Source organism: Shewanella sp. AC91-MNA-CIBAN-0169, from assembly GCF_040310165.1.
Classification (GTDB): Bacteria; Pseudomonadota; Gammaproteobacteria; order Enterobacterales; family Shewanellaceae; genus Shewanella.
This window is the reverse complement of sequence record NZ_JBEOPM010000014.1, coordinates 57,672-115,342: the sequence shown is the minus strand read 5'-3', so window position 1 is coordinate 115,342 and position 57,671 is coordinate 57,672. Positions and strand designations below refer to the sequence as shown.

Here is a 57,671-nt window from a genome sequence, read left to right as displayed (position 1 = left end):
TCCATCAGCCCGTTCGATCACCCGAGTGCCCTTTTCAGCTAACCCCTTTGAATCGGTAAATGGGTGAATAAAATGCTGTTTGTCTGCTGTTTGCAGACGTTCAAGCTTTTGCTGTTGGATCATCGCATCTGTCGATAATGGTTTTGTCATACTTGTATCCTTTCAAACAGATAGCAAATCCGTTGGTATTTGCTATCTGCTGCTATCCACACACATTAATAATGTAAGCCAATACGCTCAGCTATCATTACACTGTTAGTAATAAGAACTCACGTTCCCACGAACTCACAACGCGTCTAAAGTTTTCAAGTTCAGCTTGTTTTACCGCCACAAAACCAGTGGTAAAAGATTGGCCTAAATACTCAATACAAGCATCACTGCTTTGCATCGCCACTAACGCTTCTTCTAAGGTCAAAGGTAAGCAGTTTTCGTTATTAGTACGGCTTTCGTTCGACTTTCCTGTCACAGGTGTAGAAGGTTTTAAGTCGTCAACCATACCGATATAACCACATAATAAGCTGGCAGCAATCGCAAGATAACAGTTAGCATCAGCACCCGGAATACGGTTTTCAATACGACGATTTTGTGGCGATGATTCAGGAATACGAAGACCACAAGTACGATTTTCCACGCCCCATTCTAAGTTTACTGGAGCAGAAGTGCCCGGTAAGAAGCGGCGGAACGAGTTAGCACTTGGCGCCATTAACGGTAACAATTCAGGAATGTACTGTTGTAAACCCGCAATATAGCTGAGGAATAATTTACTTTGAGTGCCATCTTCTTTAGTGAAAATGTTTTTACCGGTTTTAATGTCCAGTACGCTCTGGTGAATGTGCATCGCGCTGCCAGGTTCATCGGTAACAGGCTTAGCCATAAAGGTGGCACACACATCATGCTTTAATGCGGCTTCTTTTAAGGTGCGCTTAAAAATGAACACCTGATCGGCTAATGACAATGCATTACCGTGGCTGAAGTTAATCTCCATTTGTGCTGGACCGTCTTCATGAATCAAAGTATCAATATCTAACCCTTGGATTTCACACCAATCATACATATCTTCAAACAATGGATCGTATTCGTTAGCAGCATCGATAGAGAAAGACTGACGGCCTGCTTCTGGGCGGCCAGAGCGCCCAATAGGTGGCTTAAGCGGTAAATCATGATCATCAGAACGTTTGGTGAGGTAAAATTCCATTTCAGGAGCAATCACCGGTTCCCAACCTTTATCTTCATAAAGCTTAAGTACTTTCTTCAACACGTTACGCGGTGACAATTCAATTGGATTACCCATACGATCATAACAATCATGGATAACCTGAGCCGTGGCTTCAACGGTCCATGGCAACATAAATACTGCATTTTCGTCTGGAACACAGACAAAATCGATATCGGCATCGTCGAGAAGTTGATAATAAATTTCTTCGTTAATGAAATCACCGGTGACCGTTTGCAACAGCACGCTCTCAGGTAAACGCATGCCTTTTTCTGATACAAACTTATCTACTGGGGCAATTTTGCCTCGTGCAATGCCAGTCATATCACTGATAACACATTCTACTTCGGTAATTTTTTTGTCTTTTAAAAAAGCGATTAACTTATCCATTTTTATCTCACTTGTGTTGCCGCATGTTGTCTACAGGCTTGTCCGAATGCTTCGAAGATTGCAGTATAGAATGCATTTTCGGTTACTTTCCATTCTGGATGCCATTGGACTCCTAATGCAAAATTTTTAGCATTTTTAACAGAAAATGCTTCTACTAAACCGTCTGGAGCGAATGCTTCTGGCTGTAACCCCTCACCAAGACGTTCAACGCCTTGAGTATGAACAGAGTTAACCTCTGCGGTGTCACAGCCCCATGCATCGTGAAGAAGCCCGCCAGCAACCAGATTAACTGGATGCGAAATACCATATTGCACATCTAATGGGGCTTTCTTATCTTCACGATGTTCAATATACGTGCCAACTTCATGTAGCTTCTGATACAAACTGCCACCAAAAACAACGTTCATTTCTTGAAAACCACGACAAATACCTAATACAGGGATCCCTGCATCAATAGCGGCTTTTATCAGTGGTAAGGTTAATGCGTCACGCTTGGGATCATGATGGGTTCCATCATCACTAGCAGGACCTTGGTAATGATGAGGTTCAACATTCGATGGAGAACCTGTAAAAAGGATTCCGTCGAGACGAGCAAGAATAGCGTCAATAGGCGTATCTACGCCCAGTGATGGGATGACTAAGGGGAACCCTTTAGCGCCATTAACTACACTTAACAAGTATTTCTCACCCACAATGTTAAATGGATGAAGACCAATTTGCTGGTTGCACGCTACTACCCCTATGAGGGGAAGACCTGACAGAGACATATCTCACCTTTAGCAAAGAATGTGACGAACTTAATGTTTTACGTGTTCGTTTTTTCACACACTACACGGATTTTTTTAGCTAGGCAAGAGGATAACTGATGATAAAAACAACTTTTAACAAAAATAAATTAAAACACTTTAAAAACAAACTAGTAACTTTAAATTAACCGCAATGCATAAAAAAATATTCCAAGTAACTTTGATGAAATATCATAAAGAAATGCGCCAAAATGGGGAGGGCAATGCACGAAAAAAGGGAATTTGTTGCTTAATATTCTTTACACAAGCCAATAATCTCATGCTAGGAAGTAATACGACAAAGGCTAAAAGTGAGTTAGAAATTAGCTTTTTGAGAAGTAGGAATAGCAAGATTAATTGATAATCTTGGGCTATTCCCTTGAACAAACGTAGTAGATATAAGCAGAAAAAGTTGAATAATAAATCATTAAAAATCAGCTGGTGTTGTGGCGCTAGTTAGCTTGCAAGGTTCATCAAATGGGTTACGAAATCGATGAGGTTGTTCACTATTAAAATAGTAACTATCGCCTTTTTCGAGGATAAAAACCTCTTCGCCAACAGTAAGCTCAAGCTTACCTTCTATAATGATGCCACCTTCCTCACCCTTATGTTGCAGCATTTCAGCGCCTGTATCAGCATTGACAGGATATGTTTCACTCATTAGCGACATCGCACGGTTTGGGTAATCACGGCCAATAAGCTTATAGACTAATTCACCCGTACCTATATCCAGCAACTCATTACCCCGATAAACCACTTTTTGGTCACCGATAGAGCCATCATCAATAGAGAAAAAATCCACTAATGACATCGGGATCCCGGCTAAAACCTTTTTAAGTGAACTCACCGAAGGGCTAACACTGTTTTTCTCAATCATTGAAATTGTACTGTTGGTAACCCCTGCACGCTTGGCTAACTCACGTTGAGATAACCCTTTCAATTTACGAACAGCTTTTAGGCTTGTACCAATATCCAAATTCGTTCTCCTAGTAAATGTTGACCAATATCCTGCTGCTAAAGTGTTGCAGATTATTAACACTTTACCAAAAATCTGTATTCATTAAGCATGATATCTTACTTAAATCAAAGCAATTGTATTTTACACCAAATAAGTGTTAAATAAAATGCACACCGCAGATGGCTTAGATTGCATCTAACTATTCATTTAAAAGTTATTATTACAACTATAATCAATAGCTTGGAGCGTTTATGCCGCATAAATCCCCGATTCATAGCCAACACTACCCAGACTCCTTTTATGTCGCGACCGCCAAAGAGCTTTATCAGCATCCCAAGCTAACCGAAAACATTACTGTCGATGTGTGTATTGTCGGCGGTGGATTTAGCGGGATCAATACTGCAATTGAACTCAGACAACGCGGCTACAGTGTCGCATTGCTCGAAGCCAAACGGATTGGTTGGGGCGCATCTGGCCGAAATGGTGGTGAACTTATGCGTGGGATCGGTCATGACGCTAGTCAATTTCGAAATGAAATTGGTGACGAAGGTGTAAAATCTATTCAACAAATGGGTTTTGAAGCCGTTGATATTGTCACCGAGCGCATTGCCGAGCACAGAATCGATTGCGACTTACACATGGGTTATTGTGATTTAGCCGTAAAGCCACGGCACATGGATGATTTAGCGGCAGAATACCAAGATCTTCAAGACCAAGGTTATCAAAAAAAAATCAAGCTGCTTGATCGTTCACAAATTGGTGAAGTTATCGGTTCAGACTTTTATCAAGGCGCCTTGGTCGATATGGGCAGCGGACATTTACACCCACTTAATTTAGCCCTAGGCGAAGCGCGTGTCGCCCGCGAACTTGGTGCACAATTATTTGAGTACAGCGCCGCAGAAAAAATCATTAAAGGCACTAAACCCAAAGTCATTACCGCTGAAGGCGAAGTAACTTGTGACTATCTAGTCATGGCCGGTAATGGTTATATCGGCAATAAATTAAGCCCTTTCCTTGGTGGAAAAGTGTTGCCAACTGGCACCTATTTATTAGCCACTGAGCCATTAACCGAGCAACAATGTGCCAGTATCATCCCGCAAAACATGGCATTTGCCGATATGCGCGTGGCGTTAGATTACTTCCATTTATCAGCAGACCGTCGTTTATTGTTTGGTGGTTTATGCACTTATTCTGGTAAAGACCCAAAAGACATTGAAGCCGAGTTAAGACCTAATCTTGAAAAAGTGTTTCCACAATTAAAAGGCATCAAAATTGATTATGAATGGGGCGGAATGATGGGCATCGGCGCCAATCGCATGCCGCAAATAGGCCGTTTACCTGACGCAGCCAACATCTACTTTGCTCAAGCCTATGCCGGACACGGGGTAAACGCTACGCATATGGCAGCAAGATTAATTGCTGAAGCCATTAGCCAGCAATCACAACGTATTGATGTGTTTAATGACATTAAACACATGACCTTCCCAGGCGGGCCCATGTTGCGATCGCCATTGCTTGCAGCTGGAATGTTTTATCATAGGATGAAGGATTTGCTATAGGTTGATGGATTTGCTGCGGGTTGGCAAAAGGGTCAACCTTTGTTCTTTTTATGGCCTGCGGCCACTAACGCTTAAGATCGCAAGGTTCCCCCCTGCACAGGCCAAATATGGCGTCATTCCGGCAATGCTTTTGAGCCGGAATCCAGGTGTTATTTTTGCTTTGTACTTTTGTACTTTTGTACTTTATGGCCTGCGGCCACTAACGTCGTGGCGCTTCGCCCACACCAGACCAAGAGGAAACCAACGGCTGTTCCCTCTTGGAACTCCCAGCCGCCCCGCAACATTTTCACTATTTACAAAACAATAGCTGCGAAAAGTCGCCATGGGGATTGATCCAGCTTTGGACTTCATTTTAGTGTTCTTCGGCCTTATTCGAAAATGCTAACGCTTCAGATGGGGCGTCCCTTCCCCTCCAAAGCTAGCCAGACATCCATGTCTGGGCTCACGTCATTTTCTTCAACGACCTCAAGTTCAGAGTTGAATTTGGGCATTTGAAAGCTAGGAACAACTCGTTTTTGGACATAAACGAGCCAGTGATGAACAAGTCGAACAAGCAGTAGAGAAACAAACCGAGCAGCTAAACTATAACGCGCTGGGGCCTAGGCCCGAAACAATGGGTGTCTCGTTTAAATATTCAAATAAAAACTCGAACAACAATGAATATCGTAATAAAAAAATATGTTACATAGCTATGCAACCTAATTTTTCTAGGGTCTATACTGATTTCAAAATCAGGTTCATATATTTTTAACCTTTTACAAAAAAGTGAATAAATGTATTGCCATAAAGCACATATTGAAAATATAAAAAAATACCCGCTCACGCTAACATCTGAAAAAAAACTAACATCATTTGCATTTAACACCCCATGCAAGATGAAAAAAAAACCTAATGACGAAAGCAATACCATAGACACAGCCCCAGAATGGCCAAAACTTTTACTTCTATAATATGCATAACCGCCAACAATATAACTACGAAAATAATACACTTTTAATTACCTCTAAGGTTTATATCTGTGTAATGGTGCATCTATTTTGGTCACTGCTTTATAGATTCCGAAGTCGATATTTGGTTTCTATCATTAGATAAATGATGTAAGTCAGAAATCGTGATTAACTCATAATGGGTCATAAACGTTTTAGAAAAGCCAGTGTTTCAATTTACTTTTTATAAAAGTTTACCCTGACCCCACTAAATTTATTATTGTTCCTGTTTGTTATTTTATGGTGATTCGTCAGACACTGCCCCCACTAAATTAAACTTTTTTATCACAAGAATTCAGATGTATTTCTATCTTTATAAATAGTTTCGAGTGACTCAACTTCAGCGGACAATTTATGTATCGAATCAAAAAATTCGATTAATTGATGTGTATCAATAATATCTCCATAATCAGCTCTGAAATCAATCACTTCTTCAATATCAACTTCAAAAGAAACCAAATTTATTTTTTTCTTTAATTCATCATCGGTTCGTTTAATAGGTTCTTTATTCTGGAGGTCGACATGCTCCAACCTACTATAAATTATTACTTCTAAATCAGTTTTCTTTAATCGTGGTGGCACAATGTCGAAAATTGAGAAAAGTAACATGAAGTATGTTGTAATCAATTTACTACTATTTTTTAATTCATATTGTGGTGAAAATGACATAACTCCTTCATTTAGATGAATTTGAATCGAATCATAAGACGAAATAGCAATAAACAAATGAGAAGTGACAGTATTTCTTAATCCAGAACTAAATATACCTGTAGCATCATTGATTAGTATGGTTAATTTTTTAACGAATACGATATAAAACAGATCTGTGTCTATTTTTGATAGATATCGTAGGATATTCTCATGATTAGCTGAATAACTTGTAAGTATCTGACAATAATATTTTTTTCTTGTTTCATCAGATAAATTTGCTATGTGTTTTGCTGCATGGAATTCAAGTATTGATTTATGGATATAAGAGTAATCATTACCATCTCGCTTAATTAATGAAGTTTTGTCAATAATATCAATATGAGAGTCTTCGGCTTCAAATTTGAAAAGCTTAACGGCTTCATCACATGCACTTTCAAGTTCAGTTTCACGAAAGGTTATATCATTGCGCTTTTTAAGTAGTAGATACGATGCAGTACAAAATACTTGCTCAAGTTGCTTATTAGACAAGCCTGATTTTCCTGAGCGTTTAAACAATATTTTTAAACGGTCATGCGATGACGATAATGTTTGAAATAGTTGTTCATAGAAGTCGATGATTGATGTCGGGTCTGCAATTAATGAGTTATATGTACTGATAAAAATGTCAACAATGATTGGAGTTAATAGTATCGCTGAAATGTCTTTTTTAGTTTGAATTACATCCAACAGCTGCTTTTTGTCGGCCGCTCCAACAAAGGGATGGCCTTTGATTATTTCCACGACATCAGTAGGCAATAAATCCATTAACCAATAATTAATGACTTCTCCACTGTGAAGTTGGATTTCAGTCCCAGGTCTAGTGGTGACTATACATTTCGAGTTAAACGATACATGCGTATCTATAATAATACTTAGAGCATATCCTCTATGTATTGTTTCGACCTCATCAAATCCATCATAGAATATTTTAATTCTCTGATATTGCATTAAGTAACTACATGCTAACGGGGATACCGTAATCCCTAAGCTTTTGAATTCATCTGATATGATTGTAGGGACATCTAATTTTGGGGTCGACCAATCAATTTTTCTTAGTGTGATGATTAGCGGGAATTGGTCAGTATTTCCTATAATTTGATTAAGAAACATTTTCCGTAGAAGAGTCGTTTTGCCCTGACCAGCTTTACCAACAATGCAAGCAATCTTACGGTGTTTAAATTCAGTGTCTTTTTCAATAAGTACCGAATCATTAATATCATTGTTTATGCTAACTCTCAATGGATGATAAATGTCATCAATGAAGACATCGTTATCGCGTGACATAAGTGTTCTGAATGTAAGATAGCGATTTGTAACTTTCTCGAAAATTGCTTGTTGGTCTTCAACAGCTACCGGCTTAATATTGTCAAATATCTCCTGAGCTTCTCGTTCGGCAACACGATTCTTTACAAAATTACTAAGTTTTCCGAAGATTTTAGTTGTTATTGCTTTACCTAATTCACTTTCTATTGCCTTTGATAATGCTGTTTCTGACATGAAGCCATCCTTGGGGAGTATATGATTATCGATTTATTGGACGGAACGTATAATGTGGAGACAAAAAGTTCAGCCATTAGATATTTAAAGGGGTCTAAGTACGATAGGACGCGAGTAGAACGCCTGTAATGAAGTACAACACTACATCAAAACGTTGTTTTTGAGTAGAATTTCTTGATTAAAACATTATGATGTTTTAATCATACTAACCCATCGAATTTAATAGGATGCTTGTGGTTCCCTTACTAAATTTTTAAGCATCTTAATTGCTGACATTTAATGCCATTTCAACAGCTTCAAATCCTTATCTTTGTAGGCTCTCAAGCCAATAAATTGGTTTGAGAGCACGTTGCGGTGCTTTATTGAGTTAGCTTGATATTGCCTGTGCTTATCAGCTGCTTTGACAGCCAAACCAAACAGGTAAAGTATAAATTGTGATAAACAAGCTATGAGCAGGAGTACACCTAATTTATGTTGATCCCTCGTGCCGCTATCATTCATTTTCAGCCCTGTTTTAACATCTCTAAAGCTTTCTTCTATCTGCATCCTCGTCGCATAAATCTTAACAATTCTTTTAGCTGTAGTGCTTGAACTACAAAGTGATGTTGCTAGTAGCCAAGGCTCTTTCTCTCGCTCTGCACTTGCACGAGATTGTTTACTCCGTCTAGCTTTGTCACCTGTAGCCACTTTATCTTTTCGACCTTTTGCGTTGCGCTTGAAAATGACTAAACGTGACTTAAAAGATACTTGCTCACCTAAAAAGTAAACGCCAAGGCTTTTGGCTCTAGCACTTGCTTGAACATAGAGTTGCTTAACGGGATACCAGTCATCCACAAGGCATTTTTTGCAGTGTGTTCGGTTTCTAAATCGACCTACGTAATCCCAGTTAAGCGACAAGATTTGCTTAAACCAAGGGATCAGAAAACCAGCATCGGTTACGATGATAGGCTTGCAGTCATTGGGTAGTATAGCCTTAAGTTTTGTCAAAAAGCGTAAATGGGTTTTAGGCTTCTCTTTTTTGTTTAGTGGATGTATTTCTTCATAAAGTGTCAGTGAACGTCCTTGAGCTGCTAGTGATGCTCGAATGAGAAAATGCTGCTTTCGGTCATCAAGATCTGACCAATCGATATGAATGATTGGTTGCTTCATTTTTCCGACGAGCAAATAGATCATACGGGTGTATATGAACTCGATATCACGATGTAAGTGACCATTACTACAGAGCCTATCCACACGTTTAATCTTATGTTTATCCATGGCTTGACTCTGAATATCACGGCCAAGACCCGTGATTGATAGGGAGCCACCATTCATTGCGCTTTCGATTGCAGAGAATAAACTCTGTCGGCGGGTTTTGTGCATTAACGGGGTGACAAACGATAGGCATTTTGATAAAACTTGTTTTGCATTCATGGCATTTACTCGTGGTAATTTTTGTTTGGCGATAAATTTGATCACAAAATGTCATGAATGTTCCCACCTAATTTAAAATATCTTATTGTTCCTGTTTGTTATTTCATGGGGATTAGTCAGACTCAGGGTAAAATTTTATAAAAAGATAAGTTCTAAGTCATTATTGTCCAAACGCGTAGTTTGTTTGCTTTAAATATCCAAATTCAACTCTTAACTTGAGGGTGTTGAAGAAAATAGCGTGAGCCTGACAGGACGTCAGGCTAGCTTTCGGTGGCCATGGATGGCCTATCGGAAGCGGTAGCATTTTCGAATAAGACCGAGGCTGTCTATAAGAGAGGTCAAAAGCTGGATTAATCCCCATGGCGACCTTTTCGCTGTTTGAAAATGTTGCGGGGCGGCTGGGTGATCCAAGAGGGAACAGCCGTTGGTTTCCTCTTGGTCTGGTGTGGGTGAAGCGCCACGACGTTAGTGGCCGCAGGCCATAACCTAAACAAGCTTTGGGGCATAAATGAGTTATGTATCTTGCTTTCAAATGCCTAAATTCAAGTCTGAACTTGAGGCATTTTCGAATAAGGCTGAAGCAGACTAAAACACTGTCAGAAGATGGAGCAATTTCCGTCGCAATTTTTTTGCTGCTGTTGTTTGGTTAAATAGCGAAAATGTTGCCGGAACGGCAGGGGCCAATTCTTTAATAAAGAATAAAGAGGGGGTTGCTGTTGCCCCCCTTTGGCCTGTGCAGGCTGGAACCTTGCGATCTTAAGCCTTAGTGGCCGGAGGCCATCGCTTAAAAGACAAGCTAACTTAATTACAATTGCTGTAACCTTTGTGCATGCTGCAGCAGTAAAGTGTCTAATACTTCAGGGCTTAAGCTAAATATTTGTACAATTTCTTCGCCGGTTTTAGAAACTGTTGCTTGCTTGTCTTCAAAAGTAATATGTAAACCTAACGCCTTTAACGTCTGTTGATCATAACTAAATAATGGCGTGTTTCGTTTACCTTTTAAACCGGGCATCATCCCCAATACCGTGACAGCTTGATTAACCTTAACCATGTCAAAAAAGACGCGCTCGGCCTCTGCCCACGCCATAATATATTCAACCATACTTTTGTTGTACTTATGGAAGTCTTCCGAGCCGTATAATAGTGGTTGTAACACCCCACCATGCCAACCTAACAGGGCATCTTGTTTTATAGTCACTTCATCACTGGCGGTTACAACATAATTAGCACACGATGATGCACAGACTTTATCAACTGTAACCTTTAATTTGTGCTGATATACCAACTCACCTAATCGTATGCCAGCAAGTACATCTCCCCCACCACTGTTAATAACCAATGAGGTTATTTGAGTTGGACTATTTGTTATGCCTTGTTCAAAAGCGGCAACATTATCTGGATCAATTTCACCGCTATAATTAATGACCGAGGGCAATAAGGGGTCGATAACAAGACTAAAAGAGGGTTGTTTATTTGCGCAACCAGTTAAGGTTAGCAGCATGGCTAGCAGTAGATAACGCATTCATATTCCATCATGATGTTGAGTTCGCAAAAAATTAGCATAACAAGCTCATTATTCACAAGTAAATAATTTCAATTCCTCGATGATATTGATTAATCAGACTCTAACTGAACATTATCGCCAGAGACTTCTCATTGCAGGTCGTTGGACTATATAGCTTTAAGATTATTTTGCTACTTTAACCATCCGGTTTCAGCTTGATTGAGGACGTTGAGGACTCTTTATAAAAGAATGCGTGTTATAAAAGAATGCGTGAGCCTGACATGGCCTTTCTCGCACATCTGACCTATATGGATATTGGAAATGTCATAATGATGTAGGGAACATCATTGACCATGCCATCACGACATTTGTGAATCCAATCACATCAGGCTCCCTATGTGAAGCGTTAGCATTTTCATTCTTTATCATAAAGAGTTGGCCGAAGAACACTCAGACGAAGTTAAAAGCTGGGAATTTAATTGGGTCCGCATAAACTTTTATAAAAAGATAAGTTTTAAGCCACTTTTGTGTCCGAAACGAATTAGTCATGCCCAAATTCAACTCTGAACTTGAGGCCGTTGAAGACTCTTTATAAAAGAATGCGTGAGCCTGACAGGACGTCAGGCTAGCTTTCGGTGGCCATGGATGGCCTATCTGAAGCGTTAGCATTTTCGAATAAGGCTGAAGAACACTAAGATGAAGTTAAAAGCTGGATCTGACCACGTCGCGAAATTATCGCATCTATTTTTTAAATCAAATGGGATAATTTTGTTGTGGCGGCTGGGCCAATTCTTTTATAAAGAATAAAGAGGGAACAGCCGTTGGTTTCCTCTTGGTCTGGTGTGGGTGAAGCGCCACGACGTTAGTGGCAGTAGGCCATAAAGTACAAAAGTACAAAGCAACACCTGGATTCCCGATTAAAAGATTTTCGGGAATGACAGTAAATATAAGCATTCCCGGGATAACGGTAATATCGGATCTACTCTATTGGAAGCGCAGCATCGCCGCCCCAAACTGCCCAAGAACCATCATATAAAGCCGCTTGATGATGCCCTGCTACATATGAAGCCAGAATCAAAATACAGGCGGTAATTCCTGAACCACAGCTAAACACCCGTTGAGCATTATTACTGGTATCTAAGGTGGCGAAAATTGTATGCAATTCACGGATAGATTTCATTTTAAAACCGTTTAATACCTGTGCAAAAGGCAAGTTGAGTGAACCGGGTATATGACCGCTGCGCATGCCAACACGAGGTTCTGGTGACGTACCGTTAAACCGCCCTGCTGCTCGCGCATCAATAATATCAACTTTTGCATGACCAAGATGGGTTAACACAAACTCAGTGTCACACACCTTATATTGCTGCAAGCGGCCTTTAATATCACCAGAGTCAGTTGCTGTCGCAAACTGACGCACTGTGTCTCGCCCTTCACTGCGCCACTGTGGTAAACCACCATCGAGTACAAATACTTTATCAAATCCCATTGCTTTAAAGGTCCACCACGCACGCGGTGCAGAATAAATGCCTTGGTCATCGTAAATAACTACGGTGCTATTATGGCTTATTCCTAATGATTTAGTTGCAACAGTAAATTGATCTTCCGTGGGCATAGCGTGAGTTTGTGGAGATTGATGATTGAAAAAAAGTTTATCTATTTGGCACGATAATGCACCAGGAATAACGTAAAGCTCATCATAAACAAGTGGTTCTTTTCCCAGCACAATGTCTATGCTGGCATCTAGTAATACAAGGTCTGGGTCTTCTAAGTGTTGCGCTAACCAATCGGTGGTCACTAAAGGAAAATTCACATTAAACCTCTCTTACAATTGATGGCAAATATTGATTGAAAATATTGATGCTAACTCACACGAGTACTCTCATGATGATTGTCTATATAACGCTGAGTTAACCCACTTAAATAACTGAATAAAATTATACCTACAGCATCGGCAACTAAATCGATGATGTCTAATGTTCTTGATGGGATAAAACCCTGGCTGATTTCTTCACTCAGGACGAATATCGACACTAACACAGTGCCGTAATAAAGCGGAAGACGCCCGATACAAAAATGACGACTCTGCAGCGCTAAATTGGCCACAAAAGTTAATAACCCGAATAACAACATGTGACAAATCTTGTCACCATAGGGAACATGTTTTATTACGTCGAAAAACACACTTTGACTGCCAGTATTGGCGAGGTAAATAATCCACAAAATAAAACCAAAAAAGCCACCAGCAGCAATAATAGCTAAACGAGAGAAGGTCTTATGGGTCATCTGTATTCATCCGTGTATGACATGTTGAGGTAAATAATGCCTTTGAGTCTACAGCGAATAGTTAGCATTTTAGCGTTAATTTTGCTTAACCTCCGCTCGCATTAAGGCTTCAGCAATATAGATGCACTTGTTAAACAAAATTTGAGTGGTTGCTATGAATTATCCAGCGCTAATATGACCAATAAAAAAGCCCTTTATTGCTAAAGGGCTTGCTATTAATCTACATTGAAATACCTATTATAGGGCTATCCAAGTTGCTTTGATTTCGGTGTACTTATCAAACGCATGTAATGATTTATCACGGCCATTACCTGACTGTTTATAACCACCAAACGGTGCAGTCATGTCGCCACCATCATAATGGTTAATCCATACCATACCGCTGCGCAGCGCTTTGGCTGTTTTGTGAGCTTTGCTTAAGTTTGATGTCCACACACCTGCCGCTAAACCATACATAGTGTCGTTGGCAATCTTGACGGCTTGTTCCATGCCATCAAACTCGATTACCGATAACACTGGGCCAAAAATCTCTTCGCTGGCAATGGTCATGTCATTTCTAACATTACTAAAAATGGTTGGTTGTACATACATGCCGCCAGTTTCTGCCATCACTTGTTTACCACCATCAACCAAGGTAGCACCTTGCTCACTACCGGCTTTAATGTAATTAAGCACGTTAGTCAGTTGCTGTTGATCAACCATTGCACCGCAGGTTGTTTTAGGATCAAGTGGATGCCCTGGTTGCCACCCTTGCATTTCTTCAACAATAAGCTTGATTAACTCATCTTTTACGCCTGACTCAACCAATAAACGAGAACCGGCAGTGCACACTTCGCCTTGGTTAAAAGCAATGGCTACTGCGGCGGCTTCTGCAGCTGCTTTTAAATCTGGTGCGTCATTAAACACAATATTAGGGCTCTTACCGCCCGCTTCTAACCACACGCGCTTCATGTTCGACTCGCCTGCGTAAATCATTAACTGCTTAGCAATTTTAGTTGAACCAGTGAATACTAAAGTATCGACATCCATGTGCAGTGCCAACGCTTTACCAACTGTATGACCAAAACCAGGTAATACGTTGAGTACCCCTGCAGGAATACCCGCTTCAATCGCTAATTGCGCCATGCGAATAGCCGTAAGTGGTGATTTTTCAGATGGCTTTAAAATCACACTATTACCCGTGGCGAGTGAAGGCCCAAGCTTCCAGCATGCCATAATCATTGGGAAATTCCATGGCACAATGGCTGCAACCACACCAACGGGTTCGCGAGTGATCATGCCTATTTCATTATGAGCAGTAGGAGCAATTTCATCATAAATTTTATCTATCGCTTCACCATACCAACGTATAGCACGGGCAGCGCCGACCACATCAACGCCTTTGGAGTGTTGAATTGGTTTACCCATATCAAGCGTTTCAAGTAACGCCAATTCATCGGCATTTTCTTCGAGTAAATCAGCAAACTTAATCATTACTTGCTTGCGCTTTACTGGCGGTAACATTGACCAAGTACCCGCTTCAAACACTTCACGCGCGTTCGCGACTGCAAGGTTAGCATCGGCTAAATCACAGCTAGCCACTTTGGCCAATACTTGGCCATCAATAGGGCTGATACAGTCAAATGTGTCACCAGAAGCGGCACCTTGATATTGACCATTAATGAAAGCTTGCCCAGTAATTTTTAGACTTGCTGCTAGTGCTTCCCAATCGCTACGACTTGTTGGAGTACTCATTGTGACCTCGAAATAATAAATGGATTGATAAGCACCAAACTGCGCTAAAAAGCAGGTGCTAAACCTAAAATTTGTGCCACATAAAATGGATTACCGACACAATAACCTTGATGAATATTGTCACCTGATTATGCTCAACAGCAAGATATTTTCAATATATTTTACAAAATAGGCACATTTAGTTTAAATAAATGCACAAAACACTTTAACGTTCATTATTTTTGACATAGCATAGCGAATATTCGTCACTCATTATTTAATCAATTTGAGATGGATCCCTAGTAATTGTAGCTATCAATGTAGAGTCAATTTATGAGCGAATATCAGCAAAATGGAACTGGCGATTCATCGCAAACATTGCCGAACATGGCACATTTTTGGATGCCGTTTACTGCCAATAAGCAATTTAAGACTAATCCTAGGCTTTTGGTTTCGGCACAAGGAATGTATTACACCGATATTGAAGGCAATAAAGTACTCGATGCTACTGCCGGTTTATGGTGTTGCAATGCTGGCCACGGCCGCCAAGAAATTTCCCAAGCGGTAAGCAAACAAATTAGCCAAATGGATTATGCACCGTCTTTTCAAATGGGCCATCCGCTCGCCTTTGAATTAGCGCATAAACTCAGTCAGCTGAGCCCTGACGGATTGGATAAGGTGTTTTTTACCAATTCCGGTTCAGAATCGGTAGATACCGCCCTAAAAATGGCGCTTTGTTATCATCGCGCTAATGGTCAAGCCACGCGTACTCGGTTTATCGGCCGCGAGCTTGGTTATCATGGTGTCGGTTTTGGCGGGATTTCAGTCGGTGGGATCAGTAATAATCGCAAAACCTTTAGTCAGCAATTACTCCAGGGGATCGATCACCTGCCTCATACACTCGATATTGCCAATAATGCCTTTAGCCACGGTTTACCGCCACACGGTTTGGATAAAGCCGAAGTGCTTGAGCAACTGATTTCCTTACATGGCGCCGAGAACATTGCCGCGGTCATTGTTGAGCCTATGTCTGGTTCTGCTGGGGTTATTTTACCGCCAGATGGGTACTTAACGCGGTTACGCGAAATCACCCAAAAGCACGGCATTTTATTAATATTCGATGAAGTGATCACCGGCTTTGGCCGAGTCGGTGCCGCCTTTGCCAGCGAGCGCTGGCAAGTTACCCCAGACATGATCACCACAGCCAAAGCCATTAATAATGGTGCAATTCCAATGGGGGCGGTATTTGTTAGCAATACCATTCACGACACCTGCATGCATGGCCCTGATGAATTAATAGAGTTTTTCCATGGTTATACCTATTCCGGTCATCCGGTCGCGGCAGCCTCAGCACTTGCGACCTTATCCATATATGAAGATGAGCAATTATTTGAACGCGCAAAAGGGCTTGAGTCTTATTTCGAGCAAGCGGTTCACAGCCTTAAAGGTTTACCAAACGTCATTGATATTCGTAATACCGGTTTAGTTGCAGGTATTCAATTAGCACCAAGTGATAAAGGCGTGGGTAAACGAGGTTATGACATTTTTGATCATTGCTTTAGGCATGGCGCGTTAGTACGGGCAACGGCTGACATTATTGCAATATCTCCGCCACTTATAGTGGAAAAGTCACAAATCGACGACATGGTTAATTACATTACCGATGCAATTAACACTGTTGGTTAACGCTGTTAGTTAATATTTTCTGAATACATATTTTGCTTAAAAGGATCCCGTTCATGCTTAACATCACTCATTTTGTCGATGGGCAACACACTCCAGCCAGTCAACGTAATCAAACCATCTATGATCCTGCTACGGGGGAAACTCGTGGCCAAGTATCACTGGCGAGTCACGATGAAGTAAGCTTGGCGGTAACGGTTGCCAAAAATGCCTATCAGACTTGGTCGCAAGTGACGCCACTTAATCGTGCTCGGGTATTATTTAAGTTTAAAGCGTTAGTAGAGCAAAATATTGATAAATTGGCCCAACTCATCACTCTTGAACATGGCAAAGTGTTGGATGATGCTAAAGGTGAAATTACCCGAGGGCTTGAAGTTGTTGAGTTTGCTTGCGGCATTCCGCATTTACTCAAAGGTGAACATACTCAACAAGTGGGTGGTGGCGTTGACTCATGGTCTGTTAACCAATCGTTGGGTGTCGTCGCCGGTATTTCACCGTTTAACTTTCCTGTTATGGTGCCAATGTGGATGTTCCCTATCGCAATAGCCTGCGGTAATACCTTTATCATGAAGCCGTCTGAAAAAGACCCCAGTGCAGTAATGTTTATTGCCGAATTACTGACACAAGCAGGCCTGCCAAATGGCGTGTTTAACGTGATTAATGGCGATAAAGAAGCCGTTGATGCTTTATTAACTCATCCCGATGTTCACGCGATTAGTTTTGTTGGCTCAACCCCGATTGCCGAATACATTTACAGCACCGCCTCTGCCCACGGTAAACGAGTGCAAGCATTGGGCGGGGCTAAAAATCACATGTTATTAATGCCAGATGCTGACTTAGATCAAGCGGTCAATGCATTAATGGGTGCAGCATATGGTAGTGCAGGTGAACGCTGTATGGCTATTTCGGTGGTACTCGCGGTCGGCGATGTGGGCGACAAATTAGTCGAGGCATTATTACCGCAAATTAGTGCCTTAAAAATTGGCAGCGGTATTACCCCTGAAATGGACATGGGACCGTTAATTTCGGCCCAGCATTTAGCTAAAGTACGCGATTATGTCGAAGCGGGTGTTAAGGAAGGTGCAACATTAGTCGTTGATGGCCGAGACATCAGTATTCAAGACCACCAGCAAGGTTACTTTTTAGGTGCGTGCTTATTTGACCATGTCACGCCAACGATGAGCATTTACCAACAGGAAATTTTTGGTCCTGTGTTAGCCATCGTCCGCGTCGATAACTATGCCGATGCATTGACGCTGATTAACCAACACGAATTTGGTAATGGCACCGCTATTTTTACTCAAAGTGGCCAAGTAGCTCGTCACTTTTGTCACCATGTTGAAGTAGGCATGGTCGGCGTTAACGTGCCTATTCCGGTGCCGATGGCATTTCATAGCTTTGGCGGTTGGAAACGTTCGCTATTTGGGCCGCTGCACATGCACGGACCCGATGGCGTTCGTTTTTATACCAAGCGCAAAGCCATTACCGCTCGCTGGCCACAAGCTAAAACCGACACTAATGAACCTTCGGCATTTATTATGCCGACCATGAAATAAGTGAAGCCAACGATGAAGCATATTAACGATATTACGCTTTTTAGTAGTCAATCAACTGCGGTTGAGTCGTATCACTTAACGGATGAAAAACTGCTTACTGGTGATCCACTGCAGTCAGTGCAAAACCATTTCGAAAGCCCGTGCAAGCAGTTTAATGTTGGCATTTGGCAAAGTGAACCAGGCAGTTGGAATATCAATTATAGCGAATATGAGTATTGCGATATTCTCGAAGGCTGTAGCATTATCACCGACAGCCAAGGCAAAAGCTTAACCGTCAATGCTGGTGATAAATTTGTTATTCCTGCTGGCTTTACCGGCACATGGGAAGTCGTCAATCATTGTAAAAAAATCTACGTTATGTTTGAACAACAGCTTGAACAAACATAGTGTTTAACCGCCATGCGGTACAGACTAAATCGTTACGGTTTTAGGTCTGATAAGTGGCATTCGCAGCCGTTGTGTACCTAAATACCAACAACTGTATTTTATGTAAATGGAGATAATATCGTGTCGAACACATTAAAAAGAACGCGAATTGCACTGTTAACTGGATTAACATTATCAGCTACCCTACTGGCTCCACTCGCTACGGCAGAAGTCTCTGGTGCAATCACTGTAACCAACGACTACCGCTTCCGAGGTGTGTCACAAAGTGCAGCAGATCCCGCACTACAAGGTAATATTGACTGGAGCCATGATAGCGGATTTTTCGTCGGTGCTTGGGCAAGTACCATTGATTTTGATGAGCCTGAATACAATGGCCCAGATGTAGAGATTGATTTGTATGCTGGTTATTACGGTGAAATTAACGATGACACTAGCTATGACTTAACCTTGTACCGTTATAACTACCCTGGAGAAAGTGATTTAGACTATCTAGAAGTCAGCGCAGGTATCGACTTTAGTGGTTTTAGAGCCGCTTACTGGTTTACTAATGATTATGGTGGCAGCGATCTTGACCTACATTACACCGAAATCAATTATGGCTGGGAGTTTGCTGATAACTGGAGCCTAGATTTGCATTATGGTTACAATTTTGGCGACGCCATTGATGACGGAGAAGGCTTTGACAGCTATTCAGACTACTCTATTGGTGTATCAACAGAAGTGTCAGGTTTTGGCATCTCGGTTGCGTATTTAGACACCGACATTGATGGTGATAATGAAGTAAGTTCTGATCTATATAAAAACACCGGTACTTTATTAGCGAGCGTTAGTTACGCGTTCTAAGCCGAGTGAGTTAATCAGTACCCATGATTACAAGTCAGTCTTAAAAACAAAAAACCGCCAATGGCGGTTTTTTTATGACAAATATTTAACGAAAAACAGTAGCGATACAACAAAAGAAAAAACAGAAATTACTTAGTATTCAAACCTGTTAGCGGCTGCCCTAGGGCTTGTTTTTTAACGCATTGCCAACCATCTGCAAGATTTTGTAATTGCTCGTTTCGTTGCGGAAACTGGCTGGCTAAATTACGCATCAGTGATGATTGAATCTCACAAATTTCGGCCCAACGATCAGCATTAGATAATGGCATTTTTCAATCCTTAAATAAGTTGTACATCCGTTTACATGCGTTCATGTATGTACATTAATGTAGCACAGCCCACTTTTTTAGAAAGCTATATTTACACCGTAAATCAGCTTAAAAAAACGCCACACACATACCAATTAAGCTTTTAGCTGATTTAAAAGAAATTTTGTTTCATAAAAAAGAAACACGCATTCAATTAATATGAGTCAAACAATGAACTGCTAATCTAAAGCACTTATATGAAAAAATGATATGACAACATTTGATGGATTCATAAATGAGGTTTTATTGATGCGATATAATTTAGATCTTGCGCATAGATTTCAATAAAATAGCATTGCATCCATGGCATACCAGAGTATCTTATTGTTATAGCAACCGTTGAATATACGGCACAAAGGAGCGAACTATGGCTGATACCATCATAAAAATACTGATAATCGCAGGGTTATTTTTTCTGGCCTATAAACTGATTTTTAGTGGTAACCGTGGATTAACACTTTTTGAGATGCATTTTAAAGATGGCAAGCTCAATAAGCATAAAGGCAAAATACCGGAGAAGTTTGAACGTGATTGTCGTGCCATAGCCAAATCTAATAAACTGACTTGCACGGTCAGAGCTGAAAAATCTGGTGACGTACGTTTACACGTGTCGGCCAATATTGGCGATAACTTAGTCCAGCAAATTCGTAACCAGTTTCCATTTGAGTATTACGATAAGAAACAGTCTGACGCGTCTAAACTTAAAGGCTAACATAGCCTGTTGAGCAAACGAAAAATGGACTCTAATGAGTCCATTTTTGTGTCTGTTTTCATGTCTATTTAGATTTAGTAAAAGTGACTGTACGCTCTAACTTAGTGCCCGACTATTGCTTAACACTTTCAGGGCTCAGCTTTTATGCTTAGTCGATTTAACTATTCAATGACTTAGCGATACCACTTAGTCAGGCTGTTTAGAAATCACCAAGGTGACTTGGGCGACTGTGATACCAAATTTAATAATATCGCTTTTATTGATAATGGTTTGCTCATCGACCAGAAACATCCAGTCATCAAAATGGACTTCATATTCACTACCATCAACTGGCAATATCATGTCATAACGCCATCGCAATGCACTACCGCGAGACTCACCTTGAGCAATGCCTAATATATCATTGGCGGTTCCCTCATAGAGCCCATTTCCTTTATCAGTAATGTTCCACACTCGGGTTTGCTTTTCGCCATCATCGTAAATAAACCATTCGTTTATCACACCCTGCTTACCTTCAGGCGAATCAACCCAGTGCGCTTCCATGGTGACGGTAAATTTGCGGGTCACCTTGCCTGAAAAATCTTGTACTACTCCAGCGGCCGTTAATTTACCATCAAAAAACGTGGCTAAATCTAACGTTGGAGTCGTTTGTTGATAATCTTCAATCGATGCTGATGAACATGACATAACGCCTAATGCTAGTGCAACATATAAGCTGATTTGAGCCAGCTTTCGCGCTAATTGCTTAGTTAATTGTTGAGTTAACCCTTGAGTTAGCGTTCGGGCGGAAAAATGTCGCTGCTTACGGATGAATAATAAAATCGCGTGCATTAGTTAACTCCAATCAGTTGGTTACGTAACTCAGGACGGCTGGTTTTCTCAGACAACCAAATGTCGAGAAACGCCTCTGGGAATTGGGCGTTACTGACTTGATAATAAGGGGTGTCGTTGAGTAAAAATGCCGCATCTTCAGGAGTGTTAACCTTAAAGGTCAGCCTGTCGCCCTGTTTAACATCTGGCCAGGCATTAACTAACTGCTGCCTGTACAATTCAATATTGGCTTCGGTAAAACCTAAGTGCTGCCATTGTTCAATAGTGGCATCAACCAAATCAATAGCATCGATATCGCGGTGGTATTGAATGTCGAGAATCATTGGAAAGCGATTAGCTTGGTATTTACCGTCAATAGAGAATAGTTTCGCACTATAAATATCAAGCCATAACAGACTCATATCAGCAGTGCCAACTTGAATCAATGTCGCATCGCTTATATCGTTCTTATCGATCTTACCGCTTATATCGCTCTTATCGCTTATATCGCTTATATCGTTCTTACCGCCCTTATCGCTTATATCGTTCTTGTCGCTTATATCACTTTTTTCGCCCTTATCGTTGATATCATTTGCAGACGCATCGTTAATGCTCACCGCAACAATCAACGTTAACACTAATGCGCCCACCACACCGAACAGTAGTTCGACCAACCAATGTGATGATTGATGTAGCTTAATGTGTGGTTGCGACTTGACGCCATTATGTAAAGTTTTCATCTACGATTCTCCAAAGCAAGATCCACCGTTGTGATTCGAGAGCTAACAGCTAGCAATACGGGAAATAAGCAACTCCAGATCAATGCCAGTATAAACGCGCTCCACATCTCGCCTAAGGGCAACATTACTGCGTTAAATTTAGCTCCTGCGAGATAACTTAAACAGCCAAATACACCACCAAATAAGGCTTGTAACCAAATAGGAAACTTTCTAAAAAAAGCTAAGCTGTAATCCAAACAAAGCGCAAAGTAGAACCACAATAATCCCAACCAGTAAGGAATATTGGCGAACTCAAATACGCCAAACCACACCAATAGACTGTCAACCGCGATGCCAATCACACCACAGACACACATTACCAGTGCATCATGACGAACTGATGTTGATAACAAAAAATGGCCAATGAGCAATAAAATAGACAGTAAGATAAGTTGGTTATGAGCTAATACGCCTGCCCACCACACCAATTGAAAGCACAAAGCATTGATTAAAATATATAATTTTGGAGGAATACCGTAAGAAGACATAACACCTCACACTAACAGGATGAGACGTCCCGGCAACGTATTACCGGGGAATATAATGGCTATTGGGCTGTAGAACTATATTATAGTGGGCGGTATTGCGGTCGAACGGCAACAAGGTGAACCGTGCTAGTAGTGCGCTCTAAAAACCCACCTTCGCAGTAGCTCAAATAAAACTTCCACATACGGATAAAGTCATCGCCGTAATTTAAGGCTTTTATTTTATCGTAGGCAGCATCAAAATTTTCATGCCAGTGTTTTAGGGTACGCGCATAGTCTTTGCCCATATCGTCGATAGACCAGGTTACCATGTCGGTTTTCTTGGCAATATGTTTGGTCATTTCACTCACCGACGGTAAACAACCACCGGGAAAAATATAACGCTGAATAAAGTCGACACTCTTGCGATAACTGTCGTAACGTTGATCGGCAATAGTAATAGCTTGAATGAGCATGCGACCGCTTGGCTTAAGCAGATGCTGTAGTTTTTCAAAAAATCCCGCTAAATATTCGTGTCCCACAGCTTCGATCATTTCAATTGAAACCACGCGATCATATTCGCCTGTCAGTAAACGATAATCTTGTTTTAGTAAGGTAATCCTGTCTTCAAGCCCTTCTTGCTTTACTCGCGCCTGTGCATAATCGAACTGGGCATCAGAAATGGTAGTAGTGGTCACATGTACGCCATAATGTTTTGCAGCATAAATGGCCAACGCACCCCAACCAGTTCCTACTTCAAGCAAGGTTTGACCTGGGGTTAACTCTAAGCGCTCGCAAATGGTGTGCAATTTATGTAATTGCGCTTCATTCAAGCTACTGTCATCTGCCGGATAAAGTGCACTTGAATACATCATTTCTGGGTCAAGAAACTCCTTATACATGTCATTACCTAAGTCGTAATGAGCCAGAATATTGCGTTTTGAACCCATTTCAGAATTACGATTAAATATATGCTTAATGCGATTAACGCCGTTGCTCAACCATGAAAAATAACGTTCTATGTTGTCTAGTAATGCTAAATTTTGGGCAAAAACCTGCACCACTTTGGTTAAGTCAGGGCTACACCAATGGCCTTGAATATAAGCTTCGCCAGCCCCAATTGAACCACCAAATACCACTTGACGATAAAAGTTCGCATGCTGAACTTGCATAGTTGCGTGAACTTCGCTTTTAGGATCGCCAAACTCTGATGTTTGATTACCATCGACAATGGTTAAGTGACCTTCTGCAAGATGTGCTAATGCACGAAGAAGAATTTTCCTTGCTAGGCTGTCAGACAAACTCGCTTGAGTCATGCTGCTTTCTGCCGCCGTATTTTCCATGTCATCTCTCCAGTTCATACACTGTCTAATTCGTTCGCTTTATTGGCGTAATTAAAGAGTAATACGTGATAAGCATCTATTTGGTTTACATTTTGTAAAATTAGTTAGCTTTAATCGTTTGCTTGCCTACAAAAGGGATTCGTTTAATAAATAGCTTCATTGCCTGCCAATAAATACCCAGCATAATTTTGCTAGTCATCAAGGGATAATTCAGCATAAATCGGCGCATAGATCGCGAATTTATCGATTGGCGTTTTAACACTAAACCGGCATCAAATAATTTATCGTTATTGGCATTTCGATTTTCAATGGTCACTTTCAAGTTTTTGGCCGGAGGCGTAATACGCCACAAGTAATGCATGTCTAAATTCATAAACGGAGACACATGAAAGACTTTGTCTGTTTGAGCGGTATTCGCAATATCAACCAGATAACAATGGCGTTCATTCCAAGGGGTATTACTGACCTCGGCAAGCATATAAACCATGTCATTTTGATGATAACAAAAGTAAAAATTGACCGGACTAAAATAAAAACCAAAATGGCGTATCTGCCCAGAAAATATCACTTTATCGCATGTTTGTGTGGCACCTAAATGCTTAATGGTTGCCAACACGCGTTGCTTTAATGCGCCGGCATCATCCCCCTTGCTCGCCGAGCTCAGCACGAGTTGCTCACCAAATTGTTGCTTTAGGGAATTCAGGTAATCGCCAGGGATAAATTTAAGCGGGGTAAACTTGTCTGTGGAAAACAATCTACTGACTGCCGTTACTGCCGGCAGTTCATCTAAATCAATTGCCATCATCGCAATGTTATAACCAAAACTGTGCAACTTAGGCGTATGACGGCGATGGTTTATCTTGCCGCAATAAATGCCACTGTTTAATTGATCATGTTCCATTATCGATGTGGTTTGATTCATAGACTAATCCCAAACAGATCGCATACTTCAACTGCGCTACGAACGCCGTCTTCATGAAATCCATTATGCCAGTAAGCACCAGCAAAATAGGTATTATTTTTACCATTAATGAGTGATTTTTTCGCTTGCGACTTCATGCTGGCATCATTAAATACTGGGTGAGCATAATTAAACTTTCGCAAAATTTTACTTTCATCAATCGATGCAGTTTGATTTAGGGTGACACAAAATGTAGGTGCACTACTCGGTAAACACTGCAAAATATTCATATTATACGTCACGCTAGCCGGACGCTGAGCAATATCTTGCTGATTAACACCATCTAAACGATAGTTCCAACTTGCCCATGCCGCTTTACGCTTAGGCAATAAATTAATATCTGTGTGCAGCACCACTTCATTATTCTGATATTCCATTGCGCCTAACACGTCTATCTCATCTTGAGTGGCATCGGTTAACATAGCTAACGCTTGATCGCTATGGCAACTCAACACTACATCGTCAAAGTGCTGCCATTCACCGTTAGCAACTTGAACATACACACCATCATCGCTACGTTTGATACCACTCACTGGAGAATTAAGCTGGATACGTTCTTTAAACGGTGCGGTTAAGGCTGGGATATAACTGCGCGATCCACCTTCAAGTACATACCATTGCGGGCGATCATTAATATTTAATAAACCATGATGCTGGAAAAAACGAATAAAGAATCGCAATGAAAAGCCGCGCATATCATCAATACTGGCAGACCAAATCGCCGCGCCCATAGGCAAAATGTAATGCTCACAGAAAAAGGCTGAGAAACCTTGTTGATCAAGATACTCACCGAGTGAAGACGTTGGGTAATTGTCGGCCTCATAAATAACTTTACAACCATTGTTGAAACGAACAATTTCACCTAAAAACCGGTAAAAACTTGGGCGTAACAAATTACGACGTTGGGCAAATAAGCTCCACAAATTATGACCATTATATTCAAGCCCAGTGAGTGCATTATTCACACTAAAACTCATTTCAGTCGGTAAAGACTTAATATTAAGTTGTGCCATTAATGTTTCAAATAGCGGATAAGTCCGGTCATTAAACACAATAAAACCAGAGTCAATTGCGTATTGCTGCCCTGCTACTTCCACATCAATGGTCGCTGTATGGCCACCAATATAATCATTAGCCTCAAACACGGTTACCGTGTGTTCACGGCTTAATAGGTGGGCACACGTTAACCCCGAAATCCCACTACCAATTACAGCAATATTTTTCATTTAGTTAATCCTTGACGCTAATACTTGTTCTTGTGGTGAATTGACTTGGGTTTACTATTTAGGTGCCAGCAAAAATACTAGTAATTTTTCTGGCAATAAAGAGGCTAATTTAAGTAACCAAGTAAATTTAGCTGGGAAATGGATTTCACGGCGTTGACGCTGCATACCATTATAAATAGCCTCAGCCGCTTGCTTAGCGGTGATTTGCATTGGCATAGCAAAGTCGTTTTTGGCGGTTAACGGGGTTTTAACAAAGCCCGGACAAATAACGCTCACCCCAATACCATGCTGAGCAAGGTCAACTCGTAAACTACGGCCTAAATAACCAATAGCCGCTTTTGATGAGCCATAAGCTTCGGCACGCGGAAACGGTAAATAAGTGGCACTTGAACTCATTAATCCCAGCTGTGCACCACGGCTCAATAAAGGTAAAAAATGCTCAAGGCAGTAACCCATGGCAACCACATTAGTATTGATGACTCTGGCAAATAACGCTGAGTCGAAATGCAATGCATCGTCAATGTATTCACAGCTGCCAGCATTAAGAATAACCTGCTGCAACTGCCAGTGATTATCGTGTAACAGCTGCTTAAGTTTGGCGGCGGCGGCTTGTACCTGAGAACTATCGGTAATATCAAATTCAAGCGGAGTGGCACCAGTTATGGCTTGTAAGGCTTGGGCATTTCGACCACAGGCTATAACGGCCACGCCTTTAGCCAGATAATGCTCCGCTAAAGCTAAACCAATACCAGAACTTGCACCGGTTATCAAAACCGCTGTTGTATCCGCAGAAACCATTGCCATTACTTAGTCACCCTATTTTTGAGTAAGCCAATTAATCCACCTAAAAACGGCACTTGCTCGTACAGCATTTGGCCCAGATCAAAATAATCACGGTGAGAAAAAATCTTATCAGAGAATTTAAGTTGTGACATGCCTTCAACATTAATCAGCTGTCCCTTACTTAATTTAGGGTGTGAATAGCTCATAGTCCAATACAATGCAGCTTGTTGCTTATCAGCACTGATCACCACTTCTTTAATATCAAATTCAATGTGGGTGACATTTTGATACATGTTGGCAAAATAATCGGTTAATGCTTCGATTCCCTCTACATGATGCATGGGATCTCGAAAGCAAATATCATCCCGATAAACTTGACGTAGTAAGAATAGATTATCTTTATTAAGCTGTTGATACATATTAATAAAGTCATCAACAATAACCGGATGACCATTAACGGACGCAGAGCGGTCAGCATTTAATGATTCGGATTGAGTATCAACTGTCGACTGTGCACCTTGCATTAACGGACTCCTATTACACGACCAAGAAAGAATACACGTAACCAGATATAACAATGCCTTATATGACAATAAGATAAAAGTATTTCATGGCCGTGCAGTAAATAAAAACTAACTTGATATCCATACGAGATAGCGCAGGAAGTAGATCACCCTTTAAACGAATCACAAAGTAACACGCCTAAGCATGGCTTAGGCGTTAATAACGTTTATAAATTGAAACTGTTCTCTAGTAACCCTTTTTGGCTACCGGCTGCCAGTACTTATCAACTTCTTGTTTAATAAAAGCTTGTTTGGCTTTAATGGCATCAGCTTCAATAAATCCAATAGCGGCATGGGCTTTTTGTTTGGTACTGTAATCTGGATACTCAACTTCGGTAACAGACATTTGACTCAATATGCGGGCTAATGCTTCACGGGCATACGTAACCTGTTCAGTTGATTTATCCAGTAACTCAATCCCTTCTTTAGGATTATGAGCGTACATACCATGCGATGCGGTGGCAAAATCCCAGCGCCATTGTGAATGACGAATAGCCATAATCGCATCATTCATTTGCGGCCATGTGGCTCCGGCATCCCAAGCCGCTTTGGCTTCGTAATGTGCTTTAATCAGCAATGACTCTACATTTCGTGATTTAGCATCAATATTAGCTTTGGTTTTATCAAGCTTTTTGGTGATGGCCGCTTTACTGCTATGACAATTTGCACAACTACGATCAAAATTGTCTAATGCGTCACCCACCTTATGGTCAGTAAATGTAGCGCCTTTTTCATCGGTCGCAGGCGGCATATGACAAGTTATACAGGTCACACCTTGCTTAGCATGAGCCGAACGGCTCCAATGCTCAAACTCTGGATGACGCGCTTTTAATATTGGGGTTTTAGAAATGGGGTGGATCCATTCGTAAAAGCGACGAGTGTCGTAATATTTTTCAATTTCATCAGCAGTGCTGCCAAAAATCCATGGAATATTAACTTTGTTATTATTTTCAGGCTGGAAATAATAACTCACATGACATTGACCACAAACCTGAGCGCCTTGCATGCTGCGGTCTTGCTTATCAAAAGGCAGTTTAATTTTTTCCATCGCATTTTGCGCATGAGGGCGTGGTAATGCGAGTTTAGCACTGCCATCAACATGACAATCACTGCAGTAAACAACGGATTTGATTTCACGGCCTAAATCGACAAAATTGGCACCTGAAAAACCTTGCATACCCATTTCTTTGATCAATCTAGGGGCATCAGGTGTTTTACAGGTCCAGCAACTGGCAGATAAACCTTTGTCGCCTTCAGCTATTGCAACACCAGTACGCAAGGTATGCGTCACGTCAGCAACAGCAAACTGATGCCCTCGAGGGCTATGGTATTCTTTGGCAAATGACGAACCCGCCCATAAAATGATATTGGCAGGATATTGCGCCAGTATATCGTCTCGTTCGACTTGTTCTTCTGTTGCTTGCCAAGAGTCATATTGTTGTGGAAACTTAAGTTGATTAGGATCCACTTCAGCACTTTTAAGCGACCAAGACGTTAGGCTCAGCAATGCCATTGCGCTAATAATAATGCTTAACCCTACCTTGCTTCGCATTGGCCGAGTCGCTTTCATTATTACATCGATAAGTAGATCCATCATATTGCTAACCTTTCTCCAATCTCTTAATTTACAGCGCTACATTGTTCGATAAGTCTGTAGCACTACTTTTGAACTGTTTAGTATAGTTAACTGTTTCGTTAACTTGCGTCATCAATTTAGCTCACGTTATCCAGGACGGCCATCAAGACGTGGACGCAGTAAAATCGGCGCGTAAAACCACACAAATAAACCAAAACCGATAAACCAACATGCTCCTGCGGCCCATAACCAAATTTGGGTGTATTCAGGCATCAACAAAGGCATTCCTGCACGTAAAATAGCGGCGAGAGGCAAACATAAAAATGCCCACGTCATATTAGGGCCTTGATAGATATTGCGACTAGTATGCCCAAGTGAAACGCGTGAAATCATTGATAAACATAATGATGCTATGCCGCCAATAGCAAATAAATGCAATAAGGTACGATAGGCATATTCGTTATCAATGTTGATTGCCATCAATAACAATGTGATTGGCAACGATAGATACGAAATATGCAATGACCACAGCATCGGCTCTTTTAGGGTTTTATGTGCTTGCCAACGAGCAAAACGGACTAAATGCAATATGCCTGCTACTGCAAGCAGTGCTTGTTCAATCCCCTTTGGAAACCAATGACTTATTGCTTGAATAAACAGTAAACCCATTGCTAATAATAATGTATTTTCTAACACATTAATGGGATCAGGCTTGGGTTGTTGAATTTTCATTGCGGTAAAAAATGGGATAACTCGACCGCCAACAATGGTAATAACCATGGCAAGCCACCAAATCATTCCTTGCCATAATTGGGTCGACAACGAAAAGTTACGTTCGGACAAGGCGTAATAACTGGCTAAATTAACCAACAATGCGACCACCAGCATGATAGGAAAACCTATATTGCGCCATTGTTTAACCGGATAAATACAGCGCCACAATGCCAACGCACTTAACCCTAAAAATAAGCTGTCAAATATTGCAGGTAATATCAAAGGAATGTTCATTGGTAATAGCAACATTAAGCGGGCAATGAGCCAACAACCAAAGGTGACCATTAACGCGCGCCCCGTAATAGTGGGTTGATTGGTCCACGCTTGCACTGCTGTGAGTAAAAAACCGCACACAATAGCCATAGCGAAACCAAATAACATTTCGTGAGGATGCCACCATAGCGGCACAACGTTGGCCCAAAATTCACTATTAAATAAGCTATATTGCGGAGTAAACCAGCCCATTAACCACAACGGGATGTATAACGCTGCGACACTTGCTCCACCTAAAAAAAACGGTCTAAAACCCAAACGCCATATTGCAGGAGTGTTATCAATTTCAGCAGGATCATCAATATTCAGCATAAGCAGTGCACTCACTTAGTGGATTAACATCAACAAGATTTAAACATGTATACTATATAAATCTTTAATATGGCCATTCTATGCTGTTAATTGATGTGCTTCAATCAATACTCATCAATCCACTCACCAGCCAAGCTCATAGTGTGATCTAACGCAAAAAAAGCCGCTATTATCATAAGGGATAATAGCGGCTTAATTGTGTTGTTGCTGATTTCTCGAACTAAAATGGACTCAGTAACCTGAGTTCAAGATAACAAACGGCTCTCAAACAGCCCTTTGTCTTGCTAACTGCGTTAAATGTTGATCGAAACAATTAACCACGCTTTAGCGCACTTAGTACTTCTATCGCCCGCAAGCGTGCCATCTTGTGTTCGACAATAGGTTGTGGGTATCGGTCATCCTGGCGTTGTGCAAATAAGTCATTAACATTGATGGTTTTGGGTTGATGAATATCGGCCAAAGACCAAGTAGACAATTCGGGAACATAACGCTTTATGAAACTGGCATCAGGGTCGAACTTGCTACTTTGGGTCATTGGGTTAAATACGCGAAAATAAGGTTGCGCATCGCAGCCTGTTCCGGCTGACCATTGCCAACCACCATTATTGGCGGCTAAGTCACCATCAATTAGTTTTTGCCTAAAATATCGCTCGCCCCAACGCCAATCAACCAATAGGTGTTTAGTTAAAAAGCTGGCTACCACCATGCGTAATCGATTATGCATCCAACCGGTTTGATTTAATTGGCGCATAGCAGCATCAATAATTGGATAGCCTGTTTGACCATTACACCAAGCGGTAAACTCAGCAAGATTATTGCGCCACACAATGCCGTCGCCTAACTCATTAAAGTTATGGTTCATGGATAGGCGTGGAAATGCCACCAGTAAATGGCGATAAAACTCACGCCAAATTAATTCATTTAACCACGTTTTTGCAGGGCAAGTGTCATCGACTAAAGCTTGGGGATAACGCCCTAATATGGCTGCGACACATTGACGGGAACTAATGACCCCAATAGCTAAAAATGGCGATAACCGACTGGTTCCTTCAAGGGCAGGAAAATCCCTTTCGGCTTGATAATCTGCAACTTGGTTTGCTAGAAATTGATCGAGTATTCGCTTTGCAGCGCCTTCTCCAGCAGACCATTGCTCACTAGACATTTTATCGCAGTTAAATACCACTTCACTGGGAGTTGCCAGTACTGCAGCGATTGGCGCAGGCACCGCGACCGGAACAATCGCGCGCTGGCCGGCAATGCTTTTCCACTTTTTAGCAAAAGGGCTAAAGACTTTGTACATATCACCAGCCAAGTTTTTCACTTGCCCTGGTGCCAATACACAATCTTGGTCGATTAACGTTAATGGCACACCGTTATCGATTAAAGCGCGGTCTCGACGACGTTCATTTATTTCAGGTTCATTGGCAGCATACACAGTTGCTATATCATGTTGTGCGATATAAGCGGCTAACAGGGTTTGTACTTCATCAAAGTCTTGTGCGTGCAACACATCTAGATGAATACCTAACACCGCCAATGCCTGCGCTAACAAATTGACATGTCGCTGGATAAAATCAATTTGTATCGGTGCAACATCATGCTGCGCCCATTGTGCTGGTGTGACAAAATACACAGCTCGAACATGACTATGATTACTGGCAGCAAACTCACACGCAGCCACTAAAGCCGGATTATCTGCCACCCGTAAATCTTGCCTAAACCACATTAAACTATTCATAGAAGTCATTCACAATCGACCTAATAAGCATAACGAAGCTTAAGCGCTTCTGGATGTGGATTTAAATACACCTGCTCTTGAATATACGGGGTATGAAACTCACGCACATAATGGTTAATCAAGGTGATTGGCACCAGCAAAGGCAACAACCCTTGGCGATATTTTAAAATTGACTCACTCAACTCTTCTTTTTGTTCAGCGGTTAACTGCTTCTTAAAATAGCCTTGAATATGCTGCAAAGTACTGGTGTGATTTTTACGGGTGGCAATAATTTTAAGTGCCGTCATAAAGCCTTCAAAATATTGTTGCGCAGTTTGCTCAACATCTTGAATATCGGCCAATATAGGCCCTAAATCGCGATACCACTGCGGGCTGTGGGCCATTAATAGATACTTATAACGCGAATGGAACTGCATTAGCTTATGTTTAGTGAGACCCGATTTAGTCATTTGCTTCCAATCGTTATAAGCAAATACACGGGTGAAAAAGTTTTCTCTTAGTGGCAAATCATGTAAACGGCCTTCTTCTTCAACTGGCAAAAGTGGGTAGCGTTCCATTAATTTTTTTGCAAAAACACCGATGCCGGTTTTAGTGCCATGATTGGTACCAATTTTGTACTCGGTAACCCTTTCCATGCCACAGGTTGGTGATTTGGCACATAAAATATAACCGCCAAGGTAATCAAGCTCTTCCACTTTGGCTTGGGAGTATTCATTAAGCTTGTCTGTCACATCGAGCGTTCCATCAGCACTGCGAATATGCACTACATCGCCATCTCGTATTTGACGGATACTTTTGCGTGGTGCGCCCATGCCAATCGCCATTTCAGGGCAAACAGTGGTGTATTCAAAAAATGGTTCTATTTCTTGTCTACAGTAATAAGAGTTTTTGTGTCCGCCATCAAAGCGGACTTGGTTACCCAACAAGCAACTGCTGATCCCAATTTGGATTTTTTCTGGCACAAATGTATCGATATTTGGCATATTATGCACTCCTGTGGCAACTGTAATATTCCCAAAGTGGGATAAAAAAAGATGTCATGCTAACTACACATACTATTAAGCAAAAATACGAATAAAACACCCATTAAGTTCATTATTTATAGGGTTATTTATCGTTTTTGCAATATGAGCCTACATATTAGTCAAATAACGCACACAAAAAAACAGAACCTAAGTTCTGCTTCATTATTCATCTTTTACTTGTCTTCCACCTGAACGGCCCAGATTAAGCTTCAACAGGATTAACTATTCGCTTTGTTGCCGACGCGTTCTAATCCCCACACCAAACCAATCCCCACCAGCAGACACACTATGGCAATGATAATTTGTGATGATTCGCCAGTGATTTGCTCAAACTGAAACGGAGATAAATTTTGCTCAACCAAAGGCACTAATTCACCCTTAGAATTCTCGCGCCAACTGATCACTTGTTTCCATGGCCAAATTTTACCTAGCGTCCCGAGCATTAATCCCGTTAAAAATAATAACGTCGTGTCATGGAATTTACGTAACAAGGCCGATAACACATGACTAAAACTTAATAATCCAACCACAGCACCAATCGCAAAACAGGCTAAATAAACAATATCAAAGCCTTTAGCTGCCGCTAATACCGCTGGATACATCCCTAAAAGCAACAAAATAAAGCTGCCTGAAATCCCAGGTAATATCATGGCGCAAATAGCAATAGCACCACAAAAGAAGAAATTAAGGTAACTCACCTGCATTTCAATAGGATGTAACACTGTAATAGCCCACGCAAAGGCGACACCGACAATGAACATGGCAATCCGCATAGCAGTGAATTTGTTCACTTGCTTAAGCATATGAACCACTGAAAATAAAATTAATCCAAAAAAGAACGACCACACAGGAATGGGGTGAGTGACCAATAGCCAAGAAATCAATTTAGCTAAGGTAAAAATACTGGTGAGGATCCCACCAAATACACACACGAGAAAAGGACCGTTAATGTGTAAAAAGGCGGCTTTAATGCCTTTTTGTTTGATAATGCCCACTAACGACCAGTTTATTTTGCGAATGCCATCCAATAATGGGTCTAAAATACCGGTAATAAACGCAATAGTGCCACCCGACACGCCCGGCACAACATCTGCAGCGCCCATGGCCATACCTTTGAAATAATTCAATAACAGTGAGTCAGTTTTCAAAATTCATCCTTAATGTGTCTAATCACGTAAATTATACCTGTGCCCTTTGCAATGAGCGATGGAAAATATTCAACGGGGCTTTTCCGCAGGTTACAACAATGTTAATCTCGTCCGACCAGATAACGATTAGAGTTCATTTATGATCCCAACTAAACCCAATAAAGTCATGTCACTATATAAGAAAGTCACTGCTTATCCATTTGGTAAACAGATTTTTTCTAAAATGGTGTCTCGAATGGCGCCCTATTTTGGCACAGTACACCCTTACATAAGTGATTTACGCGTTAACCGCTGCGAATGTTTAATCAAAAAGCGCAAGAAAGTCCAAAATCATATTGGAACCGTGCATGTGATTGCCATTTGTAATGGTCTGGAAATGGCCATGGGTACGATGGCAGAAGCATCAATCCCGGCTCATTTACGCTGGATCCCTAAAGGCATGAGCGTTGATTACACCGCCAAAGCGGGCAGCGACATTTTATGTGTGGCAGAGGTAAAACCAGAACAATGGCAAGTGGGTGATATGTTAGTCGACGTAAAAGCCTATGACACTAACGGTGTTGTGGTGGTCCAAGGGCATATTAAGCTATGGATTTCAGAGAAACCTCAAAAATAACTAAGTAATTTAATCACCTTTATTCACTTTTGCTAGGGAAGCATAATGTTAAAAAATGGTCTGGCGCAAGCTAACACAAATCATCTCGGTAAAATCATTCCAGTCGCAGTTTTACTGCTAATGCTGATCAGTTTATATGGCAGCTGGTATACCATTGATCAGGGTGAACGTGGGGTATTGCTGCGTAACGGTAAAATTATCGATACTGCAGAACCCGGTCTTGGATTTAAAATTCCACTGATGGATACCGTGGTTAAAATATCAACCCAAACTCATACCGCAAACTACCAAGGTTTACAGGCGTATAGCCGCGATCAACAACCTGCCACCTTACGCGCATCAGTCACATTTAGCATACCGCCAGATCGTGTTGAAGAAGTATATGCTAATTTCAAAAGTATCGACTTAATGGTGTCACGCTTACTCGACCGCCAAGTGCCAACCCAAATTGAGAATATTTTTGGTAAGTACACTGCTATTTCTGCGGTCCAAGAACGTATCAAGTTTGGTATTGATGTGACTGACGCCATAACTAAATCAATTAAAGGCCCGGTGACCATTAATTCGGTACAGATTGAAAATATCGACTTTAGCAACGCATACGAGAAATCAGTAGAAGACAGAATGCGTGCAGAAGTAGAAGTACAAACCCAATTACAGAATCTTGAAAAAGAGCGTGTTAGTGCCCAAATTGCTGTCACTCAAGCACAAGCGGAAGCGGACTCACAATTGGCACGAGCAATTGCCGAAGCTGAAAGTATCCGTATTAAAGGTAATGCAGAAGCATCAGCCATTAAAATTCGTGCTGAAGCGCTAGCGCAAAATCAAAATTTAGTTGAATTGACTAAAGCGGAACGTTGGGATGGGCGCTTACCAACAACCATGCTACCTACTGGTACTATCCCGTTCCTTGAAGTGCAAACAACCAAATAAACCAAACTGCATACTTCACAAACCAAGCGTTCGGTATTAATACTGAACGCTTGTTTTTTTATCATCATCTTGCCTCACCTAAACGTATTATCTAGTTGCATTACCGTATTTGGCTGGTAATCTCTAACAGCGCCTCTTTAATGAATAAAGAGGGTTTATAAACAGCTAAAAGTAAAAGGAATTAAGCGATTAACACTGCAACCTACATGGATGAGCATAGCGCTCCGGTCCAACAAGCTCGTTTGGCTAATCTTGACGCTATCAGAGGGCTTGGCGTATTAGGTATTTTCTTCCTTAATATCTATTTTATGGGCAATAGTTTTTTCGGTTACGCTCCTCATGAGGTTCAACCCACCAGCGACATTATCCTACTCATTTTTAGCAATTTCTTTTTAGAAGGTCGTTTCTTTAGCCTATTTGCGATGATTTTTGGGGTGGGAATGCTAATCCAATACCAACGCCAGCAAATGAGAATGGAGACAGCCACCACTACTCAGCAGAATAAGCGCATAAAAAGCCGTCTGTATTGGTTAATTGCCTTTGGCGTAATACACGCTATTTTCATCTTTCCTGGCGATATATTATTGTCTTATGGTGTCAGTGGATTATTAGCTTTTCGCTACATTAGCCTCAGTGGCGATGAACTAATCCGTAAAGCTAAATGGTTTATCTTTTTATCATTTATACCCATCGCACTTATTTCGCTCATGCCAGACGATCAAGTTTATTCACGAGATTCAGCTTTCTTCATCGAGCAACTTGCTGCTTGGACAGGCAGCTACCAACAACAACTGACCCTGCACCTAACCATGTTTGCGTACATGCTGGCGGTTATTCCATTAACGTTAATGTGGTATATCACCGGCTTAATGCTTTTAGGGATGGCGTTATATAAACGCAATATCTTTGTTGATGGATTGGATAATAAAACCCTGTGGCAATGTGTATTTTGGGCCATCACATTAGCATCATTAGACTCGATATTAAGTCTAAGTGGCAATCAGATGTTGGAGTCGATGTCAGATCTTTTATTGTGGTTCAGCGCTATTGCGACGGCTTTGATTTACATCCACATTATTGTTAAATTCTGCCAAAATACGCCACATAGACTGAAGCTACTGCAAAACGTCGGGCGGATGGCGTTTAGTTTGTACATTCTCCAGTCAATAGTCGGTATTTTACTGTTACGTTATATCGCACCAGACTGGCTGTACTCACTAAACAGGATAGGTTACGTCTCAATTGCGATTATCTACAGTGTATTTCAACTGTTGTTAGCGGATGTCTATTTACGAAAATTCAATCAAGGCCCATTAGAAAAGCTTTGGCGTGTGTTAGTCTCCCGCACAAGCTAATGAAACATATACATTTAAAAGAAGAATCTATGCAACTACCATTGTGTGCAATGCTGATTGGTCTCATCAGTATGACGAAATCAATATGATAAAATTAATCTCACAGAGCAGGCACTAAAATGAATAAGTTTGCTTGGTTGATGTTGCTGCTCATTGGCGCTATTTTTGCCACTATTCAGCCCTGGTTAGCTGGGGTATATGGCCTAATTAATCTGGTCACTTATAGTTTGTATTATCGTGATAAATCTGCCGCTAAACAGGGGCAATGGCGCATAAAAGAAAGCACCTTACAATTTTTTTCTTTAATTGGCGGCTGGCCAGCAGCGCTACTCGGCCAGTATCACTTACGTCATAAAACCCAAAAATCGTCTTTTAAACGGATATTGTGGTGTTGCATCATACTCAACTCAGTTGGAGTCAGCTTATTATGTTATCAGCTGTGGCATCCGTTATTAGACGCATACCGTTAAGCTGTTGGTTCAATTGTCGCTTCAATCGTGTTGATGAGTATTAGCTCAGCAATTTTTACGCTAAACTAGCCACACTATCTACCCAACAATTCGAGATCAATTATGCGTATGATTTTGGCCGTGCTGGTCATTGCGGGCGTTATTTTTTATTTTTTCACTCAATCTAACAATTCTAAAGCCGCCAAAGAAAACATTGAGAAAGGTAAGATTTTTTTAGCTGAAAATGCCAAACGCGAAGGCGTAATCCAAACCTTATCTGGCTTACAATATGAAGTGCTAGTTAAAAGTGAGAATACCGAACACCCTAGCGCAAAAAGCAAAGTTACCGTGCATTACCACGGCACACTCATTGACGGTAGCGTATTCGACAGCTCAGTTGATCGCGGCGAAACAATCAGCTTTGGTTTAAATCAAGTGATAGCCGGTTGGACCGAAGGTGTACAACTCATGAATATTGGCGATAAATTCCGTTTTTATATTCCAAGCCAATTGGCTTACGGCAATCGCTCAACAGGTAAAATTGAAGGTGGCTCAGTACTGATTTTTGATGTTGAGTTATTTGAAATTAACTAAAAATTAAATAATAGATGACATAGTTTTCACACTAAGAACTACACCAAAAATCCAAAGCCTCCATAGCGGAGGCTTTTTGCTATTGCTTGACTCATACCACTTAGCTAATTTTTCTTAATCCTCCAGTTCCCCGAAAACAACTTAATAAAAACTCATAAATCTGCAGCTTCAAGGATTCTCCGTCCGAAGTGTCCGAAATAGCGTGATAAAAATGCCGTAGTGACATCATGGCCTTTATAGCACATCCATGTGTTTCAAGGCATGTAGACTCCTGTCTTGCAGATATGACACAGACTCAGGGGTACATGGTCGTTCAGTGACATCCATGTCATCACGACATTCGTCAGTCCATTCACATCAGATGTACCATCTGAGCCGTTAGGCGATTTTTGTTATGCTATGAGGATCAACACTTTGTCGGAGCTGCTGGGGTGATCCAAGAGGGGAAAGCAGTGTTTCCCTTCTTGGTCGGGTGTGGGCGAAGCGCCACGACGTTAAGCTGACTATATTTGTCAGTGATAATTAAACAATTATCATGCTAGATAAAACGGATCATCAATCGACTTCGCTGGCGCTGTAAACCATTTAGGCCCTTGCGCTGTCATGTAAAAATGGTCTTCATGACGGATCCCAAACTCCCCAGGTACACATAACATTGGCTCGTTGCTAAAACACATACCAACCGCCAGTGGTGTAACATCATTACGCACCAAATACGGCCATTCATGAATATCTAAACCGATACCATGACCAGTACGATGAGGTAAACCTGGCACGTTGTAATCTGGACCAAAGCCTGCGGCTTCTAACACGGCACGAGCAGCTGCATCCACATCACTACACAGGTTGCCTAAGGTAGCAGCATCAAACGCAGCAATTTGTGCATCCTGTTCAAGTTGCCATAATTGACGCTGACGATCATTAGGCTCACCAAATACATAAGTGCGAGTAATATCAGAGTTATAGCCTTGTAATTGGCAACCTGTATCAATCAATACCGTGTCATTTTTCTCAAGCGCTTTAGGTGATTTAACCCCATGCGGATAAGCTGTATCTTCACCAAATAGCACGATGCAAAAATACGAACCTTTGGCTGCGCCCACAACATAGTGAGCTTGGTTAATAAAGTCTTCCACTTCTGCAGTGGTGATGCCCTCACGTAAGATACTGGCGGTGGCTTTATGCACTTCAAGAGTCATGTCTTTAGCACGTTGCATTAAGGCAATTTCGGCAACCGACTTAATCATCCGACACCCTGCCGTTACTGTTGTCGCACTTACAAATCGATGCTGTGGAGCCGCTTGGGCAATGCCATCGCTAATAAAAAAGGCGGTTGACTCATCAATACCGATTTTTGCTTGGCTCAAGCCGATGTTATCCAGCACGTCGGCAAATAACTGATATGGGCTTTCATCTTCATGCCACGTATTTACTTGACCTTTTATGGTCATATAACCCTGTAACGTGTCGAGTTCAAATGCAGGAGCAATATACTGAACCTCACCCACAGCGGGGATAATAGCACCCACCATACGCTCGCTAGAAAACCAACGAGTACCCGTAAAATAGTACAAATTAGTACCAGCATTCACATAGATTGCTTCTAAACCATGTTGCGCCATCAATCGTTGTGCATGTTGAATTCGTTGATTAAATTCATCATCACTTATCGCTGCTACACCGTGAGTCATATTAGTGAGTGTGGCTAATGCTTGTTGCGGGCTAACGCCGCCGACACCGATTGTCATAGGTTTTCCTTTGGTTATTTTTATTGTTATTTATTTAGAGTCTGTGGAAATCAAATCGTCTTACCTTGTTCAAATATACAAGATAATCAATACCGACAAGGATACCGTCTGTATCGCTTTGTTACCATTGTATACAATATAAGTTTACAATTTTAATCAGTCTGCTCCACATTATGTCAGCGACTTCACTTGCCAGTTTGCCGTCACGCTTGCGATAATCGCAGTTCATTCTACAGAGCTGAGTTCATCAGTCGCCTCCAACGGAGAAACCATGTCCAATATTATTGCTACGCGTCTTAACGCCATTCGCCAACAGCTTGAAGTAAACCAAATAGATGCATTCATCATTCCTCGCGCTGACGAATATTTAGGTGAGTATGTCCCTGCTCGTAACGAGCGTTTACATTGGGCCACTGGCTTTACCGGTTCTGCTGGCATGGCAATCGTGTTAAAAGACCGCGCAGCAATATTTACCGACGGCCGTTACACAGTGCAAGTACGCCAACAAGTAGACGGTAACTTATTTGAATATTTAAGCCTGTATGACGACCCGCAAATTGACTGGTTAATCGATACATTAGCTGCAGGCGCTAACGTCGGCATCGACAGTCGCTTACATACCCTTGCTTGGTATCAACAAACCAAAGCGCAATTTGATAAAGCCCAAATCAATTTAGTTGAAGTAGATAGCAACCCGATTGATGTGAGTTGGTTAGACCGCCCTGCACCGTCAGCATCCACCATGACTTTATTTAGCCACCAAGGTGCAGGACGTAATAGCGTCGACAAACGTCAACAAATTGGTCAGCTGGTTAACAAGCAAGGCGCCGATGTTGCCCTTATTGCCGCATTAGATTCATGTTGTTGGTTACTGAATATCCGTGGTAATGACGTTCCACGCTTCCCCGTCATACTTGGCTGCGGATTATTATCGACCAATGGCGATATGACATTTTTTACCGATTTAGCTAAAGTGCCGCAAAATATTGAACAGCACGTAGGTGCTGGGGTGAACTTTAAAGATGAAGCAGAACTGGCAACCGTATTAGCGCAAATGAATGGCGTTAAGCTATTGGCCGACCCTCATTCTGCCAACGCCTATTCGCAATTACTGGCCCAAAAAGGCGGTGCTAAACTGATTGTGGGTACCGACCCGGTTGCATTACCTAAAGCACAAAAAAATAACGCCGAATTAGCTGGTATGCGAGCATGTCATATTCGTGATGGTGTTGCGGTGAGCCGCTTTTTAGCCTGGTTAGACAGCCAAGTTGAACAAAACATTATGCACGATGAAGCACAACTTGCTGACAAATTAGAGAGCTTTAGATTGCAAGACTCGCTGTATCGCGAGCCAAGCTTTGACACTATTTCAGCCACTGGAGCCAATGCCGCTATGTGCCATTACAACCATAATAATGGCACCCCAAGCACCATGACCATGGACAGTATTTACTTGGTCGATTCTGGCGCTCAGTACATAGACGGCACCACCGACGTCACCCGCACCATCGCCATTGGCAAGGTGACAGACGAGCAGAGAAAAATGGTCACGCTGGTATTAAAAGGCCACATAGCCCTTGATACAGCCCGCTTCCCTAAAGGCACCTCTGGTGTGCAACTCGATGCATTTGCTCGCCAATATTTATGGCAGCATGGTTTTGATTATGACCACGGCACGGGCCATGGTGTAGGTCACTTTCTAAGTGTTCACGAAGGCCCGCAACGCATTGGTAAAAACGTCAATGGCGTGGCATTACTGCCAGGCATGGTATTGTCGAATGAGCCTGGTTATTACCGCGCCGATGGTTTTGGTATTCGCATCGAAAACCTCGTCACAGTGCAACATTGCCAAGCGTTGGCAGGTGCAGAGCGTGAAATGTATGAGTTTGATGTATTAACCCATATTCCAATGGATGCACGCTTAATCGACAAATCATTGCTAACCGACTTTGAAGTGAATTGGTTTAATCAATATCAACAAAAAGTACGTCAAACCTTAGCGCCATTAATGCAAGGTGACGAGTTAGCATGGCTCAATAAAGTGACTGTCGCGATTTAAGCGCCATCCAATTCAGCATAACGCGTTAGCATTTAATTTAGGGCTTTGGACTAATAACGCGTCCAAAGCCCTTTTTGTTAAAGCACCATCAAGTGCAAACTAAGTCACCCAAAATGCTAGGGCACTATCTGCGCGGCAATACTTTCCCTCGTCATAACCAACATACTTATTGCCAGATTTGCGATGAATTGAGCATTCGAAAATGTCCTCTACCGAGCTTACTCATAACATTTCACTGCTACTTCACCAATACGACTTCGCCACTGACTCCCCCGCAATAACAGCTTAAAATGACCAAAGTAGATCTTGAACTAGCGCCAGTTAATCGACCTACTCACAGCAAACACAATTATCCTTAAACAATGGTATTAAATTGCTATACCAAGGGCGGTAATCCGTTATAAGAGTTGAATACTCAAAGGCAGTGATTACAACAGCGAGTGACTTTTATGGTGAGATATACGAGCAATCTGTTTTTGGGGTGCGTTTTTTACCCATATAGCAAAAAATGTTAGCCGCTTCCTATTTCCCCATTGTTGATTGTTGTAAACTCCGCGCCGACAAAGGCTGTGTTGGTAAGCGTAAATTTTACCAGACATGTGTATAACAAATTTGTTTATCACAATATTCGCAGGTCACTAACGCTATATGCGCCAAGTGGATCTCTCACCCAAGTATTTCTCGTTTGGGGCTCTACCTGCCATAGCCGTGTCGCCAATGAATGACCATTGGTTAACTCATCATTTAAGAGATCAAAAGGTATCATCACTATGAAGTCTGAACAGACTCTCTCTAACACTGCTGTTTCTGATTCATTTTTGGATCGCTATTTCAATATTTCTGCCCGAGGAAGTACCTTAAAACGTGAAGTCATTGCTGGCTTAACAACGTTTTTGGCTATGGTTTATTCGGTAATTGTAGTGCCAAACATGTTGGGCACTGCTGGGTTTGACCCTGCGGCAGTGTTTATCGCTACCTGTTTAATTGCCGCGTTTGGTTCGTTGCTCATGGGGCTATGGGCTAATTTGCCAATGGCCATTGGTTGTGCAATTTCACTCACCGCATTTACTGCATTTAGTATGGTGCTAGGCCAGGGAATATCGATTCCTGTCACCCTTGGCGCTATTTTCCTAATGGGTATCGTGTTTACACTTGTGAGTGTCACAGGCATTCGTCAATGGGTACTCACTAACCTGCCAACCGGTATTGCTCACGGTACGGGTATTGGTATTGGTTTGTTTTTACTCCTTATTGCCACCAATAGCGTAAAATTGATTGTATCAAACGATGCCGGTTTACCCGTAAAGCTTGGTGATATTAACAGCTTACCGGTTATCGCTACAATTGTTGGTCTTGCAATGACGATAGGGCTTGAGCGCCGAGGCACACCAGGTGGCATATTGCTGGTCATCGTCGGATTATCAATTTTTGGGTTAATATTTGATCCTAGCGTGACTTATCAAGGCCTATTTGCTTTACCTGACTTGATGTCTGAAACGTCGCTAATTGGCCAGCTCGATATTATGGGCGCACTGAACCCAGTCGTACTGCCCATTGTGTTGGCATTAGTGATGACCGCTATCTTCGATGCAACCGGCACAATTAGAGCGGTTGCAGGGCAAGCGGAACTTCTCGATGATAAAGACAATATTGTTGGTGGTGGAAAAGCACTGACATCAGACTCAGTCAGCAGTATTTTTGCAGGCGTGGTCGGCGGCGCACCAGCAGCGGTGTATATTGAATCCGCAGCAGGAACCGCAGCAGGTGGCAAAACCGGCCTGACCGCGACCATCGTCGGCTTACTATTTTTGATAATGATGTTCTTAGCGCCGTTAAGCTTTTTAGTACCTGCTTATGCGACAGCTCCAGCGCTAATGTATGTTGGATTACTAATGCTAAGTAACGTCACCAAGCTTAATTTTGATGATAAAGTGGACGCAATGGCGGGCCTAACCTGCGCGGTATTTATCATTTTAAGCTGTAATATCGTTACTGGGATTATGCTTGGTTTTGTTACCTTGGTTATTGGCCGCATATGCAGCGGCGAATGGCGTAAACTGCGACTTGGGGTTATCTTAATCACCCTTGGTTTAGTCGCCTTTTACATGGGTGGCTGGGCGATTTAACCCAATTATAAATTCAATTATAAATTCAATATTAAGGTCAGCCGTCGAGGCTGGCCTTTTTGTTATCGACGACCATATAAGTTAACAAAAGGGCATCAATTTAACGCCCCTAGTTTTGGACTATAACTCTGATAGGGAGGATTACCGGAGGACACTTGAATGCCTTGAAGCGTATGAGTGTGTGAAAGGTCTGTCAGGTTTACGCATTCTGATGTAAAAAGTTTTTGAATGAAAGTGTAGCATTTTTTATGATTGCTGAGTCGTGTTTAGCTGAGTGGGTATTGGTTAAATGGCCTTTAAGATTGCCCTTCATTGTTGTCAATCACTTGCAGTGGACTTATGTGTAGATACGGCTTCGGGACGCTTTGCACCATCCATGGCCGCTTAACGAAAACGTCCCTGTTTTCGATACCCTCAGTCGCATCTACACAAGGTCATTCTATCTCTTCGATTTGGCTTCATTTGGTACGAATGTTAAGTTAAAAGCTAACTTGGTTTTGCCCCATTCCTTGTCAGTGAGGTATACCAGGCGCAAGGCAATAATCGATCAATGAAAAAGATTAAACATCATCAACCCCACCTTAAAAGGAATAATCAGAACAGATAATTAGCCTAAAGGTTGTACAAAAACCACTACCGCAAAAAAGTAAATTCCTATAGCATAAAACATACCGATTAATATGGATGTGGCATCGGCCAAGTCCAACAAGCGATTTATACCTTGCAAATAGTGCAACGCATAAATACTAAAACGTTATGTTTCTGGAGTCACATGAACTTTTACGAGCAATCATCAGGTAGAGGATTGGAGATCTTTATTGGTTTAATTGTTCTATTAATTGCTCTAATTTTTGCAGCATTAATTGGTCTTATTGTTTCTAATGCATCTTTTGGCTATTCAAGTGTTTTGGGTTCGTTAGCTTTAGCGCTATGCTCTTATTGGTTTGTTAAATTGAGTTACAGGTTGGTTTTTAATAAACCTCGAAGTGGTGGCGGTTTATTTAGTCCAAATATTCTCAAAACAGGATGCGTTTTACTTGGTGTTAGTTCTATTTTGTTAGGCTTATTTTCTATATCACAAAATGATATTGGTTCTTTATTAGGTGCATTAGGTATGCTTATCGCGTGTCTATATGGCTGGAAAATAGCTAATAAGCGCAAAGATAACGAAACATAATCGGGTAGCCGGAGGTATCTAGCCTCCAGCCCCCACACCACCCTGTATGCGGCTCTGCACAGGGCCGTTCATTTAGAGCTCCTAACTAGCTTTCTGGTTAGGATAATGAACTGCGATCCATCCATCTCTTAGTGAATATAGTCCTGCTTTTTTCAGATACTCATTACTCAGCGCTTGCTGTATCCCTGGTGTTTTCGAGCTACGCCATTCTTATTGTAATGTGAAACTTATAATTTAGTGCTTTAGTTCTAACGCACTTCTGTCCAAATGTGATTTATCTGACCCACACTCAAGGTGCTGTAAATGCCATTGCTATCACGCCATATCATCTAAACAATTCTCCACTAAAAAATCTTATCGTTAGACACAGATAAAGTTCAGGATTTAAACAAAAGTTTGTTATACTCCGCGGCCGCTTATCGATGGCACTCAATGGGGTGTATCATTCAAGCTTAACGTTTTTCAACTATCCTAAGACGTTAATCAACCCAGTTAAGCATGATATCTGCCATTAACAATGGCTATAGGCCCAAATACTCTAGATTGACCTTGTGCAGCTAACTTAGCTTGTTGCAACTAAATCGCTTTGTTTTGATGTACATACAGGAACCGCACCATGAAATTCGAATCTTTTAGCTTCGCCCCAGAAATATTACGCGCGATCGCTGAGTGCGGTTATCAATCTATGACGCCAATTCAACAACAAGCGATACCGGCGATCCGTCGTGGTGAAGATGTCCTAGCAAGCGCTCAAACAGGCACGGGTAAAACAGCAGCATTTGCGCTGCCTATATTACAAAGAATGTGTGATAACCCAAAAGAGACGATGCCGTCTAACACTCGTACTTTAATTCTGACTCCAACTCGTGAGCTTGCCGCACAGGTTGCAGACAACATTAGCGCTTACAGTAAGCATCTTAATTTAACGGTATTAACCATTTATGGTGGCGTTAAAATAGAGACCCAATCACAAAAACTTAAACGCGGTGCCGACGTTATTGTTGCTACACCAGGTCGTTTACTTGAACACATTGTGGCGTGTAACTTAAGTTTGTCGAATGTTGAGTTTTTAGTACTCGATGAAGCCGACCGTATGCTTGATATGGGCTTTAGTGCTGACATTAAAAAGATTCTCCAAGCAGTAAACAAAAAGCGTCAAAACATGCTGTTCTCTGCGACCTTCTCTTCTGAGGTTAAAAAGCTAGCGAATGACATGCTTGAAAAGCCTAAAGTGATTACTGTTGATAAACAAAATACTACTGCCGACACCGTTAGCCAGGTGGTATATCCAGTAGAGCAGCGTCGTAAGCGTGAATTAATATCTGAACTTATTGGTACCAAAAACTGGCAACAGGTGTTGGTGTTTACCGCGACTCGTGACGCTGCAGACAAATTGGTCAAAGAGCTTAACTTAGATGGTATTCCATCGGGTGTGGTTCATGGTGAGAAAGCACAAGGCAGCCGTCGTCGTGCGTTACGTGAATTTGTTGAAGGTAAAATTCGCGTATTAGTGGCCACCGAAGTCGCCGCTCGTGGCCTTGATATTAAAAATCTTGAATACGTTGTTAACTACGATTTACCATTTTTAGCCGAAGATTACGTCCACCGTATTGGCCGTACAGGTCGTGCAGGTAAAACCGGTGTGGCAATTTCGTTTGTGAGCCGCGAAGAAGAACGCACCTTAGCTGATATTGAAAAGCTAATCGGTCAGCCAATTCGTCGAGTCACAGTACCGGGTTATGAAGTGGGTAGCCGTGAAGTACTGCTTAAGCAGATTGAAAAGCGCCGTAGTTTTGCTAAAAAACAACAACGTGGTGATAACGCTGGCGCCCAGATGATTGCTGAGAAAAACATGGACGGACGTCGTGTTAAAGTGGGTAAAGTCAGCAGCACGGTTAAATACAAAAAGATTAAATAACTCAACTCGAAAGAGTTAATGGTAATAGAAAAAAGCGCTTAGGCGCTTTTTTTGTGTTTGAATGAAATTAATTGTGTGATTATGAGGTCTACTTTAGTCGGGACATTACTCTATAAGGACTTATCATGTTAAAAACTCTGCTTATTGCCACTGCACTTACGTTAACCAGTTTAGCCAGTGTGGCTAAGCCTATTGCCAGTGACGAGAACAATGTCATGCCACTGCTCAATGGCCACCAGATACCAGCAATAACCCTGCAAGATGTTGATGGTAAAGCGGTTGAACTCAGTAAACTTGTGGCGCAAAAGCCGACGATATTCTTCTTTTACCGTGGCGGTTGGTGTCCATTTTGTAATTCGCAAATGGGTCAGCTAAAAGCAATTGAACCTAAATTGCTTGAAATGGGTTTCCAGTTAGTGGGTATTTCACCAGACACGCCAGAAAAGATGCGCGCGTCGATGAATAAACAAGAACTCGATTATTTATTGCTGTCTGACACCTCAATGGCGGCATCGCAAGCATTTGGTTTAGCCTATTACACCAGTGCAGATATCACTAAAAAATATACTGCCAGTTTAGCGGTAACCAATGAACTGTTTACTACCCCAGCAGGTGAAAAACGCTTAGTGTTACCCGTGCCAGCTGTCTATTTGGCAGATAAAAGTGGTTTAATTCATTTTCAATATGTGAATCCAAACTACAAGGTTCGCCCTGCGCCAGAGCTAATTTTAACCGCTGCTGAGTTACTCGTTAAACCTTAGTTAACGCCAAATTCAAATAGAATCTAGCCAACATTAATCCAATAATGTTGGCTTTTTTAACTTACTCTTTTGAGTCAGCACCCTCTAATACAACACTATAGTGTTATGACACTTACCCACTCACATTTGGTGCTTTCAACAACGACACTTCTACACACCGATACATCTAGACTTATCGTAATTAAATACAATCTTTCATCACAAAAAACCTCGAAATACAGGCGTTTTTAGCCAATTAGTGCATTTTATATTGGATTTTTAATACCTCATCTCGTTACACTGTTCGGCATATAAGAATATCCCTACACAGAGGCTGTAAAATACCATGTCTATTGCTACTACATTTGGCACAGCAAATACTTCTGGCACGATTAAGGCGATGCTATTAGGTTGCGGTGAACTCGGCAAAGAAGTTGCCATTGAGCTACAACGTTACGGAATTGAAGTTATCGGAGTTGATCGCTACCCCAATGCCCCAGCAATGCAAATTGCCCATCGTTTTCATGTGATTAACATGCTGGATGCAAAAGCATTAAAAGCAGTTATCGAGCTTGAAAAGCCGGATTTAGTGATCCCTGAGATTGAAGCTATTGCCACCCAAACGTTAGTGGAACTAGAACAGCAAGGTTTACATGTGGTGCCAACCGCTAACGCAGCCAAACTCACTATGGACCGTGAGGGCATACGCCGACTTGCGGCAGAAACCTTAGCGATACCAACATCAAAGTACTTTTTCTGTGACACCCTAGCTGAATTTGAACAGGCGGTTACCGACATTGGTATTCCATGTGTGGTTAAGCCTGTGATGAGTTCGTCTGGTAAAGGCCAGAGTGTGATTAAGTCAGCACAAACCATTCAGCAAGCATGGGCTTACGCCCAAGAAGGTGGCCGAGCTGGCCAAGGCCGAGTGATTGTTGAAGCCTTTATTCCGTTTGATTACGAAATTACCTTACTGACGATTAGCGCCATAAATGGCATCCACTTTTGCGACCCAATTGGCCATAGACAAGAAGATGGTGATTATCGTGAATCATGGCAACCGCAGGCGATGTCGGCGGAGATATTACACAAGGCACAAGCCATGAGCCAACGAGTTGTTGAGGCATTAGGCGGGTATGGACTCTTTGGTGTTGAGCTATTTATTCGTGGTGATGACGTGTATTTTTCTGAAGTGTCGCCAAGGCCACACGATACAGGTTTAGTGACTTTAATCAGCCAGGATTTATCTGAATTTGCCTTGCATGTTCGTGCAATTTTAGGCTTACCGATAAGCAATATAGTACAGCATGGTCCGAGTGCTTCTGCCGTGATCCTTGCTGAAGGCACATCCACCAATATCCGTTACCAAGGCATGGCGGCAGCCTTAGCGCCCGCCGATACCCAATTACGCTTATTTGGTAAGCCAGACATTGATGGCCGCCGCCGCTTAGGTGTCGCGCTAGCCCGCGATAACTCGGTAGAACAAGCAGTCGAAAAAGCGAAAACCGTTGCCAGTCATATCAAGATACTGTTTTAACGTCACAGGATATTATTTTAACGTCACAGGATATTGTTCTGTCACCTAGCTGAATATCGATGAACTAAGCCGTGGAGTATCTGCGGCTTAGTTTTTTACTGTTGGCATTGGTTTAGGCAGTGGTTTATCTGCTAAGTGAAAGTGGACTAACATTAGCAAACGAAACAGCGCTTTAAGTTTAAGATCTTGATCAAGCTTACCCGCGTGAATCAGTTTTTTCAGTACCGTTATTTTTATGTACAGTTTTTTAATCAACACGCCGCTTGGCTCACCTAGGTATTTATCGAACTCTTTATAACCCTCAATAGTTCGCGGTACTAACTTAGCCTGACTAATATGTAATCCCGACAGTATCGCTTTATCGAACGCTTGGGTTTCTAGCCCCTTGATAATGTCGGCTGCACTGAGTTGTTGCGCCAAACCATCCACAATAAAATGAATATTTGATTCAATTTCAAATTGCAGCGCATGGGTATCGTGGCGCACATTATCAAATCTGCTACGTTCTTTATCAACAAAATCAAACAGGACTTTCCATAGTGACATGTGTCGTTATCCGCTCTAGTTGTGAGTGTTAATCGAACGCTATAAATGACAGATCTAAACACCCAGCACTATATCTAAGTTATAAACTCTAAACTCTAAACTCTAAGCTCTAAACTCTAAACTCTAAACTCTAAACTCTAAACTCTAAATTTTAATCTAAGCTTTAAACTCGAGACTAAACAGGTTAAAAGTGGTTGGTTTAGTGATAGCTTTAGCCGTTAATTCTATTCAACATTTTACCTTGTTGAAAATAGAGAACATTTTCAAGCGCAATATTAAGTAGATTTTGTCTAGCTTGTAATGTCGCCCATGCAATATGCGGCGTGATAGTAATGTTGGCTGCACTAAGTAACGGATTATTGCTACTTGGCGGCTCAGTGGATAACACGTCAACTGCCGCAAAGCCATTACCATTGTTAAGCCATTGAGCGAGATCATTTTCATTAATCAAATCGCCACGGGCGGTATTCACTAATAAACAACCCGGTTTAAGTAAGCGTAAACTGTCGCTATTGATCATGTATTTGGTTGCTGTACTCAGCGGACAATGCAGCGAAATAATATCGGCTTGTTGAAGCAGGATGTCGCGTTCACACCATTGAATAGCATCAGGTAAATTGGTTTTAGGTTTAGCACTGGTAATCAACACTTTCATGCCAAACGCGACACCTAAATTGGCAACCTGTTGGCCAATATCACCATAACCTACCACACCCAGCGTGAGGCCTTTTAATGAGGTTAAGGGTGATAAGGTAAAACAAAAATCTCGTTGCGTTACCCATTGTCCTTGTTTTACGGCTTGGTCATGTAAGGCAACTTGTTGCTTATGATGTAAAATATGGGCAAACACCATTTGTGCTACGGCATCAGGACCATAAGCAGGAATATTAGTGACAACAATACCCTGCGCTGTTGCTGCATCAACATCGACCACATTGGTTCCTGTGGCAAGAACACCGATATAGCTTAATGCGGGCAGTTGCTTTAAGGTCGCGGCACTCAATAGCGTTTTATTGGTCAGCACGATGTGTGCACCTTGGCAGCGACTGACGATTTGTTCGAGTGTGGTATGGTCGTAAATATCACATTCGCCTAAAGCCTCAAGCGCTTGCCAACTCAAATCACCCGGATTAAGTGTATAACCATCTAATACCACTATTTTCATTTATTGCCCCATTCCATTGTTTACAAAAATACGTTACTGGCTTGCGCTAACGCATTCCTCTAGAGGTTTTAATGCGCTCGTAAGCGGCTTGAATATCTTGTGCTTTGGTGTTGGCTAATTCCATCATCTCTTCAGGTAAGCCTTTAGCCACAAGCTTGTCTGGATGATGTTCATTCATCAACTTACGGTAAGTTCGTTTTACGTCTTGATCACTCGCAGATTCTTGCACGCCAAGTAGCACATAGGCATCAGTAAGCGGCATTTTATTACCTTGTGGCGACTGATGATGACTAAACTCAGCTTGCCAACGTGCCAGTAAAGCATCCAGTTGTGCAGCAAGGCCAAGCTTAGTGGCAATAACCGACAATATTTGCTTTTCATTGGCATGTAATTCACCATCGGCCAAGGCTGTTTGAATTTGGATTTCCAAGAACATTTGCGCTAACTCGACTCGTCCTTGAGTGGCTTGTCGAAACAGTTCTAGCTGCTTTAGCAAATCAAAATCAGCTTGGCGGCCTTGACGAAAAGCCGTTTGCGCATCGATACGTGACTGACCAGACAACTTCATTTGATCCATTAACATGGTCGCTATACGAATATCGGTTTCAGTCACTCGCCCTGACGCTTTAGCAACATGGCCCATTACGGCAAATGTTGAATTAAAAAACATCGCCTGACGTTCACTGCCTTTACGCATTATCGAGGTTAACCCTTGGCGCCTATCGAAAGCATGGCCTAACCATAATCCTAAAATTGCACCAAAGAAACGCCCGAACATATACCCAATGATAAATCCAAAAACTTTACCCCAAATTCGCATGTTGTTTTCCACTACGGTTAATAATTAATAAACAGCTAGCCATTATCAAAGGCGTAGCTTAAAGCGGTAACTGAGTCTCTATATCAACTAACCGGCGCTGTAATTTATCCAGACGCTCAAGTGTGCCGACATCGCACCAATAAGCATCAAAATACTCACCTTGTATTTGTTGCTGGCCAATGGCTTGTTTAAGCAAAGGCCCCAAAGCCTGTTTACCTTCAGGCAACAGGCTAAATAATTGAGGATGATAAATCCCCAGTCCAGCAAACGTTAACCTTTGTTCATCGCTCAAGGTTAATTGACCTTGGGCATCAATAGCAAAATCGCCCTGTGGATGATGTTCTGGATTATCCACTAACCACAAAAAAGCTTGTGCTTCACCTTGGCAAACGCGTTGATAAGCCAAGCTGATGTCGGGCAAGTGATCGATAAAAATATCACCATTGATCACCAAAAAAGGTTCGTCCCCCAACCAAGGTAATGCTTGCTTGATACCCCCAGCGGTTTCTAACGCCGTGGTTTCTTCGCTATAGTTAATCTGCAAACCCCATCGACTCCCATCACCTAGCATTTCAGGTAACTTATGTCCTAACCAAGCTTGATTGATCACAACCTCAGTCACGCCAATTAACGCGAGCTTTTCTAAGTGATATTCAATTAAAGGTTTACCTGCAACGCTCACTAATGGTTTAGGTAAGGAGTCTGTTAACGGGCGCAAACGCTCCCCGCGTCCTGCTGCCAGTATCATCGCTTTCATGCTTCGCTTACCGCCTCATTAGTATTTTTGTGGTTTACTAACGGTAAAATCACCCTGTGAACCCACAGACTAAAATCGGTAATTTGTGGGTATTTCATCCCAATATCTGCGACATATTGCAAGGTTAATGGAATATCAGCCAGATAACCGCGCTTACCGTCACGATGATATAACCGCGCAAAAATACCCGCAGCTTTGATATGACGTTGTAATCCCATTAAATCAAGCCACTGGGTATAAGTAGCGTAATCAACATTTTCATCCATTAATTGGTGATCTATAGCGAGCTGATAATGATATCTCATCAAGTGATTAACGATATCATCTGGCCAACGCACGTAACAATCGCGCAGCAATGATACCGCATCATAAGTCACTGGCCCATGCACTGCATCTTGAAAGTCAATCACCGCTAACGCTTGATCATTTATCAGTAAATTACGGCTATGGTAATCACGATGCATGCCCACTTTTGGCTGCGCCAGTGCATTGTCGGTTAAGGCTGCAAACGTAGCCGCAATCATTTGTTGCTCATTATCCGTCAATGCGTAATCTAAATGCTCTTTTAGTAACCAATCGACAAAAATAGCTAATTCTCTTGCCACAAAAACGTCATCGTAATCAGCTAACGGTCCATCTTCGGTTTCCGTTACCGTGGCAATGACCGGCAATAAGTTTAATGCCTGCTTATAATAGTCGCTCACATTGTCTTTATTCAGCACCGACAAAAGTTGTAATTCGCCTACATCAGTTTGTAAGACAAAACCATAGTCTTCGCAGGTTGCAAGCACTTCGGGTACCAGTAAGCCTGCATGTTTATAAGCCTTGGCCATTGCCACAAATGGCGCGATGGGCACTAAGTCGATCGGTGAATCTGAAACAATGTAATCAATACCTTGATGATGAAGACGAAAATAGCGTCGAAAACTGGCGTCGCCGCAGATCAAGTTAATGGCAACTTTATCGCCGAAATATTGGTATAACCAGTTACTTAACGCGACAAATCTTGGGTCAGATAAAATCATCTCAATGGCTCTTAACGAAAAATTGCTTTATTATAGCCAGCATAACATTTGGAAACAGCTAAAGAATGGAATGTTTCATCTAGCTGAGTATCTTTTTCTCTCCAAAACTTTCCGGAATCAGAATTCATAAATTATTGACAACAATGCAGATCCGTTATTTTCTGGCACTAAGCCTACTCCCAAATATCGTGTTGGCCGATGAGCCTACAACGACAGAAGCGCCTTCATTGCAATGCGTTGTTGCTCCGCCTGTGTCTCGTTCATTCGAAGACCGTGCAGCATTAACCGGCATATCAGACGATCAAATTGTTATCATTAGCGATCACTCTGCCGTTGCTTACAATAACCAAGCTGAGTTTTCGGGTGATGTGAGTTTCAGCCAGGGACTTCGCCATATCGCTGCTGACAATGCGGTATTAGATCAAAAACAACAACGCTTAAATGCAGAAGGTAACCTTATCTTTAAAGATGAGTTATTTACCGTCACAGCAGATACCTTAGAAGCCCAAATGAGCACGAATAACGCCACCTTAAAAGGGGCTCAGTATTGGCTACATGGGCAACAAGTACATGGCGATGCAGAAAAACTGCAGATAACTTCAGACAATAATCTATTGCTAACAAAAACCAACTTCACTACCTGCCCTCCTGGTGATGAATCATGGTTACTTGAAGCCGATATGATCAAAATTGACAGCAAAGAAGAATGGGGTGAAATTTGGAATGCCAAGCTGCGTATTGCCAACATCCCAGTATTATATATTCCGTATATGACAGTGCCTGTATCAGATAAGCGTAAAACCGGCTTCTTATTCCCAAGTTTTAGTACCAGCACCACTAACGGTGTAGAAGTTAGCACCCCGTATTATTGGAATATCGCCCCAGAGTTTGACTTAACTTTCACCCCGGACTTCATGTCTTCGCGTGGGTTGTATACCAAAACGGAATTTCGCTATCTCGCTGGCGAACAGCAAAATGGCCAGTTCAATGTCGAATATTTAGGTAGCGACAGTAAGCTAACCTCTAATGCTGACCGTTATTTGTATCACTGGAGCCATCAAGGCGCAGTCAACAAAAACTGGCGAGTAAGATCAGACTATACCGATGTGTCTGATAACAATTATTTCAACGATTTAAATTCCGACGTTAATCAGTCAACCGACAACCAGTTATCACGGATCGGTGAAGCCAGTTATTTTGAACGCGACTGGGACTTCAACATGCGCGTGCAAGACATTAAAGTGCTCGGTGAAGATGAAAAACCGTATCAAGTGATGCCACAGCTAAACTTTAATTATCGTTCTGCAGACATTTTTAACTCTATCGACTTTAAATTTAATTCAGAACTGACCAATTTCCGTCATCAAGATAATGAATATAATACCGCTACCCGCTTACATTTAGTGCCTAGCTTAATTTGGCCAATACAAGGACCAGCAGGTTCATTTACCAGTGAAGTTAAATTACTGCAAACTCAGTATTGGCAGCAAAACATCGACGAAGACTCAACATTAGACGACAGTATAAGCCGTACGATTCCTCAAGCGCGTTTACACGGTCAGGTGAATTTTGAGCGAGCAACCCAATTGTTTGATGAACAATACCGTCAAACCCTTGAACCTCAGATTCAATATCTTTATGTCGGCTATGAAGACCAATCCAATATTGGTATTTATGACACCGCACAATTACAAGAAGACTATTATGGTCTGTTCCGCGATCGCCAATACTCAGGCTTAGACCGTGTTGCTGATGCCAACCAATTTACCTTAGGTTTTACCACTCGTTTGTTTGATCAAACTAACCGCGAAAAACTCAAGTTTAGCGTGGGGCAAATCATGTATTTGGAAAACTCTAAAGTCAGTATTGACGATGCTTTCGAAGAAACAACCCAGTCAACATCGGTATTAGCGGCTGAATTAGATGCCCAGTTATACAACGATTGGTTTGTGAGTGGTTCAGTACAACACGACACTGAAACGGGTGAAAACAAAAAGAATGAAATCACTTTGGATTATCGCCCAAGTAGCGACCGATTATTGCAGTTAAGCTACCGTTATGTACCCGACTTATTAAATACCAACACCAATGATCAAGTTGATATTTCCCAAGCAGGCGTGCGCACATCGTGGCCTATTAGTGACAACTTATATTTTGTCGGTAACTACTATTACGACCTCAATGAATCTCGTAATATTGAAACTTACACTGGCGTACAATACGAGTCATGTTGCTGGGCATTGCGCTTAAGTTATCATTATCGTATCAAAACCAACTACGATGATGATTTATCAGAAAGCGTTGACGGACGCGAAGAGTTTGAAAGCGGTGTTTACCTAAACTTTGTCATTAAAGGCTTAGGCGGATCAGGTCCGTTAGGGGTAGACGACATGTTAAATGAAGGCTTATTTAACTACCGTAAACCACTTTACTTGAGGAATTAGCATTCTTTTGTGATAGATTGCTGAACCTAGCGACAAACTCATAGTCCAATAACAACAAACATGCTGTTGAGTATGAAGTAGTAACCTTATTTTGGCGATGTATTGCCAGTTTATATTGAATCGAATGTGCCAAGGATTTTGTGGATGAAACACAGTAAAAAAATAATTTTTGCATTACTAGCATTAGCTATGAGTAACACCAGTGTTGCTGCGCCAATGCCATTAGATCGCGTATCAGTACAAATTAATGATGGCATCATTCTTGAGAGTGAAATCACCAACATGGTTTCAACTGTTAAAGCCAATGCTAAAGCAGCTAAACAAACATTACCGTCTGATGATGCCTTACGTACCCAGGTTATCGAACGTCTCATTTTAACTCACTTGCAAATGCAAATGGCTGAACGTATCGGCTTGCAGATTGGTGATTTACAATTAGACCAAACGATTGAAAACATAGCTAAAGAACAAAAAGTCACCGTTGCGCAAATGCAACAAACTATTGAAAGCGAAGGTACGAGCTTTAGCCAATATCGCGAACAGTTACGTCAAGAAGTCACTCTAGGTGAAATTCAGCGTATTCAAGTGCAACGCCGTATTCAGGTTTCACCACAAGAAATTAGTGGCTTAGTGAAATTAATTCAAGAGCAAGGCTTAAAAGATGTTGAGTTTCAAATTGGTCACATTCTGATTGAAATACCAAGCAACCCAACGAGCGAACAACTTGAAAGTGCTAGCCGCCGTGCAGAAATCGTGCTTAAACGTTTAAATAATGGCGACGATTTCCGTAGTACCGCTATTGCGTCTTCATCAGGTCCTAAAGCGTTAGAAGGCGGGATTTGGGACTTTATGAACATTAACGAAATGCCAACCTTGTTTGCTGAAGTTATCAGTAACGCCAAAAAAGGTGACATAATCGGTCCGATTAAATCGGGTTCAGGCTTCCATATTATTAAAGTAGTCGACACTCGTGGTTTACAAACCCAAGAAGTTGAAGAAGTAAAATCACGCCATATCCTGTTAAAGCCATCGCCGATATTATCGGAAGATCGCGCAAAAGCGATGTTAGCTAACTTTTTGACTCAAGTTCGTGCAGGTGACGCAGATTTTGCTAAATTAGCCACTCAGTACTCTGAAGATCCAGGTTCTGCAGCTAAAGGTGGTGAGTTAGGTTGGGCAGACCCAAGCATGTATGTGCCAGAGTTTACGCAAACATTAGCCAGTCTTCAGGAAGGCCAATACAGTGAGCCTTTCCGAACAACTCATGGCTGGCATGTAGTGCAACTTGAATCGCGCCGTAAAACTGATGCAACCGAACAATTTAACAGTAACCGTGCTCATCAATTAATCTTCCGTCGTAAGTTT

Annotated in this window: 49 protein-coding genes (2 of these 49 cut by a window edge); 19 read left to right on the top strand and 30 right to left on the bottom strand. The window is 41.7% G+C overall.

The window, feature by feature from the left end:
• From AAEY98_RS13440 to AAEY98_RS13425, 4 genes are all read right to left on the bottom strand, one after another.
• Positions 1-150 carry the start of an aspartate aminotransferase family protein gene (locus AAEY98_RS13440; protein WP_208062785.1) on the bottom strand. 1,251 nt of this gene lie to the left of the window's left edge, so the window shows 150 of its 1,401 coding nt (coding positions 1-150); it begins with the start codon at positions 148-150; its stop codon lies off the left edge, out of view.
• Between the two features lie 97 nt (positions 151-247).
• Positions 248-1,603, bottom strand: coding sequence for a glutamine synthetase family protein (locus AAEY98_RS13435; RefSeq protein WP_101088806.1), 1,356 nt, complete (start codon positions 1,601-1,603; stop codon positions 248-250).
• A gap of 2 nt (positions 1,604-1,605) precedes the next feature.
• A complete protein-coding gene (locus tag AAEY98_RS13430; protein WP_101088805.1) occupies positions 1,606-2,370 on the bottom strand; it encodes a gamma-glutamyl-gamma-aminobutyrate hydrolase family protein in 765 nt (254 codons plus the stop codon).
• A 445-nt stretch (positions 2,371-2,815) separates the two neighbouring features.
• On the bottom strand, positions 2,816-3,364 hold the full coding sequence (locus AAEY98_RS13425; protein ID WP_101088804.1) for a cupin domain-containing protein: 549 nt from the start codon (positions 3,362-3,364) through the stop codon (positions 2,816-2,818).
• Positions 3,365-3,597: 233 nt separating this feature from the next.
• On the opposite strand from AAEY98_RS13425, the gene AAEY98_RS13420 reads away from it, so the two are divergent.
• On the top strand, positions 3,598-4,905 hold the full coding sequence (locus AAEY98_RS13420; RefSeq protein ID WP_351017522.1) for an NAD(P)/FAD-dependent oxidoreductase: 1,308 nt from the start codon (positions 3,598-3,600) through the stop codon (positions 4,903-4,905).
• Between the two features lie 1,271 nt (positions 4,906-6,176).
• On the opposite strand, the gene AAEY98_RS13415 is transcribed toward AAEY98_RS13420, so the two are convergent.
• The 6 genes from AAEY98_RS13415 to AAEY98_RS13390 all read right to left on the bottom strand — a co-directional run bounded on the left by AAEY98_RS13415 (position 6,177) and on the right by AAEY98_RS13390 (position 15,015).
• Positions 6,177-8,078: an NACHT domain-containing protein gene (locus AAEY98_RS13415; RefSeq protein WP_351017519.1), complete on the bottom strand. Its 1,902-nt coding sequence runs from the start codon at positions 8,076-8,078 to the stop codon at positions 6,177-6,179.
• Between the two features lie 276 nt (positions 8,079-8,354).
• Positions 8,355-9,491, bottom strand: coding sequence for an IS4 family transposase (locus tag AAEY98_RS13410; RefSeq protein ID WP_351017553.1), 1,137 nt, complete (start codon positions 9,489-9,491; stop codon positions 8,355-8,357).
• Between the two features lie 805 nt (positions 9,492-10,296).
• Positions 10,297-11,013 (bottom strand): hypothetical protein, encoded by a 717-nt coding sequence (locus AAEY98_RS13405; RefSeq protein WP_351017516.1) that lies wholly within the window; start codon positions 11,011-11,013, stop codon positions 10,297-10,299.
• Positions 11,014-11,974: 961 nt separating this feature from the next.
• Positions 11,975-12,808, bottom strand: coding sequence for a sulfurtransferase (locus tag AAEY98_RS13400; protein WP_162023726.1), 834 nt, complete (start codon positions 12,806-12,808; stop codon positions 11,975-11,977).
• 50 nt (positions 12,809-12,858) lie between these two features.
• Positions 12,859-13,281, bottom strand: coding sequence for a VanZ family protein (locus AAEY98_RS13395; RefSeq protein ID WP_101088799.1), 423 nt, complete (start codon positions 13,279-13,281; stop codon positions 12,859-12,861).
• 237 nt (positions 13,282-13,518) lie between these two features.
• Positions 13,519-15,015, bottom strand: a complete 1,497-nt coding sequence (locus AAEY98_RS13390) for an aldehyde dehydrogenase (RefSeq protein WP_101088798.1) — start codon at positions 15,013-15,015, stop codon at positions 13,519-13,521.
• A gap of 312 nt (positions 15,016-15,327) precedes the next feature.
• On the opposite strand from AAEY98_RS13390, the gene aptA reads away from it, so the two are divergent.
• From aptA to AAEY98_RS13370, 4 genes are all read left to right on the top strand, one after another.
• Positions 15,328-16,680 (top strand): omega-aminotransferase AptA, encoded by a 1,353-nt coding sequence (aptA, locus tag AAEY98_RS13385; RefSeq protein ID WP_351017513.1) that lies wholly within the window; start codon positions 15,328-15,330, stop codon positions 16,678-16,680.
• Positions 16,681-16,733: 53 nt separating this feature from the next.
• Entirely contained in the window at positions 16,734-18,233 is a 1,500-nt protein-coding gene (locus tag AAEY98_RS13380; protein ID WP_162023729.1) for a CoA-acylating methylmalonate-semialdehyde dehydrogenase, read from the top strand.
• Positions 18,234-18,245: 12 nt separating this feature from the next.
• On the top strand, positions 18,246-18,620 hold the full coding sequence (locus tag AAEY98_RS13375) for a cupin domain-containing protein (protein WP_101088795.1): 375 nt from the start codon (positions 18,246-18,248) through the stop codon (positions 18,618-18,620).
• A 120-nt stretch (positions 18,621-18,740) separates the two neighbouring features.
• The gene (locus tag AAEY98_RS13370) at positions 18,741-19,463 is read left to right on the top strand and encodes a TorF family putative porin (RefSeq protein WP_101088794.1); all 723 of its coding nucleotides are present in this window, start codon (positions 18,741-18,743) and stop codon (positions 19,461-19,463) included.
• Between the two features lie 128 nt (positions 19,464-19,591).
• Here AAEY98_RS13370 and AAEY98_RS13365 read toward each other — a convergent pair whose 3' ends face one another.
• Positions 19,592-19,771 carry a hypothetical protein gene (locus tag AAEY98_RS13365; protein ID WP_101088793.1) on the bottom strand — a complete coding sequence of 60 codons (180 nt, stop codon included), beginning with the start codon at positions 19,769-19,771 and terminating at the stop codon, positions 19,592-19,594.
• Positions 19,772-20,177: 406 nt separating this feature from the next.
• Between AAEY98_RS13365 and AAEY98_RS13360 the strand changes: the two genes are divergently transcribed.
• Entirely contained in the window at positions 20,178-20,522 is a 345-nt protein-coding gene (locus tag AAEY98_RS13360) for a DUF3634 family protein (RefSeq protein ID WP_182744190.1), read from the top strand.
• Between the two features lie 186 nt (positions 20,523-20,708).
• Here the strand turns inward: AAEY98_RS13360 and AAEY98_RS13355 are convergent, their stop codons facing one another.
• From AAEY98_RS13355 to AAEY98_RS13295, 13 genes are all read right to left on the bottom strand, one after another.
• Entirely contained in the window at positions 20,709-21,209 is a 501-nt protein-coding gene (locus tag AAEY98_RS13355) for a DUF3833 domain-containing protein (RefSeq protein ID WP_254439938.1), read from the bottom strand.
• A gap of 143 nt (positions 21,210-21,352) precedes the next feature.
• Complete coding sequence (locus tag AAEY98_RS13350; RefSeq protein WP_351017509.1) at positions 21,353-22,072, bottom strand: chalcone isomerase family protein; 720 nt, start codon at positions 22,070-22,072, stop codon at positions 21,353-21,355.
• Positions 22,069-22,599, bottom strand: coding sequence for a DUF2878 domain-containing protein (locus AAEY98_RS13345; RefSeq protein WP_351017506.1), 531 nt, complete (start codon positions 22,597-22,599; stop codon positions 22,069-22,071). Before AAEY98_RS13345 ends, AAEY98_RS13350 begins: the two co-directional genes overlap by 4 nt.
• A gap of 80 nt (positions 22,600-22,679) precedes the next feature.
• Positions 22,680-23,918 (bottom strand): class I SAM-dependent methyltransferase, encoded by a 1,239-nt coding sequence (locus tag AAEY98_RS13340; protein WP_351017550.1) that lies wholly within the window; start codon positions 23,916-23,918, stop codon positions 22,680-22,682.
• Between the two features lie 100 nt (positions 23,919-24,018).
• Positions 24,019-24,840 (bottom strand): DUF1365 domain-containing protein, encoded by an 822-nt coding sequence (locus AAEY98_RS13335; RefSeq protein WP_351017503.1) that lies wholly within the window; start codon positions 24,838-24,840, stop codon positions 24,019-24,021.
• Positions 24,837-26,105: an NAD(P)/FAD-dependent oxidoreductase gene (locus tag AAEY98_RS13330; RefSeq protein WP_351017501.1), complete on the bottom strand. Its 1,269-nt coding sequence runs from the start codon at positions 26,103-26,105 to the stop codon at positions 24,837-24,839. Before AAEY98_RS13330 ends, AAEY98_RS13335 begins: the two co-directional genes overlap by 4 nt.
• Positions 26,106-26,159: 54 nt before the next feature.
• Positions 26,160-26,909 (bottom strand): SDR family NAD(P)-dependent oxidoreductase, encoded by a 750-nt coding sequence (locus tag AAEY98_RS13325; protein ID WP_351017498.1) that lies wholly within the window; start codon positions 26,907-26,909, stop codon positions 26,160-26,162.
• Positions 26,909-27,307, bottom strand: coding sequence for a nuclear transport factor 2 family protein (locus AAEY98_RS13320; protein WP_049763600.1), 399 nt, complete (start codon positions 27,305-27,307; stop codon positions 26,909-26,911). The genes AAEY98_RS13325 and AAEY98_RS13320 overlap by 1 nt, the downstream gene beginning before the upstream one ends.
• Positions 27,308-27,638: 331 nt before the next feature.
• Positions 27,639-29,048, bottom strand: a complete 1,410-nt coding sequence (locus tag AAEY98_RS13315) for an ammonia-forming cytochrome c nitrite reductase subunit c552 (protein WP_502959647.1) — start codon at positions 29,046-29,048, stop codon at positions 27,639-27,641.
• A gap of 126 nt (positions 29,049-29,174) precedes the next feature.
• On the bottom strand, positions 29,175-30,386 hold the full coding sequence (locus AAEY98_RS13310; RefSeq protein ID WP_192114362.1) for an NnrS family protein: 1,212 nt from the start codon (positions 30,384-30,386) through the stop codon (positions 29,175-29,177).
• Positions 30,387-30,699: 313 nt separating this feature from the next.
• On the bottom strand, positions 30,700-32,133 hold the full coding sequence (gene phrB / locus AAEY98_RS13305; protein ID WP_351017495.1) for a deoxyribodipyrimidine photo-lyase: 1,434 nt from the start codon (positions 32,131-32,133) through the stop codon (positions 30,700-30,702).
• 11 nt (positions 32,134-32,144) lie between these two features.
• Entirely contained in the window at positions 32,145-33,107 is a 963-nt protein-coding gene (locus AAEY98_RS13300; RefSeq protein WP_502959646.1) for a YbgA family protein, read from the bottom strand.
• A gap of 260 nt (positions 33,108-33,367) precedes the next feature.
• Positions 33,368-34,297 carry a polyprenyl-phosphate transporter gene (locus AAEY98_RS13295; RefSeq protein WP_502959465.1) on the bottom strand — a complete coding sequence of 310 codons (930 nt, stop codon included), beginning with the start codon at positions 34,295-34,297 and terminating at the stop codon, positions 33,368-33,370.
• 139 nt (positions 34,298-34,436) lie between these two features.
• Here AAEY98_RS13295 and AAEY98_RS13290 point away from each other — a divergent pair, with 139 nt between their 5' ends.
• The 5 genes from AAEY98_RS13290 (at position 34,437) to bamJ (ending at position 38,244) form a co-directional block, all read left to right on the top strand.
• Positions 34,437-34,913 (top strand): hotdog fold domain-containing protein, encoded by a 477-nt coding sequence (locus tag AAEY98_RS13290; RefSeq protein WP_101088780.1) that lies wholly within the window; start codon positions 34,437-34,439, stop codon positions 34,911-34,913.
• A 45-nt stretch (positions 34,914-34,958) separates the two neighbouring features.
• On the top strand, positions 34,959-35,846 hold the full coding sequence (locus AAEY98_RS13285) for a prohibitin family protein (protein WP_101088779.1): 888 nt from the start codon (positions 34,959-34,961) through the stop codon (positions 35,844-35,846).
• Positions 35,847-36,052: 206 nt separating this feature from the next.
• A complete protein-coding gene (locus AAEY98_RS13280) occupies positions 36,053-37,201 on the top strand; it encodes a DUF418 domain-containing protein (RefSeq protein ID WP_351017492.1) in 1,149 nt (382 codons plus the stop codon).
• Positions 37,202-37,320: 119 nt separating this feature from the next.
• Entirely contained in the window at positions 37,321-37,671 is a 351-nt protein-coding gene (locus AAEY98_RS13275; RefSeq protein ID WP_192114359.1) for a DUF1294 domain-containing protein, read from the top strand.
• A gap of 102 nt (positions 37,672-37,773) precedes the next feature.
• A complete protein-coding gene (bamJ, locus tag AAEY98_RS13270) occupies positions 37,774-38,244 on the top strand; it encodes a BamJ family beta-barrel-assembly machinery protein (protein ID WP_351017489.1) in 471 nt (156 codons plus the stop codon).
• A 533-nt stretch (positions 38,245-38,777) separates the two neighbouring features.
• Here the strand turns inward: bamJ and AAEY98_RS13265 are convergent.
• Positions 38,778-39,992 (bottom strand): M24 family metallopeptidase, encoded by a 1,215-nt coding sequence (locus tag AAEY98_RS13265; RefSeq protein ID WP_351017486.1) that lies wholly within the window; start codon positions 39,990-39,992, stop codon positions 38,778-38,780.
• Between the two features lie 271 nt (positions 39,993-40,263).
• Here AAEY98_RS13265 and AAEY98_RS13260 point away from each other — a divergent pair, with 271 nt between their 5' ends.
• The 6 genes from AAEY98_RS13260 (at position 40,264) to purT (ending at position 49,549) form a co-directional block, all read left to right on the top strand.
• On the top strand, positions 40,264-42,051 hold the full coding sequence (locus tag AAEY98_RS13260) for an aminopeptidase P family protein (protein WP_351017483.1): 1,788 nt from the start codon (positions 40,264-40,266) through the stop codon (positions 42,049-42,051).
• 770 nt (positions 42,052-42,821) lie between these two features.
• On the top strand, positions 42,822-44,177 hold the full coding sequence (locus AAEY98_RS13255; protein WP_351017480.1) for an NCS2 family permease: 1,356 nt from the start codon (positions 42,822-42,824) through the stop codon (positions 44,175-44,177).
• 772 nt (positions 44,178-44,949) lie between these two features.
• Complete coding sequence (locus tag AAEY98_RS13250) at positions 44,950-45,354, top strand: hypothetical protein (protein ID WP_351017477.1); 405 nt, start codon at positions 44,950-44,952, stop codon at positions 45,352-45,354.
• A gap of 616 nt (positions 45,355-45,970) precedes the next feature.
• A complete protein-coding gene (locus tag AAEY98_RS13245; RefSeq protein WP_059744719.1) occupies positions 45,971-47,272 on the top strand; it encodes a DEAD/DEAH box helicase in 1,302 nt (433 codons plus the stop codon).
• Between the two features lie 125 nt (positions 47,273-47,397).
• Positions 47,398-48,033: a peroxiredoxin-like family protein gene (locus AAEY98_RS13240; RefSeq protein WP_182744176.1), complete on the top strand. Its 636-nt coding sequence runs from the start codon at positions 47,398-47,400 to the stop codon at positions 48,031-48,033.
• 325 nt (positions 48,034-48,358) lie between these two features.
• Entirely contained in the window at positions 48,359-49,549 is a 1,191-nt protein-coding gene (purT, locus tag AAEY98_RS13235; RefSeq protein WP_351017474.1) for a formate-dependent phosphoribosylglycinamide formyltransferase, read from the top strand.
• An 87-nt stretch (positions 49,550-49,636) separates the two neighbouring features.
• Here the strand turns inward: purT and AAEY98_RS13230 are convergent, their stop codons facing one another.
• From AAEY98_RS13230 to AAEY98_RS13210, 5 genes are all read right to left on the bottom strand, one after another.
• Positions 49,637-50,095, bottom strand: coding sequence for a hypothetical protein (locus AAEY98_RS13230; RefSeq protein ID WP_102035786.1), 459 nt, complete (start codon positions 50,093-50,095; stop codon positions 49,637-49,639).
• A 211-nt stretch (positions 50,096-50,306) separates the two neighbouring features.
• Positions 50,307-51,260, bottom strand: coding sequence for a D-2-hydroxyacid dehydrogenase (locus AAEY98_RS13225; RefSeq protein ID WP_182744173.1), 954 nt, complete (start codon positions 51,258-51,260; stop codon positions 50,307-50,309).
• Between the two features lie 46 nt (positions 51,261-51,306).
• Positions 51,307-52,080: a co-chaperone DjlA gene (gene djlA, locus AAEY98_RS13220; RefSeq protein ID WP_011638516.1), complete on the bottom strand. Its 774-nt coding sequence runs from the start codon at positions 52,078-52,080 to the stop codon at positions 51,307-51,309.
• Positions 52,081-52,138: 58 nt separating this feature from the next.
• Complete coding sequence (gene murU, locus AAEY98_RS13215) at positions 52,139-52,837, bottom strand: N-acetylmuramate alpha-1-phosphate uridylyltransferase MurU (RefSeq protein ID WP_351017470.1); 699 nt, start codon at positions 52,835-52,837, stop codon at positions 52,139-52,141.
• Positions 52,834-53,862, bottom strand: a complete 1,029-nt coding sequence (locus AAEY98_RS13210; RefSeq protein WP_351017467.1) for an aminoglycoside phosphotransferase family protein — start codon at positions 53,860-53,862, stop codon at positions 52,834-52,836. The genes murU and AAEY98_RS13210 overlap by 4 nt, the downstream gene beginning before the upstream one ends.
• Before the next feature lie 143 nt (positions 53,863-54,005).
• On the opposite strand from AAEY98_RS13210, the gene lptD reads away from it, so the two are divergent.
• Together lptD and surA are read left to right on the top strand one after the other, a co-directional pair.
• Positions 54,006-56,306: an LPS assembly protein LptD gene (gene lptD, locus AAEY98_RS13205; protein WP_162023750.1), complete on the top strand. Its 2,301-nt coding sequence runs from the start codon at positions 54,006-54,008 to the stop codon at positions 56,304-56,306.
• Between the two features lie 144 nt (positions 56,307-56,450).
• Positions 56,451-57,671 carry the 5' portion of a peptidylprolyl isomerase SurA gene (surA, locus tag AAEY98_RS13200; protein ID WP_101088757.1) on the top strand. Its footprint extends 84 nt past the window's final position, so 1,221 of the gene's 1,305 nt are visible here — the first part of the coding sequence; the start codon lies at positions 56,451-56,453; its stop codon lies off the right edge, out of view.

What these genes read in the sequence shown, in the direction of transcription:
- AAEY98_RS13435 (WP_101088806.1), bottom strand. Translation starts at nt 1,603, where the DNA reads ATGGATAAGTTAATCGCTTTTTTAAAAGACAAAAAAATTACCGAAGTA.
- AAEY98_RS13430 (WP_101088805.1), bottom strand. Translation starts at nt 2,370, where the DNA reads ATGTCTCTGTCAGGTCTTCCCCTCATAGGGGTAGTAGCGTGCAACCAG.
- AAEY98_RS13420 (WP_351017522.1), top strand. Translation starts at nt 3,598, where the DNA reads ATGCCGCATAAATCCCCGATTCATAGCCAACACTACCCAGACTCCTTT.
- AAEY98_RS13415 (WP_351017519.1), bottom strand. Translation starts at nt 8,078, where the DNA reads ATGTCAGAAACAGCATTATCAAAGGCAATAGAAAGTGAATTAGGTAAA.
- AAEY98_RS13410 (WP_351017553.1), bottom strand. Translation starts at nt 9,491, where the DNA reads ATGAATGCAAAACAAGTTTTATCAAAATGCCTATCGTTTGTCACCCCG.
- AAEY98_RS13405 (WP_351017516.1), bottom strand. Translation starts at nt 11,013, where the DNA reads ATGCGTTATCTACTGCTAGCCATGCTGCTAACCTTAACTGGTTGCGCA.
- AAEY98_RS13395 (WP_101088799.1), bottom strand. Translation starts at nt 13,281, where the DNA reads ATGACCCATAAGACCTTCTCTCGTTTAGCTATTATTGCTGCTGGTGGC.
- AAEY98_RS13390 (WP_101088798.1), bottom strand. Translation starts at nt 15,015, where the DNA reads ATGAGTACTCCAACAAGTCGTAGCGATTGGGAAGCACTAGCAGCAAGT.
- aptA (WP_351017513.1), top strand. Translation starts at nt 15,328, where the DNA reads ATGAGCGAATATCAGCAAAATGGAACTGGCGATTCATCGCAAACATTG.
- AAEY98_RS13380 (WP_162023729.1), top strand. Translation starts at nt 16,734, where the DNA reads ATGCTTAACATCACTCATTTTGTCGATGGGCAACACACTCCAGCCAGT.
- AAEY98_RS13375 (WP_101088795.1), top strand. Translation starts at nt 18,246, where the DNA reads ATGAAGCATATTAACGATATTACGCTTTTTAGTAGTCAATCAACTGCG.
- AAEY98_RS13365 (WP_101088793.1), bottom strand. Translation starts at nt 19,771, where the DNA reads ATGCCATTATCTAATGCTGATCGTTGGGCCGAAATTTGTGAGATTCAA.
- AAEY98_RS13360 (WP_182744190.1), top strand. Translation starts at nt 20,178, where the DNA reads ATGGCTGATACCATCATAAAAATACTGATAATCGCAGGGTTATTTTTT.
- AAEY98_RS13355 (WP_254439938.1), bottom strand. Translation starts at nt 21,209, where the DNA reads ATGTCATGTTCATCAGCATCGATTGAAGATTATCAACAAACGACTCCA.
- AAEY98_RS13350 (WP_351017509.1), bottom strand. Translation starts at nt 22,072, where the DNA reads ATGAAAACTTTACATAATGGCGTCAAGTCGCAACCACACATTAAGCTA.
- AAEY98_RS13345 (WP_351017506.1), bottom strand. Translation starts at nt 22,599, where the DNA reads ATGTCTTCTTACGGTATTCCTCCAAAATTATATATTTTAATCAATGCT.
- AAEY98_RS13340 (WP_351017550.1), bottom strand. Translation starts at nt 23,918, where the DNA reads ATGGAAAATACGGCGGCAGAAAGCAGCATGACTCAAGCGAGTTTGTCT.
- AAEY98_RS13335 (WP_351017503.1), bottom strand. Translation starts at nt 24,840, where the DNA reads ATGAATCAAACCACATCGATAATGGAACATGATCAATTAAACAGTGGC.
- AAEY98_RS13330 (WP_351017501.1), bottom strand. Translation starts at nt 26,105, where the DNA reads ATGAAAAATATTGCTGTAATTGGTAGTGGGATTTCGGGGTTAACGTGT.
- AAEY98_RS13325 (WP_351017498.1), bottom strand. Translation starts at nt 26,909, where the DNA reads ATGGCAATGGTTTCTGCGGATACAACAGCGGTTTTGATAACCGGTGCA.
- AAEY98_RS13320 (WP_049763600.1), bottom strand. Translation starts at nt 27,307, where the DNA reads ATGTATCAACAGCTTAATAAAGATAATCTATTCTTACTACGTCAAGTT.
- AAEY98_RS13315 (WP_502959647.1), bottom strand. Translation starts at nt 29,048, where the DNA reads ATGATGGATCTACTTATCGATGTAATAATGAAAGCGACTCGGCCAATG.
- AAEY98_RS13310 (WP_192114362.1), bottom strand. Translation starts at nt 30,386, where the DNA reads ATGCTGAATATTGATGATCCTGCTGAAATTGATAACACTCCTGCAATA.
- phrB (WP_351017495.1), bottom strand. Translation starts at nt 32,133, where the DNA reads ATGACTTCTATGAATAGTTTAATGTGGTTTAGGCAAGATTTACGGGTG.
- AAEY98_RS13300 (WP_502959646.1), bottom strand. Translation starts at nt 33,107, where the DNA reads ATGCCAAATATCGATACATTTGTGCCAGAAAAAATCCAAATTGGGATC.
- AAEY98_RS13290 (WP_101088780.1), top strand. Translation starts at nt 34,437, where the DNA reads ATGATCCCAACTAAACCCAATAAAGTCATGTCACTATATAAGAAAGTC.
- AAEY98_RS13285 (WP_101088779.1), top strand. Translation starts at nt 34,959, where the DNA reads ATGTTAAAAAATGGTCTGGCGCAAGCTAACACAAATCATCTCGGTAAA.
- AAEY98_RS13280 (WP_351017492.1), top strand. Translation starts at nt 36,053, where the DNA reads ATGGATGAGCATAGCGCTCCGGTCCAACAAGCTCGTTTGGCTAATCTT.
- AAEY98_RS13275 (WP_192114359.1), top strand. Translation starts at nt 37,321, where the DNA reads ATGAATAAGTTTGCTTGGTTGATGTTGCTGCTCATTGGCGCTATTTTT.
- bamJ (WP_351017489.1), top strand. Translation starts at nt 37,774, where the DNA reads ATGCGTATGATTTTGGCCGTGCTGGTCATTGCGGGCGTTATTTTTTAT.
- AAEY98_RS13265 (WP_351017486.1), bottom strand. Translation starts at nt 39,992, where the DNA reads ATGACAATCGGTGTCGGCGGCGTTAGCCCGCAACAAGCATTAGCCACA.
- AAEY98_RS13260 (WP_351017483.1), top strand. Translation starts at nt 40,264, where the DNA reads ATGTCCAATATTATTGCTACGCGTCTTAACGCCATTCGCCAACAGCTT.
- AAEY98_RS13255 (WP_351017480.1), top strand. Translation starts at nt 42,822, where the DNA reads ATGAAGTCTGAACAGACTCTCTCTAACACTGCTGTTTCTGATTCATTT.
- AAEY98_RS13250 (WP_351017477.1), top strand. Translation starts at nt 44,950, where the DNA reads ATGAACTTTTACGAGCAATCATCAGGTAGAGGATTGGAGATCTTTATT.
- AAEY98_RS13245 (WP_059744719.1), top strand. Translation starts at nt 45,971, where the DNA reads ATGAAATTCGAATCTTTTAGCTTCGCCCCAGAAATATTACGCGCGATC.
- AAEY98_RS13240 (WP_182744176.1), top strand. Translation starts at nt 47,398, where the DNA reads ATGTTAAAAACTCTGCTTATTGCCACTGCACTTACGTTAACCAGTTTA.
- purT (WP_351017474.1), top strand. Translation starts at nt 48,359, where the DNA reads ATGTCTATTGCTACTACATTTGGCACAGCAAATACTTCTGGCACGATT.
- AAEY98_RS13230 (WP_102035786.1), bottom strand. Translation starts at nt 50,095, where the DNA reads ATGTCACTATGGAAAGTCCTGTTTGATTTTGTTGATAAAGAACGTAGC.
- AAEY98_RS13225 (WP_182744173.1), bottom strand. Translation starts at nt 51,260, where the DNA reads ATGAAAATAGTGGTATTAGATGGTTATACACTTAATCCGGGTGATTTG.
- djlA (WP_011638516.1), bottom strand. Translation starts at nt 52,080, where the DNA reads ATGCGAATTTGGGGTAAAGTTTTTGGATTTATCATTGGGTATATGTTC.
- murU (WP_351017470.1), bottom strand. Translation starts at nt 52,837, where the DNA reads ATGAAAGCGATGATACTGGCAGCAGGACGCGGGGAGCGTTTGCGCCCG.
- AAEY98_RS13210 (WP_351017467.1), bottom strand. Translation starts at nt 53,862, where the DNA reads ATGATTTTATCTGACCCAAGATTTGTCGCGTTAAGTAACTGGTTATAC.
- lptD (WP_162023750.1), top strand. Translation starts at nt 54,006, where the DNA reads ATGCAGATCCGTTATTTTCTGGCACTAAGCCTACTCCCAAATATCGTG.